The sequence below is a fragment of the Candidatus Dormiibacterota bacterium genome, assembly GCA_036495095.1.
Classification (GTDB): Bacteria; Chloroflexota; Dormibacteria; order Aeolococcales; family Aeolococcaceae; genus CF-96.
Map to the genome: position 1 here is coordinate 1 of DASXNK010000196.1, position 57,671 is coordinate 57,671.

The window sequence follows — 57,671 nt, forward strand, 5'->3', positions numbered from 1 at the left end:
AGCCGCGCAGTGAGGTGCTCCTCCTCGACCGGGCGATCAGGGACGGCAGCGTGGCCTGCTCCGAGTACGTCCGCGAGGACAGCTCGATCCCCGAGCACCTCATCGAGCACTTCGGCCTGTCGTCGCTGGCGGCGGCCCCCATGGTCAGCGGCGGCTCCGTCCTCGGCATCCTCTGCGTCGACCGGTGGGGGCACCGCTTCACCCTCAGCAGGGACCAGCGCGCCCACGTCGACGCCTTCACCCGGGAGGCGGCGCTCGGCCTGCGGCTCGCCCAGCTGGTGTCGGACGGCACCTCTGCGGCGGTGCAGGCCGAGCGTCTGCGGGTGGCGCGGCGCCTCCACGACACCACGGCGCAGCTCCTCTATGCCATCGGCAACGAGTGCGCCCAGGCCAGGACGGAGGCGACGGCCGACGCGGCCATCACCCGGATCGAGCAGCTGGCCGCGTTCGGCAGCGAGGAGATCCGGCACGTCATCGATGCGGCACGGGCCAGCGAGGGGGCCGATCCGACCCCCAACCGCGTCGGCGCCCTCGTCGCCCACCTGCGTGAGCTGTACGCCTGCGAGATCGGGGTCACCGGCGACTGGCAGAAGTTCGGCACCGGCTCGCCGGTGTGGGACCTCCTGCTCGCCGTCGTCCGGGAGGGGATCACCAACGCCGTCAAGCACGGGGCGGCGCGCAACGTGGTGCTCTGGCTGCAGCACTCCGAGGCGCTGATCCGCCTCGAGGTGCGGGACGACGGCTCCCAGCGCGCCAGCGGACGTGCCGGCGGGGGCCGCCGCGGCACCTGCTTCGGGCTCTCCGACCTGAGGCGGCGCCTCGCGCAGTGGGGCGGCTGGCTGAGCCTGAGCCAGAACGACGACGGCGGCCACACCCTCCGGGTGTCGGTGCCGGGACCGCTGTGATGGGCGCCCATCCCCCGCTTCCCGGGGTCATGATCGTCGATGACCACACCGTCGTCCGGGAGGGGATCCGCAGCTACCTCCGGTCGGACGGTCGCTTCGAGGTGGTCGCCGAGGCCGGCACCGTGGCCGAGGCGCGCACCCGTATCCGCGCGCTGCGCGGCACCGTACGCTACCTCATCGTCGACCTCGAGCTCAGCGACGGCTCCGGGATCGAGGTCATCCGTGAGGGACGCCTGCAGGAGCCGCCCCTCGACGGCGTGGTGCTCACCGCCTTCCCCGGCTCCGGGCCGCTGCGGCGCGCGCTGGCGACCGGGGCGCGGGGGTTCGTCCTCAAGGCGGCGGGGTCACGCGGCCTCCTGTCCGCGCTCGCCTGTCTCGAGACCGGGGAGCTCTACCTCGACCCCCGTCTCGGCAACGCCATCGTGGACGCCCTCCTCTCGCGCGAGGACGAGCGGGGGGCGAAGGACTCCCGCCTCCTCGCCCTGCTGGCCGACGGCCTCACCGACAAGGAGATCGCCAGCATCGTGGGGAAGACCCCGACGGCGGTCACCCACGAGATCGCGAACCTCCTCCACCGCATGGGCGTCAGCAGCCGGGCGGCCGCGGTGAACCAGGCCCTCCAGGGGGGCATCCTCGCCTGAGGAGGAGGGGCGGGGCGGCAGCCCGCGCCGGTACGGTCACTCGCCGTACATGACCATGCCGCGGATGTTCCGGCCGCTCCGCATGTCCTCGTAGCCCTGGTTGATGTCGCGCAGCGTGTAGGTGGTGGTCACCAGCTCGTCGAGCTTCACCTGTCCCTGGCGGTAGAGGTTGAGGATCCGCGGGATCTCGACCTGGGCGTTCGAGGAGCCGAAGAGCGCGCCCCTCACCTCCTTCTCGTACATGGTCAGCTCGAAGAGCGACATGTCCGCGGTGGTGTCCTCGGGATGGGCGATCGAGGTGACCACCACCCTGCCCCGCTTCCCCACCAGGCTGAGCGCCTGGCGGACGTACGCCCCCTCGGCGACGTCGGTGGTGATCAGGCAGCTCTGGGCGAGCTGGCCGCGGGTCAGCTCGCTGACGATCGCCCAGGCCTCGTCGTAGGTGGCGGCGGTGTGGGTGGCGCCGAGCTCCTCGGCCTTCTCGCGCTTGAAGGGAACCGGGTCGAGCGCCACGATGTGCTGGGCGCCGGCGCAGCGCGCACCCTGCACCGCGCTGGCGCCGATGCCGCCGATGCCCATCACCACCACCGTGTCGCCGGGACGCACCCCGGCACTGTTCACCGCGGTGCCGAAGCCGGTGGTCACGCCACAGCCGACCAGTGACGCGACGTGGAGGGGGATGTCGTCGTCGATCTTCACCAGCGACGCCGCGGGCACCACGGTGTAGGGGCTGAAGGTGCCGAGCAGGCACATCTGGCCGACCCCCTCGCCGCCGGCGTGGAAGCGGTAGGTGCCGTCGAGCTGGGGCCCGAGGATGATGTTGGCTCCGAGGTCGCAGAGGTTGGTGCGCCCGCTCGCGCACCAGGTGCACCGGCCGCAGGACGGCAGGAACGAGAGCACGACGTGGTCGCCGGGGGCCACCACGCTGACGTTGGGGCCGACCTCCTCGACCACGCCCGCGCCCTCGTGGCCGCCGACCACGGGGAAGGGGATGGGGATGTCGCCGGTGACCAGGTGCTCGTCGGAGTGACACAGCCCGGAGCTGGCGAGCCGGACCAGCACCTCCCCCTCGGAGGGCCGGTCGAGCTCGACCTCCTCGACGCTCCAGGGCTGGTTCAGCCCCCACAGGACCGCGGCTTCCACCTTCATCGATTGCCTCCTCCGACGGTGTCGTAGCTCAGGGTGTGACCCGGGGTCGCGCTGGCGGCCCCGCTGGTTGCTCGTGCATGGGCGGGGGCGAGCAGCCGGATGCAGAGCGGCGGGCAGAGGAGGAGCACGGCGAGCACCGCCGCCGCCACACCCAGTCCCGCCACCAGCCCGAAGCTGCGCAGCAGCGGCGAGCTGCTCACCGCCAGGGCGAGGAAGCCGGCGCACAGGGTGAGGCCGGACACGGCGATCGCCGAGCCGGTCCGTGCCGACGTGGTGGCCGCCGCCTCCGCCGGGGCCAGCCCCGCGGCCAGCGCCTCGCGGAACCGCGCCGACCAGATCACCGAGAACTCGGTGGCGAGCGCGATCACCAGGGCGCCGAGCACCGCGGTGATGGGGTTGACCTGGATGCGCAGCGCCACCACCACCAGCGTCGTCCAGCCGGTGGCGAGCACCATCGGCACCAGCCCGACCACCGTCCGCCGCGCGCTCCGGGTGACGAGCAGGAGCACCGCGCCCACCGCGGCGAGGGCGAGCAGGTCCATGAGCAGCCCGCTGCTCGCCAGGCCGGCCTCGCCGTCGGCGGCGAGCACCGCGTCGCCGGCGAGCCGGGCGTTGGCTCCGGGCGGCGGCGACAGGGTGTCGCGCATCCGCGCCAGCAGCCTCTCCTGCTGGGCGAGGTCCTGCAGCGGGATGCCGATGGCGACCGACGCGTGGCGCCGGTCGGCGGTCACGAGGTTCTGGACGAGGTAGGGGGGGAGGCCGGCCAGGATCTGCCGCTGGGTGGCGGGGTCCGGGACCTTCCCCTGGTTCACGGTGACGAGCAGGTCGGCGATCGAGACCGGCGGCGGCGCGCCCGCGGGCAGCAGGCCGGCGAGCCGCTTCTCCGCCGCCAGCATCCAGGCTGTCACCGCCGGGGCGGTGACGTCCGGGGCGTCGACGAGCACGGCGATCTCCGCCCCGGCCCCGGTGGCGCGCTCCAGGGTGCCCAGGTCGCGCAGCGCGGGGAGGCCGCTGCTCGCGAAGTTCCGGATGTCGGTGGTGGTGCGCTGCAGGGGCGCCAGGGCGAGGCCCGCCGCCCCGGTGATCAGGGCGACCGCCAGCACCGCGGTGGACCGGCGCATGCCGGCGGCGCCGATGCACCCGGTGATCCGCTGGAGCCGCGCGCGGGTGCCGCCGCCCGCGCCGATGCGTCCCCGCACCAGGAGGGGGACGGCGATGAGCAGGAGCGCCAGGAGGCCGCAGGCGACCCCGATCGCCACCACCATCCCGATCGACCTGACCACCGGGATGGGCGACACCACGAGCACCAGGGCGCCGGCGGCCGTGGCGCCCGCGGCCAGGCCCAGCGCGCGGGCCCGCCGGCGGACGGTGGCCATCGTCGCCGCCCCGTCCTCGCGTGCGCCGCCGGCGCCGAGTTGGACCACGTAGTCGGTGATGAGCCCGAGCAGGATCGGCACCGCGGCAATGGCGGCGAGCGTGGTGGGCCGGCGCAGCAGGTCGAGGGCACCGGCGGTGTAGACCACGCCCGCCAGGGCCACCGGCACCGGCAGGAGCGCGAACCGCCCGCGCAGGAGAAGAAGGAGGATGGCGATCATCGCGATCGCGGCCACGGGGAGCACGGCGCGGAGGTCGGTCGCCGACGCGCGTGTCAGCGCCTCCTCCACCACCGGGGCCCCGCTCACCACCACCTGGGCGCCCTGCAGCGGGAACTGCCGGAGCGTGGCGGTGACGGTGTCGCGCAGCTGGCGCACCGTGCCCAGGCCCGCGTTGTCGGCGAGGCGCACCGCCACCAGCGTCGCCCCCGGCCGCGGGAAGAACGACCGGTACAGCGGCTTGACCGACCCGTCGCGCCGGAAGAGGAAGGCGGAGACGAAGCGGGGGTTGTCGAGGCTCGGCACCCCCGTCTCCCTGATCTGGGGGAAGCGGTCGAGCAGCGACACGGTGTCGCGCCGCAGCGTGGCCACCTCCTCCGCGCGGGCCGCGGCCTCGGCGTCGGCCGCCGACCTCCCCGCCTTCTGCGCGGTGGCGCGCGCGGCGTCACCGGCGGTCTTCGCGTCGGCGCGCAGCGCGGTCAGGGCGACGTCGAGCGCGGCCGTGGCCGCGGAGTTCACCAGCGTCCCGGGGCCCTCCACCGCGCGCACGCCGGGAACGTGCTGGAGCCGGCCCTCGAGGCTGGCCAGGATGATGAGGTTCCGCGTGCCGGTGGCCACCTGCCATGGCGCCTGCACGAGCACCACGACCGGGTCGCCGCCGAAGCTGCGAGCGTACTCCGCGGTAGCGTCGCTGGCCTGCGACGCGGGTGCGAGCGTCGCGGTGCGGGCGTCGAGACCGAGACGTGTGGCCCCGAACCCCGCCGCGCCCAGGAGGACGGCGGCCACCGCGAAGCAGACGAGCAGGCGGAGCCGTGTCATGCGATCCCAACAACGTGAATTGCGGCCACAGCGGCGAGGAACGGCCCCCGCACGCTCCATTAACGGGACGGTGCGCCCGCCTGCGGACAGCCCCCGTTCCAGCCGGCCGGTCATTCCGGGGGATCCGTGCGCTCCCCCGAATCGGCGTGACCCCCGGCCGGAAGGAGCGATTGCCCGCCCCGACGAGGGCCACTCAGAATCGGATCGGGCGCCAAGTGCGTTGTGTGGCAGGAACTCGGGGGAGGCCGGAGCATGGCGGTCGGCACTGCAGATGTCGCAGACAGGACCCTGCATCCCCCGGTGACGGAGGAGCTCGGGGCGATCATGCAGCGCGGGCTGCGCCCCGGGAAGAAGGGTCTCGCGGCTCTCGGGGAGATGGTCCTGCTCGGAGGCGCGACCTTCCGATCACTGCGCCGCGGCGTCGCCTGGGACGAGTTCGTGCACCAGGCCGACGTCTTCTTCAAGCGGATGATGCTGCCCGTCTGCCTGATCGGCCTCGGCTGGGGGGTGATGGTCTCGCTCGAGGCGGGGAACATCCTCCAGCTGGCGCAGGCGTCGTGGCGGCTCGGCGACTTCGAGGCCATGAGCCACATCCGCGAGTTCGACTCCTTCGTGATGGGCGACATCGCGATGGGGGTCGCGGGCACCGCCATCGTCGCCGACCTCGGGGCGCGGAAGGTGCGCGACGAGCTCGCGGCGATGAGCACCCTGGGCATCGACGTGGTCCGCGAGATGGTCGCTCCACGGGTGCTGTCGATGATGCTCATGACCAGCGCCATGCTCTTCCCGATGATGGTCACCAGCCTGTTCACCGGCTGGGGCACCGCCGTCTACCTGCGCGGGGCCTCGTCGGGCGGCTACTGGCACGACTTCTTCAACAACACGACGCCGGTCGACCTCCTGATCGGGCTGGTGAAGTGCGCGTGCTTCGGCATGTTCGGCGGCATCATCGCCTGCTACAAGGGGATGAGCGCCGCGGGCGGGGGCCGGGGCGTGGGGCGCGCCGTGAACGAGGCGGTGGTCACCTCGATCATCGTCGCCATGGCCGTCAACTACCTCGCCACGTCGATCCTCATGGCGCTCAACAGCTCCGTCAACGTGCTCAAGTGATGGGAATGCACATGCACCTGATGAGGGCTGCGCACCATGGCTGATGTGCCCATCGGCGCCCCCCGCGGCGGCGCCCTGCTGGGGCCGGCGACCGCCGCCGGCCGCAAGACCGCCGTCGCCCTGGGCGAGCTCGGCGAGATCACCCTCTTCTTCGCCCGCGCCCTCTGGGGCATCCGCCACGTGCACCGGCACTTCGAGGAGTTCATCCGCTTCGCGGCCTACGTGGCGCTGTCGACGCTGCCGGTGGTGGTGGTCATCAACTACTTCATGGGCAGCGAGTGCGGGCTGGAGTCGTGGTACTCGCTGAAGATCATCGGCGTCCAGGACCTGGGGGGAGTCTTCGACGCCTTCTGCGACCTGCGCGAGTGCACCCCCATCTACTTCGGCTTCGCCATCGGCGCCAAGGTGGGCTGCGGCCTCGCCGCCGAGCTGGGCACGATGCGCATCTCGCAGGAGATCGACGCCCTCAAGACCCTGGGCGTCAACACCATCGACTACCTCGTGAGCACCCGCGTCCTCGCCTGCCTGCTGGTGCTCCCGCTCCTCCACGTGGCCGCGCTCGCCTCGAGCTTCGTCGCGTCCTTCGTGGTGCAGATCCTCCAGATCCAGGCCCTGTCGCGGGGCATCTACCTCGACTACTTCTGGCGCTTCATGAACCCCCTCGACCTCGTGTACTCACTGGTCAAGGCGATGAGCTTCGCGCTCTGCACGATCTCGTGCGGGATCTACTACGGGTACAACGTCACCGGCGGGTCCGACGGTGTCGGCCGGGCCGCCGCCAAGACCACGGGCATCTCGATGATCTTCGTGATCATCTTCAACTCCATCTTCACCCAGGTCTTCTGGGGTGTGAACCCGCACACCCCGGTGCCGTAGCGCGGACATGCGTGAAGTGACATCCGAGAGAGTACGCCGATGCAAGTGATCGCCGAGCACCTTCGCAAGCAGTTCGACACCAACGTCGTGCTCGACGACGTCAACCTGAGGATTCCCGAGGGCGAGATCACGATCATCATGGGGCCGTCGGGCACGGGGAAGAGCGTGTTCCTCGCTCACGTCATCGGGCTGCTCATGCCCGACGGCGGCAGCCTCATGGTCGACGGCCGGCCGGTGGCCGACCGCAACATGAAGGAGCTGAACGACATGCGCCGCCGGATGGGCATGCTCTTCCAGGACGGCGCGCTCTTCAGCTCCATCAACCTCTACGACAATGTGGCGCTGCCGCTGCGCAAGCACACCAACCTCAGCGAGGGCCGGATCCGGGAGATCGTCAAGGCGCGTCTCAAGGAGGTGGGGCTGGCCGGGGCGGAGAACCGGATGCCCAGCCAGCTGAGCGGCGGCATGCGCAAGCGCGCGGGGCTGGCCCGGGCCATCGTCCTCGACCCCGAGCTGCTGCTCTTCGACGAGCCGGACTCGGGCCTCGACCCGGTGCGCACCCGGCTGCTCTGCGACCTCATCGAGGACACCTGGAAGGCGAAGGGCGGCACCTACGTCATCGTCTCGCACGACGTCAACGAGGTGGCCAAGACCGGCCACAACATCGCCATCCTCTGGGGCGGGGTGGTCCGGCAGTTCGGGCCGCGCGAGCAGGTCTACGCGTCCGACGACCCGTTTGTTCACCAGTTCATGCACGGGGCCTCCGAGGGCCCGCTCACGATGGACTGAGGGGGGAGATCAGAGCGTGCGTCCGCGTACCATCGGCATCTACACCATCCTCGCCGCCGTGGCCCTCTGCGCGGGGACGATCGGCCTGGCCCGTGTGAACGGCGTGTTCGCCGGCGACTTCCCCTACCACGTGAAGGTGCGCTTCGACGACACCCAGGGCCTGGTGATGGGCAGCCGCGTCTCCATCGCGGGCGTCCCCGCCGGCAAGGTGGAGGCGCTCGAGGTCGACAACCGCAACCATGCCGCGGTGCTCACCCTCGGGGTCACCGAGCGGGTGAGGCCGGTGCTCGACGACACCACCGCCTTCATCCGGCCGCGCGGGCTCGCCGGCGAGAAGTTCGTCGAGCTGCGGCTGGGCACCCAGGGACGGCCCCTCGGCGAGGGCGGATGGCTGCAGGGGAAGGGCAACCCCACCGTCGAGCTGGAGTCGATCGGCGACTCCTTCGACGCCCCGACGCGGGCCGGGCTGAAGAGCTTCCTCGACGAGCTCGGTGTCGGCCTGGTGGGCACCGGCACCACCGCCAACCACGACATCGAGGAGCTGCTCGGCCTCGTCGACAGGGCGCAGGGCCTGGCCACCACCCTGCAGACCCAGAACGACAGCATCGGGTCGGTTGTCGCCAACCTCGACACCGTGATCTCCGCCCTCGACGGCCTGCAGCGGCAGGGGGGCACCCTCGACCAGTTCGCCGGCAACGCCGCCGCGGTGAGCACGGCGGTGGCCGACCGGGATCAGCAGCTGCGCAGCCTCCTCCAGCGGCTGGGAGCGGTGCTCGACGACTTCGGCACCGCGGTGGGCGGGCACCAGGGCCAGTTCCGCGACGCGCTGCAGCGCCTCCCCGGACTGTCGGTCAAGCTGCGGGGCCTCCTCTCCGCGCTCGACCCGACCCTGGCGGCATTCCAGGGCGACATGCCCACCATCCAGCAGCTCCTCCGGCAGGTGGCCGACGGCACCTTCGGACCGTTCCCCGAGGGCAACCGCCTGGCGCTGACCGTCACCGGCTCGCCGGAGGCGATCAGCCCGGCCGCCCCCCAGGGTGCGGCGCTGTCGCAGAGCCAGATCATGCAGTTCCTGACCGGGGGGCGCTGACGATGCGGTTCGACATCAGGCACCTCGCCCAGTTCGTCGTCTTCGCCCTGGGCCTCACCGCGCTCGCCCTCTACATGGCCATGCAGATGAACCACACCGGCTCGCTGTTCGCGTCGCGCTACCAGGTCAGGGCGGAGTTCCGCAACTCCGACATGCTGCTCAACGACCAGGACGTCCGGATCCACGGGGTCCAGGTGGGCAAGGTGACGGGCGTCGACGCCACCCACGACGGCCACGTCATCGTCTCGATGCTCATCGACTCGAAGCAGGCGCCGCTGCACGCCGACGCCTCCGCCCGGGTGCGTCCGTACACGCTGATCGGCGACAAGTACGTCGACGTCGATCCCGGCACCGAGTCGGCGCGGCCGATCCCGGCGGGAGGCATGATCCCCGCCGCCCGGACCAGCGTCCCCATCGAGATCTCGCAGCTCCTCGACATCATCGACGCCGACACCCGCACGAAGATCGACTACCTCCTCCAGGGTGGCGGTGCCGCGCTGCGCGGCCGCGGCTCGACCGTCAACGACCTGCTGGCCAGGCTGCCGCAGCTGGAGAAGACGCTGGCGAGCACGCTGCTCGTCCTCGACTCCCGCTCGCGGTCGATCGACCACCTCCTGGCCACCTCGGACAGCCTGCTGACCAGCCTGGCGCAGAACCACACCCGCCTCGACGCCGCGGTGAACTCGTCCGCACGGCTGGCCGGTGCGCTCGCCGACGACCGCGACGTCATCACCCAGACGGTCGTGCAGGCGGACCGGAGCCTCAACCTCCTCGCCACCGCCATCGCCGGCGAGGGCAGCGACGCGCGGCAGCTGGTCGCGGACGCCCCGGCGCTGCTGGACGAGCTGCAGCGGTTCCTGCACCTTGCCGACGCGGACGTCAACGGAGTCGCGCCCGAGACCGCGCAGATCCGGGGCCTCATCCCGCAGCTGCGCAGCAGCTTCAGCGCGCAGGATGCGAACGGGTACTACCTCCGCGTCTACGACCGGTACGACTGCAGCTCGGTGGTGAGCACGGGTGGCCCGGGTGCCCCTCCCTGCAGCCTCCCCAAGCCGGCGCACTGAGGAGGAGGGAACCGATGGCACCGCACGAGCGCCACTCCAGCCAGACCCACTTCGACGACAGGGCACATCTGACCGTCGCGGGGAAGACCGCCGCCACCGCCTGCTTCGTGGTCGCGTGCTTCGCCGGCATCCTCGCCACCACCCACCTCATCGGCACCCAGCTTCCCCTGGTGCCGGAGTACACGGTCTCCGCGATCCTTGCCGACGCCCAGGACGTCATCCCGGACAGCCAGGTGACCATGAGCGGGGCGACGGCCGGCCGCGTCGACGAGGTGACGCTCACCCCCCAGGGCGCCCGGATCACCATGCGCCTGTTCGACCGGTGGCAGCACATCCACCGCGACGCCACCGCCTCGATCCGGATCAAGAGCCTGCTCGGTGAGCGCTTCGTCAACATCGACCCGGGATCCGTCTTGGAGCCGGAGCTGCCGTCGGGATCGACGCTGGCGAGCAGGGGCACGCTGAGTGTCGAGCTCACCGACGTCCTCAACATGATGGATCCCCACACCCGGAGCGACCTCGGCGTCCTCATCTCCTCCATGGCCACGGGCACGGCGGGGCGAGGCGCGGACATCAACACCGCCATCCGCGACCTGCGCACCCTGGTGACCGACATGGAGCCGGCCACCGGTGCGGTGGCGAAGCGGGCCGCCGACGTCCAGCACCTGGTCGGCGCCGCCGACGGCGTGACCCGTGACCTGGCGGCGCAGCAGGGCGACCTGGCCCGGCTCGTGGACCGGGCCAACAGCGCGGTCCGGTCGCTGAACGACGATCGGGCGCCGCTGCTCACCGTGATCGACCAGGGAGACCGTCTGAGCACCGCGTTCTCCGACATCCTCAACCCCCCGACGCAGGCGGGGATTCGCGACACGCTCAACGCCGCGCCCCCGGCACTGGACCGGGTGACGGGGCTGGGGTCGACCCTGGGCCCGACCGCGGCCCAGGTGCGCCCGGCGGCCCCCAGCCTGACCCAGCTGATCCCCGAGGTGCGCTCGACCTGGGGCTTCACCGACGCCAACGGGCACTGGCTCCGCGTCTTCGCCCTCGGCGGCGGCCCCAACAACCTCACCACCACGTCGAACGGCGATCGCCGGCCCGCGCCGAACACCCCGGTCGGGGGGGAGGGTGACCAGGCCCCCGGCTTCTTCGGCCTCCCCGGGCTGCCCGGCGCTCCCGCATCGGGACCGGCGGGGGCGTCGGCGCGTCCCGGCGCCGTCCCCGACCCGGCTCTCTGGACCCTTCTCTTCGGGGAGATGTGACCGATGCGACGGACCCTCCACTGGCTGACCTTCACCTCCTCCGGACAGGTGGCCGGAACCCTGGCCGCCTTCGCGCTGATCCTCTTCGTCATCGCCGTCGCCGTGGAGGGCTTCGCGAAGTTCGTCGATCAGCGCGGCTACCACGTCCACGTCACCCTCGCGGACGTCAACACCCTCTACGACCACCAGACGGTGAAGCTGAACGGCGTGACCGTGGGGCAGGTCGACGACCTCAGCCCCAACTACGCGGCCCGCGCGGTGGACGTCAATCTCGGGATCACCCCGGACCACGCGCCGCTCCACCGCGGGGCGCGGTTCAGCGTCCACTCCTCGGGGCTGTTCGCCGAGCAGTACGTGAAGATCGTCGACGGGCCCGCCGGCGCCCCGGCGCTTCCCGACGGCGCGGCGATCCCGGTCAGCGAGACCATACCTGCGGTCGGCATCGACACCGTGGTCGACACCCTCGACGCCACCACGCGGGCGGAGATCCGCACCCTGGTCACCCAGGCGAGGACCGGACTCGACGGGCAGTCGGCGGCCGACCTCAACGCCAGCCTCGGCGCCCTCCACCAGGCGGTCGAGGCGCTCGATCCCGCGGTCACCGCCTTCTCGCAGCGCACCGGCGCGATCGACTCGATGATCAGCGACTACGACGCCCTGGGCACCAAGGTCGCCAGCGACCGGGCCGCGCTCACCCGGACGCTCCCGCAGCTGGAGCAGGCCTTCGCGACCCTGGACACCCACCGGGACGAGGTCAGCCAGGCGCTGCAGACCGCGGCGTCGACGATGGTCACGGCGAGCACCGTGGTGACCCAGCGGGTGCCCGAGCTGCGCAGCACCTTCGTCGAGCTGCCGGGGATGCTCCGCGTCGTCGACTCGATGCTCGGGGAGCTCAACCCGCTGCTCGCCCGCATCGAACCGGCGGCTCCGCAGATCCGGCAGCTGCTGGTCGAGCTGCAGCGCAGCTTCGGCGACAGCGACCAGTTCGGCAGCTACCTGCGCGTGCTGCCGCAGTTCGGCGCCGGGTCGATCGAGGAGGGCGTGCCCGGGCAGCGCTTCCCCGATCCCGGCTTCCCGCCGTCGACGAGCCCTCCGTCCGCGCCGCCCGGCGCGTCCCACTCGGCGGCCCCGGCGCCGGGCGCGCGCGATCGCAACGCCGACGCCTGGAAGGAGCTGTTCAAGTGAGCACCACACCCACCGGGACCGGGCCCAGGATCAAGACCACGCTGTACCCCGTCCTCCTCACCCGGGTGCATCCCCTCATCGCCGGGACGGTCGGCCTGGTGGTCATCTCCTTCATCGTCTATCTCGTCTTCGCCGTCACCGCGGTCCAGGGCAATCCCTTCGTCCACAAGTACACGGTGCACGGGCGGTTCTCGAACGTCGTCGGGCTGAGCAAGAACGACTTCGTCACCGTCAAGGGGGTGCGCGTCGGCCGCGTCAGCGACATCGAGCAGGCGGGGCCGCTGGCGGACGTCAGCCTCGCCTTCGACCACATCCGCCTCCACGATGACGCGAGCGCGATCGTCCGCCCGCGCAACCTGGTCGGCGAGACCTGGCTGGAGGTGAACCCGGGCTCGACCTCCCGGCCCGAGCTGCCCGACGGCGCGGTGCTCCGGGTCCAGCAGACGGTGAGCCCCGTGCAGCTCGACGAGGTTCTGAAAACCCTGAACCCGGAGGTGCGCACCGCGCTCGCCGGCTTCCTCCGGGAGACCGGCACCGGGCTCCGCGGACGGGGCGAGGACCTCAGCATGCTGGTGCGCCAGAGCGAGTCGACGCTGCCGTCGACGGCGGACACATTCGCGGCCTTCAACGCGCCCCAGCTCGACGACCTGATCGCCACCCTCAACACCGACGCGGCCACCCTCGCGGCGCGCTCCGGCCAGCTGACCAGCCTGGTCGTGAACGGCAACAGCCTCCTCGGCGCGCTCGCCGGTGACACCCGGAACATCCAGTCCGCCATCGAGCACGCGGACGTCGCCCTGGGCCGGAGCCACGCGGTGCTCCAGGACCGCACCCAGGGGCTCGGCAACACCATCGCCGGGCTGGACTCGGCGGCCAGCAGCATCGGCACGCTGGTCGACCACTCGCGGCCGATCGCGGACGCGGTCACCCCCCAGCTGCCGGCGCTGATGGCCTTCATCGGCGAGCTCCAGTCGGCCACGGGGACGTCCGACCTCAACGGCTACTTCATGCGGCTGATCGTCTCCGTCGGAGCCGGCAGCCTCGCCGACCCCGGCTACCAGGGCGTGCCCGGCATCCCCGGTCCTCGGGTGCAGCGAGCACCGGCCGGCGGGGCGAGCGCGCCGTCACCGCGGCCGCAGCCGGCCCCGTCCGGCCCCGAGCTGGCCCCGAGCATGTCGGGGCTGATGGACCTGGTGTACGGAGGCCGATAGCGTGACCCTTCATCCCCGCCTCTACCGATCCCTGTGCATCGGGGCGGGCCTCGGCGTCTTCGTGGTCGCCGTGATCGCCATCACCGAGGTCTTCGTGGCCGCGCTCGGGCTGCACGTCGTGCCCCCGATCAGGGCGCCCTACAAGATCTCCGCGGACTTCCCCGACGCCCTCGGCGTGCGCGTCGGCCAGCAGGTGATGGAGAACGGCGCGGTGGTCGGCCAGGTCTCGGGCGTCGAGGTCCAGGACCGTCACGCCCATGTGGACATGGAGTTCGACAGCGGCAGGGGGCCGATCCACGACACCGCCTCCGCGCAGATCCTCCCCACCAGCCAGGTCGGGCATCCGGTCATCGAGATCGACGACCCCGGCTACGGCAACGACCTGCTCAGCGACCGCACCCTGCCGCTGGCACGCAACCACATCCCCGTCTACGTCGACGACGTGGTCTCGGCGCTGAACGGCGACGACCGCACCGGGCTGCAGACCATCATGCGCGAGCTGGGCACCGCGAGCACGGGCCGCGGGCAGGACATCCGCGCCGTGGCCTCCGACACCCGGGCCTTCCTCGCCGCGCTCACGCCGATCTCGCAGCAGCTCTCCACCGACAGCGCGCACATCGCCGGCATCCTCGACCACAGCCACGCGGTGATGGGGCAGCTCGCCCAGTCGAACATGGACGCCCTGGTCGGCGAGCTCGGCCGTCTCGGCGGGACCGTCGCGGCCCAGGAGCCCCACCTCGGTGGCACCCTGCGCGCGGCCAGCGCCGACCTCGCCACCGTCCGCGACATGCTGCAGGGGAACGAGGACAGCGCTCTGCGGGCGCTCACCGGCCTCCCGCCGGCGATCGCCGCGGTCGAGAGGACGGTCGCGGACTTCACGCCGCTGCTCGAGAGGGCCCTGGTCCCCAACCAGGCGGACATCGTCCAGCTCATCACCGAGCTGCAGCAGAGCTTCGCGCGCACCGGGTCGGACGGGCAGAACTTCCTGAAGGTCGCGGTCGCCGGCAACAACATCCGCAGCTTCCTGGGCGGCACCGGCCACGGGCCGGGGGGCTTCGGGTCCGGCTCCGGCGCGGCGGCGCCGGCACCGCCCGCGAGCCCCGACACCCTGCTGTCCATCCTGTTCGGAGGCTGAGGTGACCCGCCCCGCGACCGCGGCCGGCCCCCCCTCCGTCGAGTCGCTGCGGTGGACGCTGGCGCTGTGGGGCACGGCGACCTACCCGTTCGCGGCACTGGTCATCGCGCTCACCGTCGGCCACGGCAAGCAGCTGCTCCGGGCCCTCGCCTACGTGCTGGCGACACCCGAGCCGGTCTCCGTGTGCATGGGCTACGGGGTCGGCTACCTCATCGTCCAGTACCGCGTCCGCACCCCCAACCCGAGCTTCATGCAGTCACAGGTCTTCGCGGCCTGCGCCTTCGCGGGGATGGTCGTCACGGTTGGCGTCCTCCACCTGCTCGTGCCCGGCGGCACCCCGCTGGCGGTGTCCTTCGGCCTGGTCATCGCGCTCAAGATCGCGGCCGGATCGGTGGCCGCAGCCCTCCTCTATCCCTGGCTCTCCCACCGGCGCTCGCCGTCGCAGCGCTACCGGCCGCTCGCATCGCGGCGTGTCACCGGCGACGCCCCGGCGGACGTCCCCGACCCGCACCACTGAGGATCAGGAATGGCCGCTCCATCGAGCCGTCGACGCAGCATCACCCGCACCCACGAGCGCATCTCCCAGCTGGGCTGGGAGGCGACCTACGAGACGCCGGTGGCGAAGCATCCCACCCGCTATCGCTTCCCGCACCGGGCCAAGGACCCGATGAAGCACATCATGCGCGAGTACCTCCCGATGGAGCTGGAGAAGGACGAGCGCGTCTACGGCGGCCACGACGCGGCGGTGCGCGCCGAGATGCCGGCGAAGGCCGAGCTCCGGTGGCAGGAGATCCTCAAGCCCTTCGTGTCGGTGACCAACTTCGCGGAGATCGGCGCGGGACGGTGCATGTCGATGCTCATCGACGCGGTGCCGAACAACGAGCTCCGCAACGGCTACCACGTGCAGTTCGTCGACGAGGTGCGGCACACCGGCATGCAGATGTCGCTGGCGCGCTGGTACGCGAAGCACTCCCCGGATCCCGCCGGCTGGAACATCGCCAACTCGGCGCTGCCGAGCACCCCGCTGACGTCGGCCGGCCTGAACATGCTCTCGCACTTCATGGTCGGCGACCCCATCCAGTGCGCCTTCACGCTCCAGGTCGTCGCCGAGACCGCGTTCACCAACGTGGCCTTCGTCGCGCTGCCCGACGTGGCGGCGCGCAACGGCGACTTCACGCTGCCCACCACCTACCTGTCGGTGCAGTCGGACGAGGCGCGCCACATCTCGAACGGCTACGCCACCCTGCTCACCGTCCTCCAGGACGACCACAACGCACCGCTGATCGAGCGCGACCTTCAGCAGGCGTGGTGGATCAACCACGCGTTCCTCGACACCTTCAGCGGCGGGATCATGGAGTACTTCTCGCGGTCGCGAACCGACCACGAGTCGTACCTCGACAAGTGGGACCGGTGGGTGCGGGACGACTGGTATCGCGCCTACGTCCTCAAGCTCGGCAAGCTGGGGCTGAACCTGTCGCCCGAGATCTTCGAGAACGCCCGCGAGCGGATCGTCAAGGGCCTCGTCCACAAGAACGTCATGCTGGCGTTCGCCGCCTGGCCGCTGCACTTCTGGCGCTTCGACCCGCTCGACGAGCGCGACTTCGAGTGGCTCGAGAACCGGTACCCGGGCTGGTACGACGACTACGGCGCCTTCTGGGAGATGTACCGGGAGGCGAAAAACCCCCAGGACCGCACCCTGCTGCTGTCGTTCCTCAACCTGTCCCCCCCCTTCTGCTGGACCTGCATGGTGCCCTGCGTGCTCGACGAGGACATGTGCCATCGCGTGGTGGATGAGCGCACCCGCTTCTACTGCTCGAAGTGGTGCTCGTGGCTCGACGAGTCCAACCCCGGCCGCTACACCGGCGACCGCAACTTCTTCGATCGCTACCACGGCTGGGAGCTCTCGGAGGTGGTCCGGGACCTGGGCTTCGTGCGCGCCGACGGGAAGACGCTGGTCGGCCAGCCCCACCTCGAGGACGAGAACCGCTGGACCCTCGACGACATCCGGGCATGTGAGCTCGAGATCAGGAGCCCGAACATCCGCGTGGCTCAGGAGATGGGCCTGCCCAGCGGCGACTGGCACGCCGCCGCGATGGCGGATCGCGCCATCGGGGCCGGTGCGCGCCCCGCGGTGCGGCCGTCCGCCAACGGAACGGCGCACGCCTGACCGGGAGCGGGACATGTCCCCACGCGTCGTGTTCGAGCCGATCGCCGAGGAGATCGAGTGTGAGGAGGACGAGTCGGTCCTCGACGCCGCCTTCCGTCAGGGACTCAACCTCGCGCACGGCTGCCGTGAGGGCCAGTGCTCGGCGTGCAAGTCGTATCTGCTCCAGGGCGAGGTGTCACTGAGGCGGTACTCGAGCTTCGCCCTCTCCGACTCGGAGGAGGCGAACGGCTACACGCTGCTCTGCCGGGCGATGCCCGACGAGGACCTCGTCGTCGAGCTCCTCCACTACGACCCCGACAACTACCGCCTCGAGAACCCGATCCGCGACGTCCGCACCACGGTCGTCGCGGTCGAGCCGCTCACCCACGACATCCGCCGCCTCCTCCTCCGGATCGTCGAGCCGGAGGACTTCGCCTTCGTCCCCGGCCAGTACGTCGACGTCCACGTTCCCGGAACCGAGCTGCGGCGCGCGTTCTCCATGGCCAACGTGCCCGGCGATGGGCACCTCGAGCTCATCGTCAAGAGGTACCCGGGCGGCCGCTTCTCGGGCATGCTCGACGGCGAGCTCGCGACCGGCGACGAGCTGAGCGTCACCGGCCCGTACGGCGCCTTCCACCTGCGTCGCGGCGAGCGGCCGATCCTCCTCGTCGCGGGCGGCTCGGGGATGGCTCCGGTGCTCGCACTGCTCCGGCAGCTCGCCTCCCAGGGCAGCACCCGCACCACCCGCTTCCTCTATGGGGCGCGCACCCGCCCCGACCTGTTCCACCTCGACCTGGTCGAGGAGCTGGGCGCGTCGCTCGTCGACTTCCGCTTCACGCCGGTGCTCTCCCACGCGTCCCCGGAGGACGCGTGGGAGGGCGAGCAGGGGCTTGTGCACGAGGCGGTCGGGCGCTGCCTGGCCTCCGGCGAGCTGGAGGACCCGGAGATCTACATGTGCGGCCCCCCGCCGATGATCGACGCGGTCACCGAGCTCGTCGTCGACGGCCACGGGATCGCCCCGGACCGCATCCACTTCGACAGCTTCACGACCTCGGCCGACGCCGGGGCCGCCACCGGCAGTGCGCTGCCGCAGCGATGAGAGGAGGCACCGACGTGTCCACCCCGGCTCCCCCCGTGAAGTCCCTCGGCGACGGCATCCCGGCACCGGGCGGTGGCGGCGAGGAGGGACGCACCTTCCAGTGGTTCACCCCCCGCAGGCGCCGCGCCAGCCTGTACGAGGACGTCACGATCGACACCCAGCCGTCGATCCACCGCCACATCACGCGGGGCTGGCCGCTGAGCTTCGAGGACGGTCGGGGCATGTGGTGGGAGAGCTCCACCGCGCTCCGCTGCGTCGACTGGTACGACTTCCGCGATCCCGGCGAGACCTGGGAGCGCCCCTACTACCAGCAGGGCGCCGGCTACGAGCGGCAGATCGAGGGGGCCCTCGCCGGCGCCGCCGCCGACCACCTCTTCGAGGACTTCAGCCCGGAGTGGGTCGACTTCCTGCGCGCCCACCTGCAGGTGCCGGCGTTCGTCGAGCATGGCCTCTGGCTGGCCTCGGCGAGCCTGGCCCGCGACTGCCTCTCCGACAGCCTGACTCACTGCCTCGCCCTCCACGCCGCGATGAAGCAGCGCTCCGCCCAGGCGGTGGTGCTCTACGCGATGGACCTGGAGCCGCACCTCGGCGAGTTCCCGATCGAGACCGCCCGCGAGCGCTGGCTGAAGGACGAGGCCTGGCAGCCCTCCCGCCGCTACGTGGAGCGGCTCGCCAACGTCCGGGACTGGGGAGAGCTGATCGTCGCCGCCAACGCCTGCTTCGAGCCCACCGTCGTGACCCTGCTCCGCCGCGAGCTGGGGATCCGGGCGGCCACCGCCCACGGCGACACCGTCACCCCGGTGGTCGCCCGCGCCGCCACCACGGAGTGGCAGTGGACCCGTGCCTGGACCGTCGAGTTCCTGCGCTTCGTCACCGAGGACCGGGAGCACGGGGAGCACAACCGCGAACTGGTCGAGGGCTGGGTCGCCCGGTGGATGCCGGACGCGACCGCGGCGGCGCTCGCCCTGGGCGCGATCGCGGGCGGCCTGTCCAACACGGTGCCCTTCGAATCCTCGCTGCGGAGCCTCCGCCAGACCGTCGCCGAGGTCTTCACCGAGGCCGGGCTTGCCGGCCTGGCGCCGGCGGCCGGATGAGCGACGCAGACGAGCGGTTCGACTTCGTCGGCATCGTGATGTCGAAGAGCGCCGAGGGCGATGCGGTGGTCTCCGCGCTGCGGAAGAAGGAGGGCGTCCAGGTCATCGAGCAGCCGTCCTTCTGGGACGTGCGCGCCCGGGACCGGCTCGTCATCGACTACGACGAGGTGAGCGAGGAGCTGGGCTTCGAGATCGACGGCTACGCGATCCAGCACGAGATGTCCACCCACTACGGGCGGATGATCGCCACCGACGACGCGCTGATGCTGTTCTCCGATCCGACCGAGGTGATGGAGCACCTCATGGGATGAGGGCGGGGGCCTCCACCGGCCTCAGGCACAGACCGCGGCCCATGGGCGCCGCCTCGCTCCTCGGCCCCGCGATGGTGGCGGCGATCGCCTACGTGGACCCGGGGAACATCGCCACCACCGCGGTGGCGGGCTCGACGCGCGGGTTCCAATTGGCCGGCGTCGTCCTCGGCGCCAGCCTGCTGGGCATCCCCGTCCAGGCGCTCGCGGCCAAGGTCGCCCTCGCCACCGGCGGAGACCTCGCCGGCGTCTGCGGCCGTGAGCTCCCCGGCATCGCGCGGGTGCTGCTCTGGGCGGTCGCCGAGGTCATGGTCATGGCCACCGACGTCGCCGAGGTGGTCGGCGCCAGCCTCGGCCTCTCCCTGCTGCTCGGCATCGGCATGCTCCAGGCCGGCGCGCTCACCGCCACGGCGAGCGTCGCGCTGCTGGCGCTGCGACGCCATCGCCCCCGCTGGTTCGAGGCGGCGATGGGGATGACGATCGTCATGCTCGGCGCCCTGTCGGTGCAGCAGCTGCTCCTCGCCGGTCACCCCGCCACCCAGGCGATGCCGGTCGGTGGCGGCGCGGCGGTGCCCGGCCTCGCCTTCCTCGCCGCGGGGATCATCGGCGCCACGGTGATGCCGCACGCCATCTTCCTGCAGAGCGCCCTGATCACCGCCCGGGCGCGCCACCGCCCACCGCACTCGCCCGGGGCCGCGTACCGGCGGGCGTGGGTCGATACCGGGATGGCGCTGGGCGCGGCCGGGCTGGTCAACGTGCTCATGCTGGTGGTCGCCGCCGTCGCCCTCCACGGCAGCGGCGCGCCGGTGGCCGGCCTGCCCGAGTTCTGGCAGCGCCTGCGCGACCTCGCCGGCCCGATGGCGGGACATCTCTTCGCCGTCGCGCTGGTCGTCTCCGGGCTCGCGTCGGCCTCGGTCGGCACGCTCGCCGGTGAGGTCGTCATGGCGGGGCTGCTTCGGCGCCGGGTGCGCCCCATGGCGCGCCGGCTGGTGACCCTCCTGCCGTCGCTCGCAGTGCTCGCCGCCGGCGTTCCGGCGACGCCCGCGCTCCTCGGCAGCCAGGTGGTGCTCAGCCTCACGCTGCCGTGTGCGCTGGTCCCGCTGATCTGGGTGACGCACAGCCGGCGCCTGATGGGCGACCTCGCCAACCGCCGCGTCACCACCGTCGCGGCCGCGGCGGGGAGCGCCGTGGTGGTCTCTGTCGCCGTGTGGGCGGTCCTGGGGGGATGACTCGCCGTGGCGTCACCTCAACCGGCGGGATCGCGGGTGAAAAGGAGGGTGGGTACGCGGCGGCGCCGTCGCTACCATCGTCACCGTGGCTGCCCCGGACAGGATCGAAGCACGTGGGGGACGTCTGTGATGAGGATCGGGATACCTGCATCCAGGCTGCTCGGCTGGATCTGCGTCGGCGTCGGTGTGGTCATGGCCGCGATGCCGTTCGCCGGTCCGCTCGTGGGGGTGCCCTTCGACGGGCTGCCGGCCCTGGCCTGGAGCGTGCACCGGGGCCTGCTGCACGTGCTCCCCGGTGAGCTCACCATCGCCCTGGGTGGGCTGCTGCTGTGGCGTCCGCCGTCGCTGGGACGCCGCTCGTCGGCGGCGGTGGCCGCGGGCCTGGTCGCGGTGGGCATCTGGGACACGGCCGGTCCCTGGATCTACGGCCTGTTCACGCCCCACGCCCGCCAGTCCGGGCTGATGTTCCTCGGCATCCCGCAGTTCGGCGGCTTCTCCTCCGCCCACCAGATGGTGGTGAAGGCGTTCTGCCACTGGCTGCCGGGCACGGTCACCCTCGGCCTGGCGGTGGCCTGGATGGCGTACCTGGTCACGTCGCGGGTCGCGAGGCGTGGCGTCGCCACCTCCTGACGGCTCGGGGATTCACGCCGTCGCGGCGGCATCCCCGGACGACCCGGGGTCGATGCGCCGTGCGTCCCTGCACGCGCTGAGCCTCACCGGCCTCTGCTGGCCGTTCGCGAGCCTGGTGGTCGCTGCGGGCGTGGTCGCCACCGGCCGGTGGGACGGCGGATACGTGATCGCCCTGGCCCGCTTCATGGCGGACGAGGCGGGGGTGGGAAGCTGCTATGTCATGGTCGCGCTCGCCGGTGCGGTCGGCTACGCCCTGGCGCAGCAGCGCCACCCGGTGCTGCGCCAGGGGTTCGTGGAGTCGCAGATCTTCGCGGCCGTCATCTTCGGCGCGGCCACCGGTGCGGCCCTGCTCGCCCGCGCGGCGGTCACCGCCGCCGGGCTCGGGCTCGACTCTCCGCGATCGCTGCTGGTGCTCCTGCCCGTCAAGGTCGCGGCCGCGGCCGCTGCCGCGGCGTACGTCTACCCGCTCTACCTCCGCTACCGGTCCTCCGACCGTCGACCCTGAGCGGGCCGCTCCCGACGGTACCTGAATCTCCAGCAGCGGGCGCGACCGGTGGCCATTCACGGTTGTCATCGTGTCATCAGCGGCGCTTTTCGCCGGCAGCGCCCATCGTCCCCGCACATGAATCGATCGGTTCTTGTCATCGCCCCCGATGCCGTCCCGGGCGAGTGGCGCGTGTAGGATCGATTCCGACGTGATCGAGGAGTGTCGTCCGCGACCGAGCGATGCAGGGGCCACCGTGCGCGGAGACCGGCCGCCATCGCAGTTCACCGGGCTCCCGCCGCGCTGGGTGAAGGTGGTGGACCAGACGCGATGCATCGGATGCCACGCCTGCACCACCGCCTGCAAGTCGGAGAACGCGGTGCCGCTCTCCGTGACCCGAACCTACGTGAAGAGCGTCGACGTGGGGCTCTTCCCACAGGTCCGGCGCAGCTTCCAGGTGACCCGATGCAATCAGTGCGACGACGCGCCGTGCGTCGCCGCCTGCCCGACCGCGGCGATGTTCCAACGCGCTGACGGCATCGTCGACTTCGACAAGTCCGCGTGCATCGGCTGCAAGGCGTGCATGGCCGCGTGTCCGTATGACGCCATCTTCATCAACCCCGAGGATCACTCCGCGGAGAAGTGCAACCTCTGCGCTCACCGTCTGGACGTCGGCCTGGAGCCGGCCTGCGTGGTGGTGTGTCCCGTCGAGGCCATCCTCGTCGGCGACATCAACGATCCCGTCTCACGGGTGTCGGAGATCGTGCACCGCGACGCCGTCGCCGTGCGGCGGCCGGAGAAGGGCACCCGGCCCAAGCTCTTCTACAGGGGCGCCCACCAGGCGACCCTCGACCCGATCGCGGCCCGCCGCCCCAGCGGGGGCATCTTCGCCTGGAGCGAGCAGAGGGGTCCGGTGGTGTCGGGCCATCCAGGCGGTCACAACTCGTCGGCGTCGGCGGTTCTGTCGTACGACATCGGGCATGCGCTCCCCTGGGGCTGGCGCGTCAGCCTGTACACCTGGACCAAGGGTGTCGCCGCCGGCGCCTACCTGCTGCCACTCCTGCTGGTGTGGAGTGGCCGGCTCGCCGACTCCAGCCCGCTCTGGCGCTGGGCCGCCCCGATCGTGAGCGGGATGTTCCTCGCCATCACCGGGGTGCTGCTGATCTGGGACCTCAAGCATCCGCGGCGCTTCCACTACATCTTCCTGCGCCCGCAGTGGCGCAGCTGGCTGGTGCGCGGATCGTTCGTGATCGCCGCCTACAGCCTCGTCCTCGGGCTCGACGCAGTCGCCGGGATCGCGGGCAGCACGGCGATGGAGCGCACGCTCGCGATCGCCGGGGCGCCGCTGGCGGCGATGACCGCGATCTACACCGCGTACCTGTTCGCACAGGCGAGGGCTCGAGACCTGTGGCAGAGCCCGCTGCTCCCGCCGCATCTCCTCGTGCAGGCGCTGCTCGTCGGCGCAGCCGTGCTGCTGCCGGTGGCCGCCATCTGGGACGGGACGGCGGTGACCCCGCTGAGCTGGGTGCTCGCCGGCACCGCGGTCCTCCATCTGCTGCTCGTGGGCGGCGAGACGACGCTGAGCCACGGCACCGCCCACGCTCACCTCGCCGTCCACGAGATGACCCGGGGCCGCCAGGCGCGCTTCTTCTGGAGCGGGGTCGGTCTCATCGCCATCGCCCTGCTGGCGCCGGTCCTCGGCGTCGCCGCCGTCCCCTTCGCGGCGCTCGGGCTGCTCGCCCACGAGCACGCATTCGTCGAGGCCGGGCAGTCGGTTCCGCTCGCGTGAGGTGACCCGTATGGATCTGCGTCGCATCGCCGCGCGTGTCAGCGCCGCCCGACAGGACGTCGAGGCCCGGGGTGAGACCTTCTATCCCGGGCCCAGCCGTGTCCACCTCGCCGCGTACCCGCCCAGGGAGCGGTGGGACAACTGGGTGGAGCTGGAGTCGCGCGCCTGGCCGCGGCGCGAGGAGCACCGGTACATGCTGGTGCCGACCACCTGCTTCAACTGCGAATCGGCCTGCGGGCTGCTCGCCTACGTCGATCGCGACACCCTGCAGGTGCGCAAGTTCGAGGGCAACCCCGAGCATCCGGGATCGCGCGGCCGCAACTGCGCCAAGGGTCCCGCCACCCTCAACCAGGTCACCGATCCCGACCGCATCCTCCAGCCGCTGCGGCGGGCCGGGGCGCGGGGGGAGGGGCGGTGGGAGCAGGTCGGCTGGGACGAGGTGCTCGACGACATCGCCGGCCGGATCCGGACCGCGATCCTCGACGGCCGCAACAACGAGATCATGTACCACATCGGCCGCCCCGGTGAGGACGGCTACACCGAGCGCGTCCTCGCGGCCTGGGGCGTCGACGGTCACAACTCGCACACCAACATCTGCAGCAGCGGCGGCCGGGCGGGCTACCACTACTGGATGGGCATCGACCGCCCCAGCCCCGACCACGCCAACGCCCGCGTCATCCTGCTGATCAGCGCCCATCTCGAGGCGGGGCACTACTTCAACCCCCATGCGCAGCGGATCATGGAGGCGAAGGAGCGGGGTGCGAAGCTGGTCGTCGTCGACGTCCGTCTCTCCAACACGGCGACCCATGCCGACCACTGGCTGGCACCGCATCCGGGAAGCGAGGCGGCGATGCTGCTCGCCATCGCAAACCACATCATCCAGACGGGTGCCTACGACCGCGAGTTCGTGCGCCGCTGGTGGAACTGGCAGGAGTTCCTGACCCATGAGCACCCCGAGCTCGAGCCCACGTTCGAGATCTTCGAGCAGCGGCTGCGCCTGCTCTACGCGGACCATACCCTCGAGTCCGCCGCCGCGGAGTCCGGGCTCGACGCCGGCGTGCTCCGGCGGGTGGCGGAGCTGGTCGCCGGCGCGGGCACCCGGCTGTCCACCCACACCTGGCGATCGGCGACGGCGGGCAACCTGGGCGGCTGGCAGGTGTCACGCTGCCTCTTCCTGCTCAACGCGCTGCTCGGTGCGGTCGCCACCGAGGGCGGAACATATCCCAACACCTGGAACAAGTTCGTCCCCCGTCCGATCCACATGCCCCCCCACCCGCAGGGGTGGAACCAACTGACCTGGCCGGAGGAATTCCCGCTCTCCAACAACGAGATGTCCTTCCTGTTGCCGCAGTTCCTCAAGGACGGCCGGGGGACCCTCGACGTCTACTTCTCGCGCGTCTACAACCCGGTGTGGACGAACCCGGACGGCTTCAGCTGGATGGAGGTCCTCACCGACGAGCGCCTGGTCGGTCTCCACGTCGCGCTCACTCCGACCTGGAACGAGACCGCCTTCCTCGCCGACTACGTCCTGCCGATGGGCCATGCGTCCGAACGGCACGACCTCCACTCCTACGAGACCCACGACGCCCGCTGGCTGGGCTTCCGCCAGCCGGTGCTGCGGGCCGCGCGCGAGCGGCTTGGCGAGACCGTGAGCGACACCCGGGAGGTCAACCCGGGTGGGGTCTGGGAGGAGAACGAGTTCCTGATCGAGCTGAGCTGGCGGATCGACCCGGACGGCACCATGGGCATCCGCCGGCACTTCGAGTCGCGGCAGCACCCCGGGCAGAGGCTGGGCGTCGACGAGTACTACGCACACATCTTCGAGACGTCGGTCCCCGGCCTCCCCGAGAGGGCGGCGGCCGAGGGACGCACGCCGCTGCAGTACATGCGCCAGTACGGTGCCTTCGAGGTCGAGCGCGGCATCGGACCGCTGCACGAGCAGGAGGTGCCCGCGGCGGAGCTGGCCGACCTGCGCGTCTCGGACGGTGGCCGGGTCTACACCGGGGCGCCGAAGCCGGAGGCGGTGAACCTGGCGCCGGAGGGCGTTCCCGACGGTGACGGCGAGGGCCGGCGTCCGGTCGGGGTGCGGATCGACGGCCGCATCCTGCGGGGCTTCCCCACACCGAGCGGGCGGCTCGAGTTCTACTCCCGAACCCTGGCCGACTGGGGCTGGCCGGAGTACGCGATCCCCACGTACATCCGGAGCCACGTCCACCCGGGCCGGCTCGCACCCGACCAGGTGGTGCTGCTGTCCACCTTCCGCCTCCCGACCCAGATCCACACCCGCAGCGCCAACGCCAAGTGGCTCGACGAGATCGCCCACACCAACCCGCTCTGGCTGCACCCCGTCGACGGCGACCGGCTCGGGGGCATCGCGACCGGGGACCTGGTGCGGGTGGAGACCGAGATCGGGTATTTCGTTCTCAAGGCGTGGGTCACCGAGGGAATCCGGCCGGGCGTGGTTGCCTGCAGCCATCACATGGGCCGGTGGAAGGTGCAGGAACAGGGCGTGCGGGCGATGATGGCGACGGTCTCCCTCGACCACGAGGGCTCGAGCTGGGCGATGCGGCGCGTCGCCGGGGTCGGCCCCTACCGGTCGAGTGACCCGGACACCCGTCGCATCTGGTGGACGGACGTCGGCGTCCATCAGAACCTCACCTTCCCCGTGCACCCGGACCCGATCTCGGGGATGCACTGCTGGCACCAGGCTGTCCGGGTCCGCCGTGCCGAGGCCGGCGACCGGTACGGCGACATCAGCGTCGACACCGCCAGGTCACGGGACGTCTACCGTCGCTGGATGCAGGGCACCCGGGCGGCGTCCGGCCATTCGCCCGACGGCACCCGCCGGCCCCACTGGCTGATCCGGCCACTGCGGCCCGGACGTGACGGCTACCTCCTCCCCGACGCCGCCCGGCGCCGGCCGGTGCCGGACGGGGCGCCGTAGCGTGGAGCTGGTGAGGGCGCTGGCGACGCTGGTGGAGCCGCCCTCGGCGGATCGCCGCGCACTCGAGCATGCGCTCGGCCTGGCCGCGCCGCCCTCTGCCGAGGAGCACACCGACCTCTTCGTCCTGCAGCTGCCGCCCTACGCCTCGATCTACCTCGGCGAGGAGGGGATGATCGGAGGCGACGCACGCGACCGCGTCGCCGGGTTCTGGCGGGCGCTCCGTCTGCTCCCCCCCGCCGAGCCCGACCACCTCACGGCGCTCCTCGGCCTCTACGCCACCGTGGGCGAGCTCGCCGAGACCGAGACCGAGCCGGCGCGGCGTGTCCTCGCGGAGCGCGCGGGCGCGGCGCTCTTCTGGGAGCACCTGGCGAGCTGGCTCCCCGTCTACCTGCTGCGCGTCGGCGAACTCGGCGCCGGGCCCCACCGGCGGTGGGCGGCGCTGCTGGGGGCTGTCCTCGCAGCGGATGCGGAGCGGTGGGGACCGCCCGACTCCATCCCGGCGCACCTCCGTGAGAGCACCGCGCTGGTGGACGAGGACCTGGACCGCGAGCGCATCGTCCGCGCCGTGCTCAGCCCCGTGCGCAGCGGCCTTGTCCTCACCCGCGCCGACCTGGGGCGGGCGGCGCGCGACCTCGGCCTGGGGCTGCGCCTCGGAGAGCGTGCCTTCGTGGTGAGGACGCTCATCGACCAGGACGCCAGGTCCGTGGTGCGCTGGCTCGCCGGTGAGGCGCGGCGGCAGGCTGGAGGTCATCGTGGCCTCGCCGCGCCGCTGCAGCCGCTGGTGAGGCTGTGGCGGGAGCGCGCGGAGTCGTCCGCATGCCGGCTGCTGCGGCTGGTCGGGGACCGCACCGCATGAGGGCGGGCAGGGCACACCGCCGGAGCGGGAGCTGAATGTCATGCCAGCCGAGGACCGGCATGCCCGATCCCCTGCGGGTCCTGATCGCCGACGATCACCATGTCGTCCGACGTGGACTGGCCATGATCCTTCAGGTCGAGGCCGGCGTCGACGTCGTCGGTGAGGCGTGCAACGGCCAGGAGGCGGTGGAGATGGCGCTGCGGCTCCTCCCCGACCTGGTCCTCCTCGACGTCCGGATGCCCGGCCGCGACGGCGTGCAGGCGGCGCAGATCATCAAGCAGCGGGCGCCATCGGTGCGCATCCTCATGCTCACCGGGATCATCCCGTCGCAGGCGACGATGACGATCTTCCAGGGCGCTGCCGACGGCTACATCCTGAAGGATGCCAGCCCACCGGAACTGCTCGACGCGATGCGCTGCGTGGCCGGCGGCAAGCCGTACCTCCAACCGTCGATCATCCGGCAGCTCTTCGGCGCCGTCACGCCCGAGGTTGAGCAGGCGGAGACCCTCCTCGGTCCCGCCCTCACCGCGCGGGAGATCGACGTCCTGCGGCTGATGGCTGGCGGTCACACGAATCGCGAGATCGCCAGCCGCCTCTCAATCGGGGAGGAGACGGTGCGCACTCACGTGAAGCACATCCTCCACAAGCTGGATGCGTCCAGCCGAACCCACGCCGTCAATGCCGCCATCCGCGCCGGCCTGCTCGAACTCGGCTGACGCCGCTCAGGGGACCGTCGCCCCGGTCCGACGAACCAGCGTCCGTCGATGCGAGCGCATTGGATCCCGAACACCACGAACCGGTGGCTCCAGCGGCCCGCTGACTCGCGGCCGAGGTGATCGGCCTGTCGTCCACCGACCGCCGACCGAAGCGCCGCAACCGGAGTGCGTTGAGAACCACGCTGACCGAGCTGAAGGCCATGGCCAGAGCGGCGCAGATCGGCGGCAGGACGTTGGCCACGGCGAGAGGCACGAGCAGGACGTTGTAGCCGAACGCCCAGGCGAGGTTCTGGCGGATGGTGCGGAGGGTGGCCCGGGAGAGCGCGATGGCCGAGCCGACCGCCTCGATATCACCGTGGACCAGGGTGATGTCCGCCGCCTCCATCGCAACCCCGGTGCCCGCGCCGATGGCGATGCCGACGTCGGCGAGCGCCAGCGCGGGGGCGTCGTTGATGCCGTCGCCCACCATGGCGACCGTGCCGAAGCGACGCTTGAGGTCACTGACCAGGATCGACTTGTCCTCGGGCCGGAGCTCCGCGTGCACCTCGTCGATGCCCACCTGCCGGGCGATCGCCCTGGCGGTGGCCTCGAGGTCGCCGCTGGCGAGCACGATGTGGAGGCCGAGCCGGCGGAGTCGGGCGATACCGGCAGCCGCACCCGCCCGCAGCGGGTCGGCGACCGCCAGGACGAGGCGCATCTCGGTGCCAACCGCCACGCCGACCGGGGTGTGCGCCCGCTCGGCCATCTCGGTGGCGGCTGCCTGTGCCGTCGGCGAGGTCATTCCATGCTCCCCGAGCCAGCGAAGTGACCCGACGAACACCTCGGCGTCACCGACCAGGCCGCGCACGCCGCCACCGGGGACCGCCTCGACGAGGCGAGCCTCCGGGAGCGAGCCGGCCTCTCGACCGCGACCGACGATCGCCCGCGCAAGCGGGTGCTCGGACGCCTGCTCGATGGCGGCCGCGAGCAGGAGAGAGGAGGAGACGTCGGCGTCTCCCACGGGGATGACCGCCACCACCTCGGGCCGACCCAGGGTGAGCGTGCCGGTCTTGTCGAACACGATCGCCCGCAGCCCGTGGATGCGCTCGAGTGCATCACCGCCGCGGACCAGCAGGCCCATCTCGGCGCCACGCCCCGTGCCCACCATGATGGCCACCGGCGTGGCCAGTCCCAGCGCACAGGGGCAGGCGACGACCAGCACCGCGACCGCGGGGATGATGGCGCCGATGACGGTGTGGCCGGTGAGCAGCCAGCCAGCGAAGGTGGCAGCGGCCACGACCAGGATGGCGGGGACGAAGAGCGCGGAGACGCGATCGGCCAGTCGCTGCGCCGGCGCCTTCTCAGCCTGGGCGCGCTCGACGAGGTGGAGGATCTGGGCAAGCACCGTGTCCGAGCCAACCCGGGTCACCCGGACGACCAGCGGCTGGTTGCCGTTCACGCTGGCGCCGACCACCTCGTCGCCGGCACCCCTGCTGACGGGCAGGCTCTCGCCGGTGAGCATCGACTCGTCGAGGCTGCCGGTCCCCTCGAGCACGGCTCCGTCGGTGGGGACACGCTCTCCCGGGCGGATCAGGACCACATCACCGATCCTCAGGCTCTCGACGGGGATGTCCACCGACGAGCTGCTGCCGACCCGGGCCTCCGCCCACTCCGCCCTGGCGAGGAGGTGGGCGACCCGCGGCTGGAGACCCGCGAGCACTTCGATGGCGTCGCCGGCCCGGCCGCGCGCGACGATCTCGAGCAGCTTGCCCACCGAGATCAGGGTGATGATCAGCGCGGCGACGTCGTAGTACGTCATCGCGGTCGCCATCGACATCCCCGGCATCTGGTTCGGTGGAAACAGGGTGACGGCAGCCGAGTAGACGAAGGCGACCGTGGCGCCCAGGGATACCAGGGTGTCCATGTTGGCCGACCGGTGGCGCGCGGTCCGCAGTGCCCCACGATGGAAGGTCCAGCCGACCCATCCGAAGACGGGGAGAGCAAGCGCCAGCTGGGCGAATTGAGACCAGCGGTCCATGCCGTAGCCGTAGCTGAGCACGAGGATGGCCGCCGAGAGGACGCCGCCAGCACCGATCTGCCAGAGCCGGTACCGGACGTTCGCCCGACGGCGCGCACGCCGCTGTTCGGCCTCCTCGCCGGCGGGCCGCTGGCGGGCCAGGAGCCGTCCCTCGTACCCGGCCTCGCGGACCGCCCTCAGGAGGCACTCGGGGTCGATCCCCGGCGCTGCGCTCACCTCGGCGCTCTCGGTGATCAGACTGACACTCGCCGCCTCGACGCCGGGCACCGTGGCAAGCGCCCTCTCCACCCGGCGCACGCACGAAGCGCAGGACATTCCCTCCACGCCGATCCCCATCCGCGTCGCCGCCTCGTTCACAGCCATGGCCGCACTCACGCCCTCACCCCTCGCCCTGGTCCCCGCACCGGGCATCCCCATGATCGGACCCCAACCTCCGTGTCCACCCCAGCGTCAGCGGCCGGAGAAGCGGTGGATGGTGGTGATGAGTTCGTCGAGGGCTTCCTCCCCTCTGCCCCCGCCGACGTCATCCACGACGCAGTGCCCGATGTGCTCCCGAAGCAGGATGAACCCGATCTTCTCGAGCCCAGCGATCGAGGCACTGAGCTGGGTGAGGACCTCCGGGCAGTAGCGCTCGTCCTCCACCATCTGCGAGATGCCGCGAATCTGACCCTCGACCCGCCTGAAGCGGGCCAGCATCTCCGCCTTCGAGGCCTGGTACGAGCCCCTCCGCACCGTGGTGGCCACAACCTTCTCCTTGGTGGGCCGGGTGTGAATGCAGGTACCCGGCAAGGGTATTGTAGCCGGCGCGGGCCGCCGGCGGATCGTCCTGACATTGACGACCGTGTGAAGGTTTTGTCGAAGCCGGTGCCCGCCGGCGTGGGCCCGCTGATCGGCGGTCGACGTCAGTGACCAGGTCATCGGGACACTCGAGGGCGAGCGGGTGCGTGTCGGCCTGTCCTCCCTGCCCGAGCCGCAGCGGCGGACCCTGGAACTGGCCTACTTCGACGGGTACACCCAGAGTGAGATCGCTGGGCGGATGGACGTGCCGCTGGGCACGGTCAAGGGCCGGACCCGTGCAGGTCTGATGAGACTGCGGGACCTTCTCGTGACCGACCTGGAGGATGTCGAGGTCCCCATCCGGGGGTGACGAGTCCGTCGGCGTCATCCCTGATCTGAACATGGCCGATCCCACGACCCGGCGTGCCCAGCACGGCCGTGGTGTCGGCGTCGCGTGTGCAAGCCACGGCGTCGACCGGTAGGATGCGCCCGGCGGGCGATCCGTGGCAGGGCGTCAGTGGGAGATGCAACGTGACCGAGGCCGTCCTCCTGATCGGGACACGCAAGGGGCTGGTGATCGCCCGCAGCGGACGCGAGCGCCGGGACTGGCGCGTGGAGCCGATTCGGTTCTCCAACAAGGAGGTGTACGCCGTCGCGGTCGATTCCCGCCCCGACCCGCCCCGGGTCTTCGCCGGCGTGGGGACGGGCCACTGGGGTTCATACCTCGTCCACTCCGACGACCTGGGGCGGACCTGGGTCGAGCCCGACCGCACACCGCTCGCGTTCCCCGAGAGCGCCGGGACCGCGCTGGTTCGCGTGTGGCAGGTGCAGCCCGCCGGCGACGACCAACCTGGCGTGGTGTACGCAGGGGTCGAGCCTCACGCCCTGTTTCGCTCGGACGACGGTGGTCTGAGCTTCTCGCTCGTCGAGGGGTTGTGGAACCACCCGCACCGGTCCGCATGGATGCCCGGCGGCGGCGGGGCGTGTCTGCACACCGTGCTCACCCACCCGACCGACCCGGGTTGGCTGCTGGTTGCGATGTCGAGCGCCGGGGTCTACCGAAGCACCGACGGAGGGACGACCTGGGAGCCCGCCAACCGGGGGATCCAGGCGGTCTGGCTTCCCGAGGACCAGCGCTTCCCGGAGTTCGGCCAATGTGTCCACCGGGTGGCGATGCACCCCCGCCGGCCCGACCGGCTCTATGCGCAGAACCACTTCGGCGTCTACCGGAGCGATGACGCCGGCGGCTCCTGGGAGGCGATCGAGTCCGGGCTGCCGAGCACCTTCGGCTTCCCCATCGTCGTGCATCCGCACCAGCCCGACACCATCTACACGTTCCCACTGCAGGCGGACGAGGATCGGATGCCGCCGGAGGGCAGGTGCCGTGTGTATCGCAGCCACGACGCCGGCGCGACCTGGAGTGCGCACTCCGAGGGATTGCCTCAGGACCCGTACCACGCCGCCGTTCTGCGCGACGCGATGTGCACCGACAACGCCGATCCCGCCGGGATCTACTTCGGTACACGTCTCGGCGAGGTCTACGCCAGCACCGACGACGGCGACTCCTGGACCGCCGTCGCGACCCACCTGCCCGACGTGCTCACCGTCCGCGCCGTCGTCCCATGAGGGTCACGCTGGTGGTCCCCGCGGCGCTTCGGAGCTGCGCGGACGGGTTGCGCGAGGTCGCCCTGGAGGGGGCCACCCTCGGCGGTGTCCTCGACGACCTGGCGCAGCGGCTGCCGGTCCTCGAGCGCCGCCTCCGTGACGAGCGTGGGCACCTTCGCCCCCACGTGCTCGTCTTCGTCGACGGCGTCATGGTGGGCGATACCCCGGGCCTCGACACACCGGTCGACGACGGCACCGAGGTGTTCATCGCGCCGGCGGTGTCGGGAGGGCGACCACCCATGGAGAGTTCCTCGACGGTCAGGTGAGGACTGGCCCGCCGGACAGGTCGCCGAGGCCCCGCACCGACCGAATGTGTCAGAGACGCAGTCCGCCGAGACACGTTGAGCGAGAACTCACCGAGGCGATGCGCGGTGTTGGATGACGGAGAGAGGACGGCCATGTCGGTCACGCGGAGGCGCTTCTGGACCGTGGTGCTCGCGGTCAGCGGTCTGATCTTCATCGTGGCCCTCGCCGCACTGATCACGGCGCCCCTGCCGTCGGGGAGGTCCGCGTCCATCGGCACCCCGGTCCACCCCAGGGTTCGGCCCCGGGCGGTGGCGCCCCACCCGGCCGGCGCTGGCGGAACCGTTTCCGTGCCACCGCCGAGGATCCCGGGAGGGACCGCCGCCATCCGGAGGGTCCACGGGCCGCAGGCGCTCGCCGGCCCCGCTGCTGCCGCCGCGAGGGTGCGCGGGTCCCAGGCGAGGCCGGCCGGGAGGTCCACCGGCGGTGGCGTGGTCCCGGCGCCGCAGGCGGCCCTCTCCGGAGGCACGGCCGGCCCAGCGGTCCTGGGGCCGCCGGCGATCCCTCCAGCAGACGCCGCCGCCGGGACGGCAGGCGCCGTTGGCGACGCGGTCACCCAGCCGGAGCCGGCGCCCACCGGCAGAGCCGAGGGCGGCGACGGGGATCAGGGATCGGCGGACCACCACCGTCACCATCACCACGGCGACTCCCACCGGAGGGATCCCAAGGAACGGCGAGAGCACCGAGGCGACGGTCGGTCGCGCCCGGAGGATCCATCGGGCTCGGCGGAGCAGGCGCCGACCGCCTCGCCCGAGCCGGGAGCGGATACGGACCGGAAGACACCCGACCAGGACACTCAGTCGAACTGAGGCCGGCGGTGCCGGTGGCGCTACCTCCGGGCGGACCCGGCCACCGGGTGGCGCTCATGCGCGCCGCAGGCGTGGAGGCGCCGGTGCAGGTTCTCGACGAGCGGCTCGAGCACCGCGAGGTTGGCCTCGATGACCCGGCGCCGGACCTCCTCCGACAGCGGGCCCTCGACGGCGGTGAGGTGCACCTCGACCAGATGAAGGTCTGAGCCCTTCGGGTGGTCCACGTTCGTATATCTCCCCCAGTCTGCCGGCGAGCGGCGACCGATGTCGCGCGCGACTCCCATCCTGAGGCCTGCCGGCCCTGCTGAAAAGGGTCAGAGGTCCCGTGAATCCTGGGCCCGACGACGATGTCGTGAACCGGCGCACCGGCTGGACCTGGCATCGGGATGAGGGCGACTCAGCAGGCGCGACCCCAGAGCTGGCCGAGCCAGTCGAGACTGTCCTGTGCCTCCACCTGCCAGGCCTGCCAGCCGTGCGGGCCGGGGACGATCTGAGTGTGGATCGGGGCCCAGCCCAGCGCCTGCACGGTGGCGATGAACCGCTCGGTGTCGGGGAGGTATTCGGTGTCGTCCGCTCCGCCGCCGAGGAACAGCGCGCCCCGCTGCGAGGCGGGGACGCCGGCGACGGTGAGCTGCGGGCTGTTTGCGGACGCACTCGCCCCGAAGAGCGCGCCCGGTGCCGTGAACACCCCGGAGTAGCTCGCCACCCAGCTGAACATCCCGGGGTGGTGGATGGAGATGTTGAGCGCGCCGAAGCCTCCGGAGCTCAATCCGGCGATGCCGCGGTAGCGGGCCCCGAGTGTGCGGTAGCGGGCATCGATGGCGGGGATGAGCTGGTCGACCAGCCAGGTCTCGTCCTGGTCGCCGACGGCGTCGTTCCCCCAGTAGTTCCCGTCACCGGTGACTGCGTCGCCATCGGGGTAGACGGCGAGCGTCGGCATCAGCACGTTGGTGGCGGTCAGGCCGTTGAGGATGGTCGGCAGGGACGATCCCGAGCCCAGCCAGTCCGCACCCGAGCCGGTGGAGCCGTGGAGGAAGTAGACGACCGGGAACCCCTGCGTGGGAAGCGCCGCGTAGGCGCCGGGAACGTCGACGTAGACGGTGTGGCCGCCGACCGAGAGCTGGTCGATGTGGCCGGCGAGACCGTCGGCGGTCGTGGGGATGCAGCCGGCGGTCGCGGGCGCCACGGTCGCCGCCGGTGTGGCGATCGTGGGCGCGGCGGTCGGCGCTGATGTCGGCGCCGGGGTGGCGGTGGCCGCAGCTGTGGCGGTCGGCGTCGCGGTCGTCGCCGGGCCGGCTGTGGCCGCGGGGATGGCCGCCGGTGTGGACGTCCTGGGTGACGGCGTCGTCCCGTGAGCGTGGGCCGCCGCGATCGAACCGACGGTTGCGGCGACAGCGGTGGCGAGCGCCGCGACCCCGATGGCCATCGTCCGGCTGCCGTGCGCCCGGCGCATCTCCACGACCTCCTGTCTGGAACCTGAGGTCAGTCTCGACGTGGCTGTCTTTCAGATCCCTGACCGGACCGATCGCGCGGTCGTGACGGTTGTCGCGGGGCTGTCACGGGCATGGCCCGGGCACCGTGCATCGCCGTGCCCCGGGCTCGGAAACGTCCGCGACCTCTTACGCACCTCTTGCGGTCCTCTCACCCCTGTCTTGTACGCGGTCGCCGATCGTGCCCCTCACGGAAGCTGGATCTGCCGCTCGCGGCGAGGGCGTGCCCATGACGATGCGGGCGAGGGCGGCTGCGCGCGCCCCGGGCACCGCCGAGGCCTCGGCGGCGCGGACGCTGCCATCGTGGCTGGGGCTGGGCGCGGTTCTTGCGCGCAGCGCCCTGGTCGACGGGATCGGCCTCTGGAACCTGGGATACGGGAACTCGTATTACGCCGCCGCCGTCCAGAGCATGCTGACCAGCTGGCACAACCTCCTCTATGCATCCTTCGACGCCGGCGGCTTCGTCAGCATCGACAAGCCGCCGCTCGGCTTCTGGCTGCAGGCGGCGAGCGCCAGGCTGTTCGGATTCCACGGCATCAGCCTGCTGCTGCCCGAGGCGATCGCCGGGATGGTCTCGGTCGCGCTGCTCCACCACCTCGTCGCCCGGGCCTGGGGACGTGCCGCCGGGCTGATCGCGGCCCTCGTGCTCGCCATCAGCCCGATCAGCGTGGTGGCGGCGCGAAGCAACATCGTCGACGGCGTGCTGGCGATGGTGCTGCTCCTCGGCGCCGTCGCCGTCACCCGGGCGGCGGAGAGCGGGCGGCTGCGCTGGCTGCTGCTCTGCGCGGTTCTCGTCGGCCTGGGCTTCAACGTGAAGATGCTCGAGGCCTACCTGGTGGTGCCCGCCTTCGGCCTCGTGTATCTGCTGTCCGCGTCGATCCCGTGGCGGCGGCGAGCGATGCACCTCGCCGCCGCCACCGTGGTCCTGGTCGGGGTGTCACTGTCATGGGCGGTGGCGGTCGACACCACCCCCGCAGCCCAGCGCCCCTACGTCGGCTCCAGCACCGGCGACTCGGAGGTGAACCTCGCGCTCGGCTACAACGGGTGGGGTCGGGTCACCGGAAGCTGGTTCCAGCGTCCCGCGGCCCGGGCGACGGCTCGCCCGGGTGCGGCGGCGCCCCAGGGCGCGTTCGCCGGGTTCGGGACCGCGGAGGCGGGCGGCACCGGTCCCCTTCGCCTGCTCCGGCAGCCGCTGGGGAGCCAGACCGGCTGGCTGCTCCCCCTCGCCCTCCTCGGCCTGGTCGCGGCGGCGGTGCGGCAGCGCTGGCGGGAGCCCTTCGACCGGCGACGGCGGTCGCTGGTCCTCTGGGGGAGCTGGCTTCTCGGCGAGGGGGCGTTCTTCAGCGCTGCCGGCACCCTCCACGCCTACTACCTCACCGTGCTCGAACCGGCGATCGCGGCGCTCGCCGGGATCGGCCTGACGGTGCTGTGGGGGGAGTACCGGCGCCGGACGCGCTGGGGATGGCTGCTGCCGGCGGCGGTGGTGGCGACCGCCGCCGAGGCCGCCTGGGTGCTCGCCGGCTTCCCCGACTGGGCGAGATGGCTGACCCCGCTGGTGCTCGCCACCGCCGCAGCGGCGGTGGTGCTGCTCGCGGTGTCGCGGTGGCGTGCCGCCGCCCGCCGGCCGCTGGCGGCGCTCGCGGTGCTGGCCGGGGCCACCTCGCTGCTGGCGGCCCCGGTGACCTGGACGGTGGTCACCATCGGAGAGGCGAGCACCGCCATGCTGCCCACCGCCGGTCCGCCGCCGGCCGCCCAGACGGCGTTCCTGCACTCCCTGACGCGCGGGCGGGGGCGGGCGACGTTCGGGCAGCAGCCGGACCCGTCGCTGCTGCGCTACCTCGAGACCCACCAGGGCTCGGCGGGCTACCTGGTCGGCGGCCTCGCAGCCATGAGCGTGGCGCCGTACATGCTGGCCAGCGACCGGCCCGCGCTCGCCCTGGGTGGCTTCATGGGCCGCGATCGCATCGTCGACCCCGCGCGGCTCGCCGGCATGGTGGCGGGCGGCGCGGTGCGGTTCTTCCTGCTGCCCGCCCCGCCCGGCACCCGGCGCGGACCGTTCGGCCCCGGCGGCGGCGGCGTGAACGACGACCTGATCGCCTGGGTGAGGGCCGAGTGCGCGCCCGTCGATCGCGGCCTCTGGTCGGCCGCCCCCGCGCGGGGCGGCAGGATGGGGTCGGGACAGCAGGTCTACGACTGCGCGCCCGCGGCGGGAGCGGGTTGAGCGCCGAGGGCCGCGTTGATCAGCAGCCGCTCACGCGGCGATGTCACGGCGGCGGAGCTCGAGGGCTCCCACCACGATCAGGCCGATCGCCCACGCGGCGGCGACGATGAGAGCGCTGCCATAGCCGACGTCGGCCGTCCCACCGTGGCCGATGGCGTCGAGCTGGCTTGCGAAGAGCACGCTGCTCAGCGAGGCGAAGGAGTTGGTGAGCAGGCCCTCGACCGCGAACACGTAGGCCAGTCCCGCGACGATCGCGGGAGCCGGGGAGCGGAGCAGCACCCCGAGCAGCGCGCCCAGGATCGAGTATCCCAGGGTCGAGAGCACCAGGTCGCCGGCACCGGCGAGGAGGGCCCTGACACCCGCGGGCGTGGTCCACAGCGAGGTGGAGACCCCGTAGTGCGGTGCGGTCACGAGCGCCGCGGGGTAGGCCACGAAGTAGGCGAGGAGCACCACCGCGGTGATCAGGGCCGCGATCACCACGCTCTTGCCCGCGAACAGCGTGAGGCGCCGCGGCTGTCGCACCAGGAGGTTGCGGAGCGTCCCGCTGGAGAACTCCGTGGAGAACGCGAACGCCGCGAAGCCGAGCCCGACGATGGCGAGGAAGTCCGTGGAGTGCGCCAGGATCGCGTGGATGCCGTCGGCCTGCGAGTACAGCCCGACGTTCGCTTTGCGCCGGGGCCGGTCGAGCTCGTGGAGACCGACGATCACCGCCGTCACCGAGAGGACGGCTGTGATCGCGGCCGTGGTTCCGAGGATGCCGGCGCGCCGCACCTTGAGCCATTCGCTGAGCAGCGCGTGTCTCATCGGTCGTGTCCACCGGTGATCGCCAGGAAGGTGTCCTCGAGGCTCGAGCGGACGTGGGTGATCTCGTCGAGCGCGATCCCCCCCTCCATCGCCTGGCGGTTCACGGCTGCCGCCCCGCCCTGGAATCCGTCGATACGCACGTGCCCGTCCTGGCGCCGGGCGTGATACCCCCTGTCGGTGAGGAGCATGGTGAGCTGCTCGAGCTGGTCGGGCCTCTCGGGCACGAGCACCAGGGTGGTGCGGCGGCGCTCGAGGAGGTCCGCCATGGTCCCGTGGAAGAGGAGGTGGCCCTCCTTGAGCACGAGGATCCAGTCGGCGATCTGCTCGAGCTCGCTCAGGATGTGACTGCTGATGAAGATCGTCACCCCCTGGTCGCGAAGCCGCCCGAGGAGGCGTCGCATGTCCTGGATGCCCGAGGGGTCGAGCCCGTTGGCGGGCTCGTCGAGGATGAGGAGCTCCGGCCGGGGAAGAAGCGCGGCGGCGATCCCGAGCCGCTGCCTCATCCCCAGCGAGTACCCGAGCACGCGGTCGTCGGCACGCTCCTGCAGCTCGACGATGGCCAGCACCTCGTCGACCCGTGACGCCGGCGTCCCATCGAGCGCGGCGAGGACCTGGAGGTTCCGGCGCCCGCTCAGCCACCAGTAGAAGGCCGGGCCCTCGATGAGCGCTCCCACCCGCGGCAGGTGGTCGCCCGGCCTGCTGATCGGCGACCCGAGGACCTCCGCCGTGCCGGCCGTCGGCGCGACGAACGACAGCAGCATGCGGATGGTCGTGGTCTTGCCGGAGCCGTTGGGACCGACGAACCCCGCGATGACACCGGTGGGGATGTCGAAGTCGATGCCGTCCACCGCAGCCCTGGTCCCGTAGTGCTTGGTCAGACCGCGTGCACGGATCGCGGGCGGCAGGCCCGCGGATTCGGTGATGGGCGAAGGCATCGGCGTCCCCATGATGCCACCTTCCTCTGACGGTTCCCGGTCCGATCGTCCCCCTCGCCGAGAAGACGGCTTTACACGACTTTCCCGGAGCCGTGACGATCCTTAACCGGTCGCCATCATCGTGTCACCCGGTGGTGGAGATTCCGTCCGGAGAAGTTGGTGGTGATGATGGCGAGGATGTCGAGGCCCGCGTGCTCCACCCGCAGCGCGCGGTGACCGCCCTCTCCGCGGTCACCCTCCGCCCGACCCTGGTCGACCGATACGAGGTCCTCACCCTGCTCCGGCGCGGCCAGGGGATCGACACCGCGCTCGCCCGCGACCGCCGGACCGGGGACGAGGTCATCATCAAGACGGCCGCAACCGGAAGCGTCTCGTCGATCGCCGCCATGCGGCTGGAGCACGAGGCCGACGTGCTGGGCAGGCTGCGGAGCAGCGGGCTGACGCCGCTGCTCGAGCTCGGCCGCGACGGCGACCTCCTCTACATGGTCATGCCCAGGGTGCCCGGCGTCACCCTGGAGGCGGTGCTCTCGGAGCGGGCGCTGAGCGCGCGCGAGACGTTGACGGTGGGCGTCGACGTGCTCCGGTCGCTGGTCGAGGCCCACGCGGAGGGGGTTCTCCACCGCGATATCAAGCCGGCCAACATCATCGTCGACGGCGGAGCACCGCTCGTCCGCGCCACCCTCATCGACTTCGGACTGGCCCGCAGCGCCCGGCTGGACCCGAGCCTCCGCAACCGGCCGGTGGGCACCGCACAGTATGTCTCCCCGGAGCAGGCGGGCCTCCTCGGCGACGGCGTCGATGAGCGCTCCGACCTCTACGCGCTCGGCGTCCTGCTCTTCCGCTGCCTGGCGGGGCGGCTCCCGTTCCTCGGCGCTACCGTCGGCGACGTCCTCCGGCAGCACCTGAGCGAGCCACCGCCACGGCTGCGCGAGCTGGTCAGCGTGCCGCGGTCCCTCGACGGGGTCGTCCAGCACCTCCTCCGCAAGGACCCGTGCGACCGCTATCAGAGCGCCGCGGCGGTGCTCGCCGACCTCGAGGAGATCGCCGCCGCCCTCGACCGCGGAGTCGAGGAGCCGGCGCTGGTGGTGGGGCTGCACGACCGGCGCCGCACCCTGACCGAGGCCGCCTTCGTGGGCCGGGACGCCGAGCTCGCGATCCTCCGCGACGTGCTCGCGGCGACCGCGGCGGGCGCCACCGCGCTGGTCACCGTCGAGGCCGAGTCCGGCGGCGGCAAGACCCGTCTGCTCGACGAGCTCACCCAGGAGGCGCGGCGCCGCGGAGCCTGGGTGCTCCGTGGCCAGGGGATGGACCAGGCCGCGCAGCGCCCGCTGCAGATCCTCGACGGCGTCGCCGCCGCGGTGATCGACGCCGCCGGCGAGGACGGGCGGCTCCGCGACGGGCTCCGCCGCCGCCTGGCGGACAGCAGCCAGGCGATCTGCGACGCCCTGCCCCAGCTGGCGGTGACGCTCGGCCAGGCCGACGAGGCCTCGGCGCTCCCCGAGGCCTATGGCGAGAGCCGCACCCTCCTGGCGCTGACCGCCCTCCTCGACGAGGTGGGCCGGGACGGACGCCCCGCGGTGGTGATCCTGGACGACTGCCAGTGGGCGGACGGTCTCAGCGTCAAGCTGCTCACCCACTGGTGGCGTGATCGTGGCGGCAGCAGGCCACCGCGCCTGCTGCTCGTCTGTGCGTTCCGCTCCGAGGAGGTGCCCGCCGGCCACCCGCTGCGCGGGCTGCGGCCGTCGCGTCACATCGCACTCGCGCCCTTCGGGCCCGAGGACGTGCGCCGGCTGGTCGTCTCCATGGCGGGCGTGCTGCCCGAGGAGGCGGTCGGGTTGGTCACCCGCCTCTGCGACGGAAGCCCGCTGATGGCCTCGGCGGTCCTCCGCGGGCTGGTGGAGTGCGGCGCGCTCGTCGAGGGCGATGGCGGCTGGCACCTCGACCCCGTCGCGATGGCCGATCTCAGCGCCTCCCGCCGCGCCGCCGTCGTCATCGTGCGCCGCATCGAGGCGCTCGGGCCGCCCACCGTCCGGCTGCTCTCGGTCGGCGCCGTGCTCGGCAAGGAGTTCGATATCGCAGCGGCGGTCGCGCTCTGGGGCCATGGGTCGGGTGCGGCCGTGCGCGGGCTCGACGACGCCCGCCGGCGCCACATGGTCTGGATCGACGAGGCGACGGGGCGCTGCACCTTCGTGCACGACAAGATCCGCGAGGCCCTGCTCGAGCGCCTCCCCCCGGACGAGCGGGCCGCCCTGCACCGGGCGGCCGCCGTCCACCTCCAGTCCCTCGCCACCGACCACGTCTTCGAGCTGGCGTACCACTTCGCGGCGGCCGGTGACCTCGAGCGCGCCCTCCCCCACGCGGTGGCGGCCGCCAGGCTGGCGCGGGGACGGCATTCACTCGAGCTCGCCGAGCGTCATTTCCTCATCGCCGAGCGCGGGGTCCCCGCCGGCGATCGCGAGTTGCGGCGCGAGATCGCCGAGGGGCTCGGCGACGTGATGATGCTGCTCGGGGCGTACGAGTCCGCCGCCGGCCAGTTCGCGCTCGCCCGCGAGCTGGCAGCGACCGACACCCAGCGGGCGGAGATCCACCGCCGGCTCGGCGAGCTCGCCTTCAAGTGCGGCGACATGCGCAGCTCCTGCGACGAGTGCGAGACCGCGCTCCGCCACCTCGGCCGCCGCACCCCGCGCCGGACCCCGATCCTCCTCCTGCTCCTCGTCTGGGAGGTGCTGGTGCAGACCGGCCACACCCTCGCCCCCCGGCTGCTGGTCGCGCGCCGCTCCTCCGACCGCTCCGGGCGGGAGCTGGTGGCGGCGCGGCTGTACAGCCGCATGGCGTACACGTACTGGTTCCGAGCCGGCCTGGTGCCGTGCGCCTGGAGCCACCTCCGTGGGATGAACCTGGTCGAGCGGTACCCCGCCACCCCGGAGCTCGCCCAGTCGTACTCGGAGCACGCCCCGGTGGCAACCATGCTCCCCTGGTACCGGCGCGGCCTGACCTACGCGGCCCGGTCGCTGGCGATCCGCACCCGGCTCGGCGACGTCTGGGGACAGGGACAGTCGCTCCATTTCTTCGGAGTGGTGCTCTACGCGGCGACGCGGTACCGGGAGTGCATCGAGCGCTGCCGCGAGGCGGTGCGGCTGCTCGAGCGCACCGGCGACCAGTGGGAGGTCAACACCGCCCGCTGGCACATCGCCTTCGCGCTGTACCGCCTCGGCGACCTCGACGGAGCGGTCGAGATGGCCCGTCGCGTCCACGAGGCGGCCGTCGAGATCGGCGACTGGACGGCGGCGGGGATCAGTCTCGGCGTCTGGTCGAAGGCGTCGGAGGGCCAGGTGCCCGCAGATCTGATCGCCGCCGCGCGCGACCGGTCGGGCGACGACGCCCACACCGGCGCCGAGCTTCTCCAGGCCGACGGGGTGCGCCTCCTCCGCGCCGGGCGCCACTCGGATGCGGTCGCGGTGCTCGAGCGGGCCCGCCGGCTGGTGCGGAAGGCCGGTCTGCGCCAGGAGTACGTCGCACCGGTGCTCCCCTGGCTGGCGACGGCGCTCCGCCGGCAGGTGGAGTCGCTGCCTCCCCACGCCGTGAGCGAGCGGGCGGCGCTGCTCCGCCGCGCCCGCCGAATCACCGCCGGTGCGGCGCGGATGGCGCGCCGCTACCGGAACAACCTGCCCCACGCGCTCCGCGAGCAGGGCCTGGTCGCCGTGCTCTCCGGTCGCGAGCGCCGCGGTCATGCTCTCCTCGACGCCTCCATCGCGGTGGCAGAGACCCAGGCGGCGCGGTACGAGCGGGCCCAGAGCCTGCTCGCCCGCGGACGGGTGGGACTGGCGCTGGGGTGGGAGGCTGCCGCGGAGGATGTCGCCACCGCCGAGCCCATGCTCGCGGCGATGACCGGCGGCGGAGCCGAGGAGGAGGCGCACGACGGCCGGTGGGTGAGCCTCTCGCTCGCCGATCGGTTCGAGCGGGTGCTCGGCGTGGGACGGCGGATCGCCTCGGCGAGCACGCGCGAGGCGGTGTTCGCTGCGGTGCACGACGCCGCCCTCGACCTGCTGCGCGGCGAGAGCTGCCTGGTCCTCGACGTCACCCAGGGGACCGACGAGGAGCCCGCGGTCGTCTCCGGCTCGTTCGACGCCGGATTCAGCCACACCCTCGTCCGCCGTGCGGTGATCTCGGGCCGCCCGCTGATCGGCTCGGCGGAGACCGGCGCCACCAGTGAGAGCATCGACCTCGCCTCGGTTCGCTCGGCGCTCTACGCGCCCGTCGTCGTGGCCGGTGCGGCCACCGCCTGCTTCTGCGTCGGTCACCACGAGGTCGACGGTCTCTTCGGCCCCGAGGAGGTCGACCTCGCCGAGTACATCGCGACCCTGGCGGGAGCGGCTCTGGAGAATGTCGCCGGCAACGAGGCGCGCTTCCGCTCGCTGGTGCAGCAGTCGTCGGACGTGATCACGATCGTGAGTCCGAGCGGGTTGGTGACCTACCAGAGCCCGTCGCTGGAGCGCGTCCTCGGCCATCCTCCGGACCGCTTCCTCGGCCGCAGCCTCGACGAGCTGCTGCATGGCGGCGACGTCCCGCGCATGGCCGACGCGCTGCGAGCGGCCGCCGCCGGGTCGGCGCCGAGCGCGGCGGTGGAGTGCCGGTGGCGCCACCGCGACGGGACCTGGCGACAGACCGAGACCCTGGTCAAGGCGCTGCTCGACGACCCCGGCGTCGGCGGCATCGTGCTCAACACCCGCGACGTCACCGAGCGCAGGCGCGCCGAGGACGCGCTCCAGGCCCACCTGGCCCGGCTCGCGGACATCGCCGAGACCGACCCGCTCACCGGGCTCGGCAACCGCCGCTTCTTCGACCGCTTCCTCGCGACCGCGCTCGACGAGCCCGCCGCCGTGCTCAGCATCGACCTCGACGACCTCAAGGTGATCAACGACCTCTACGGGCACGAGGCCGGCGACGCGGCGCTCCGCGCGGTCGCGCCGGTGCTGCGCGGCGTGCTTCGCGACACCGACATCGTGGCGCGCATCGGCGGCGACGAGTTCGCCGCCCTGCTCCCCGGCGCCGACCTCGAGACCGCGGTGCACATCGCCGAGCGGCTGCGCGCGGCGATGCACGGCGTGTCGGTGCCCCACGGGCCGGCGCGGATCAGCGTGGGATGCGCCGCCGGGCCGGCGTCGGTTCCGCCGCGCCAGATGCTGCGTGAGGCGGACGAGGCGCTCTTCCGCGCCAAGCGGGCGGGACGTGACCGGGTCGAGGCGGTGGTCCCCGGCACCCAGCCCGCCGTCGCGCTCTCCGAGAACCGGCGCTGGGAGTCGGTGCTCGCCACCATCCTCGCCGAGCGCCGGGTCCACCCCGTCTACCAGCCGATCCGGCGGCTCGCGGATCGGGCCCTGGCAGGGTACGAGGGGCTGGCGCGTCCCATCGGCGACGGCCCCGAGGTGGGCGTCGAGGGCCTGTTCCGGAGCGCGCAGCGCGCCGGCGAGTCGCGCGACCTCGACTGGATCTGCCGCCGCGCCGTGCTCGCAGGCTGGCGCCCGGTGTCCCCGCAGGTGCCGCTCTTCCTCAATGTCGGCGTGGCCAACCTCGTCGACCCGCTGCACGACGTCGACCAGATGCTGCTGCTGCTGCGCTGGAGCGGGTGCTCCCCGCAGGACGTCGTCCTGGAGATCACCGAGCGCGAGGCGGTTCACGACCTCCAGCGGCTGCGCGACGTGCTCGCGAGCTACCGGGAGGCCGGCTTCCGGTTCGCGCTGGACGACCTGGGCGAGGGCCACTCCACCCTCGCCGTGCTCAGCGCGGCGGTGCCCGAGTTCGTGAAGCTCTCCGGCAGGCTCACCGGCAACGCGCGCGAGGCCGGGCCACGGTACGTGATCCGTGCCATCGTCGCCTTCGCCGAGATGAGCGGCAGCCAGGTGATCGCCGAGAACCTCGAGAGCGAGGCCGACATCGCGCTCCTCCAGGGCATGGGGGTCGACCTCGGGCAGGGGTTTGCGCTGGGCAGGCCCGCGTACGCGGTGGCGGCCTGAGCGCGAACCGGCGTGGGTGGCGGTGTATTACTCGCCAACAGGAGCGATGTCGCAACTCATGCGGGCGGGCGTCCCATCACGGGGGTGCTCCGTCACCCGAACGTCCTCCGCTGTCACCTGTCATGGCTAGGATCAGCGATGTCGGCAGCCACTGACAAAGGCAAACCCTTCGCGAGGAGGGGACGCAAAGCCACGGGTCTCACGCAGACAGCCGGGTTACCAAGGGTCGCCAAAGGAGGCCGACAGCACGGGGTGCTGCCATGGCCGTCCACGGTCTTCTTCTGCTCGCCGTCGCCGCTGCCGGCGTCGCCGGTACCGCGACTCTCGTCACCGGCGTCACCGGCCGTGGATCCGCCGGTCACGACGCTGTTCGCGCGATGGACACCCGGGCTCTCGCCCTCGCCAACGCTGACCACTTCGCGGCGCCGCCTTCGACGCCCGTTCCCGCGCCGGTGGCGACTCCCGCGCCGGTCATCGTCGCCGCGCAGCAGGCCTCGACGCCCGTCCCGGTCGCCGCACCGGTGGCGCGGCGTGCGGTGACGCCGGTGCCGGCGGTGTCACCGGAGGTGCTCCACAACTTCCTCACCAGCGGTGATGGGACGCTGCGCACCGGCGTCGGCGTCTACGGGGACTGCACCGGACGTACCCCGCTGACCAGGGCCGAGGCGGCAATCGACCCCTGCAGCGGAGGACCGACCTACTTCGTCGGTCACAACGCCGGTGTCTTCACACCGCTCATGCACATGGCGGTGGGCGCGATCATCGTGTACCACGACGGCGCGGGCGTGGCACACAGCTGGCGGGTGGTGAGCGTCCGTGACGGCTACGCCTCTGCCGGCGGCGTGCCGGCCCCGACCCAGGCCGACGTCGTGGCCCAGTTCCAGACCTGCGAGACCTACTCGCCCAGCGGGCAGTTCGATCGGATCCTCGATGTGGTCGAGGCGTGATCACGCGCCGGATGTGACGGGATGCTGCATATGCTTGACGGCAACGGCCGCAGGGGGCATGCTGGGGGAGAACCAGTGGCCATACGTCGGAGGGATCGCCAACATGACGCGAACCATCTGGCAGCGCCTGCGCCGTGGGCGAGGCGAGGTCTAGGCCCCGGCCACCAGTCGCCAGTCGCAGGACTGGGGGACGCGAGTGGAGGGCGATGAGCCTTCCGCGGATGGTCTGGGGCCAAAGTGCACGACATCACGGTATTCGCACCGAACACCGACTCATATGAGCCGGGTCGAAAGAGATGTCGAACGAGAAGGGCCGGCCGCACGCCGGCCCTTCTCCTTTGCATGGCAAGGCGAAACCGGCGCGGGCGCACCCGACCCGCGGTTGCCCCCGCAACGACGCGCGTGCGCGGTGAGGCGAGAGTGGAGCGTCGCATGAGAGGGCGTGCGACGCTCCACGAGCGCGGCGACTGGGAATGGTTCCTACACCGCCACAGTGCCCGGAACATGTCCGAGTTCGCGCTCGCAGGGTAGCGGACGAGGTCTGTGCATGTGTTGTGGATCAGGCTGTGGAAACCTGCGTGTTTCTCGCCTGGCACGAAGCGAGCCGGCCTGCCTCCGTCGCAAGCTGTCGGTCGACCGACCACGGCCAGGGGGAGGGAGGCCATGGGTGCCGACCGGCAAGCCCTCTCATACGACTGAAGGACAGTCCGGCTCGGGGTGTTTCGGACTTGCCGTTCCCCCCGCGCGACAGATCGCGGGGGGCGCCACGGCCCAGCGACGGGCTCCTCTCGGGGCCGGAGCGGGGGGTGCCGCCAACTCAGAGAGTCAGCGGGTCTGCGGCCTGGGCCGGTGATCATAACGGATCTGTAATGACGATCGCAAGCGGGGGGACCCGTGTAGCGTTGTCGACCGACCGGTGAGCGCGACAGGAGGTGAGGCCCATGGCAGCTGAGCCACAGGACCCCGATGTCAGCGTCCTCGACGTCGTCGGACTGGTCGCCGGGATCGCCGTGGACGACGTCGCCGAGATCCTGCTGACCCACGGTGATCGCCCTCTCGACGAGCTGGGGGAGCGTCTCCGGCAACGCCAGGAGAACCGGGTCGACCTGATCCGCCGCCAGCTGCCGAACCGCGCCGTCCAGGTTCTCTGCGAGGCGGAGGTCGAGGACCTGTTCGGACGGTGGATCCGCCGGTTCGGCGACGCCCCGGAGCTGCGCCACGAGCACCTTCCCCGGCTCGCCGAGGAGGTGCGCGGCCTGCGCAACAGCTACGTGGCGGATCGGGTCGAGGCGGTCTCCGTGCTCCTGGTGCGACGGGACCCCTGAGCCGACGCGGTGGTCGCTGTGAGATCGGGGAGCCGCCGCCCTCCGCGGGCGGCGGTCCCTCACGACGCCAGCCCGTCGGGCTAACCGCCAGGCTTCGGGGACGGGGTCGTGCCGGCGGTCTCCTGCGCCTCACGCTGCGCGCTCTCCGACTTCTCGTGGGCCGGATCCTCGTTCGGATGGCCGGCCCCGCCGGGCCCGCCGACGTGCGCCCGGCCCGCGGCCTCATCGGCCTCGCGCTGCGCGCTCTCCCCCTTCTCGTGGGTCGCGTCCTCGTTGGAGGTGGCGGCCCCAGGGGAGGCGGCGGCGGCGGGCGGCGTGGTGACCGCCGAGGGGGCGGTGGTGCCCGACGGCGCCGTCCCGGTGGACGTGGTCGTGGTGGTGGTCGTGGTGGAGGAGGTCGCGGCGTGCGAGATGATGGCTCCTCCGGCGACACCGCCGGCGATGAGGCCGAGGGCCGTGGTCGCGGCGGCGGTGCGGCGGTTGAGACCGCCGAACCGGGCCGGTCTCGACGGCTCCTCCGGCTGCGGGGTCTCCTGGTCGTCGTCGTGCTTCACGGGCACATCCTCCTTGCTGGCGCGCGGGCGTGGCGTCTCCAGCCTGGCGCCCGACCCTCAAGGTGGGCTGGCAGTATCCTCAGAATCGGCTGTGAATCCGTGGGCGGTGCGGGAGCCGGCCGGTGCCGGCCCCCACACGCCGCGACCTACGGAACGGTCGGCATCTGGCCCGCGTTCTCCTGGGCCTCGCGCGCCGCGCTCTCGCCGGCCTCGTGGGTGGCGTCCTCGTTGGGGTGGAAGGTGCCGCTGGGTGCGGTGGTCGCGGAACTGCCGCTCGCTCCCGGGGTCGCTGCCGCGGTGCTGCTCGCCGTCGCCGCATGGGAGACGATGTAGCCTCCGAGCATGCCCCCGGTCATCAGGCCGGCCGCGGTGGCGATGGCGGCGCCACGCCGGCCGAGACCGAAGCGCGACGAACGGTTGGGCTGCGGGTCCTGCGTGGTGCCGGTGATGGGGTCCATGGTGTGTGCCTCCGAGCCTTCTCTGCCGGTGTCCGCCGGCCATGGCATCAGAGTGCGGTCACACCCTCAGAACCGCCGGTGGACTTCCTGGGAGACCGCTGTGGAACACTCCGCCCGGCGGCGCCGGGACAGAGGCGGTTGCGCGAACCCGCCGGCGAGGCGGCTCCGGAACGCGCGCAGGCCGTCCTCCGACCCCGCCCGGGGCTCGGATTCCGAGCGCGGGGGGCGGTCCGCGTGTATAGTGACCCGGCGACGGCCCACCCTGGGTCGACCGATTGCCCGTGCTCTCCTCCGCCTTCTCGAACGGAACGCGCGCGTTGTTCAGAGAGTTCGGGAAGGCAGGAGCACAAGATGTCCAACGGGACAATCAAGAAGGTCGCATCCGACCGCGGGTTCGGGTTCATCGCCGCTGACGATGGGCAGGAGTACTTCTTCCATCGGAGCAGCGTCGACAGCACGCTCGACTTCGACCGCCTCAGCGGCGGCGAGGCCGTGACGTTCGAGGTCGAGGCGAGCCCCAAGGGCCCGCGGGCCGGGCAGGTGCGCGCCGCCTAGTTCGGCGCACGATCGGTCCGGGGCCGGGGCGGGCTCACCCGCCACGGCCCCAGGGCCGGTCACCGTCACGTCGGATGCGGCACCGCAACGGTCGTGCCGCGAAGCGGTGGCGCTCCGCCACCTCCCCGCCTTGGACGACGAGGATGAGCCGGTAGATCCGGCTGCTCGTGCGAATCCAGCAGGGGGAGGACGTGGACGAGCGTCAGACCGACACCGCGCGGAGCGCCGTCGAGCGACTGCGCTGGGTGGCGATGGCGCTGGCACTGGCCCGCGTCGGCCTCGCCCAGCCGCCGCCGGTGTCCAGGACCGCCGCGATCGGCACCGTCCTCGCCATGGCGGCGTACAACGCCATCGTGACGGTGGCCCGCCGCCGCGGCCGGTGGGCCGCACCGCTGGCGCTGACCGCCCTCGTCCTCGACTTCCTCGCCTGCACCGTCTGGGTGCTGCTCTCCGCCGACGACCCGTCGAGCTCCGCCTTCGCGATCTACATCTTCGTCGCCATCGAGGCCGCGGCGCTCTACCAGATGCGCGGAGCCGCACTGTTCGCGCCCGGGTTCGCCACCGGGTTCGCGCTGCTGACCTGGGCCCGGCACCACTACTTCGGCTTCCCCCTCGACAGCGGCAGCCTGGTGTTCCGATCCGGGATCGTCCTGCTGGTCGGCGTCGCCGTCGGCGCCATCGCCACCCAGAGCCAGCGGCGGCGCTTCGAGCTGGATCGCCAGGCGGAGGCGCTGCGCGCCTCCGAGCAGCGCTTCCGCACCATCGTCGACACCACCTCCATCGGCGTCAGCGTCGCCGACGCGCAGGGGCGGCTGATCAGCGCCAACCCCGCCTACCAGGAGCTCGCCGGCTACACCGAGGCCGAGCTGACGACGATGCGGATCATCGACTTCACCCATCCCGACGACGCCGGCGCGGACATGCGGCTCGCCCAGGAGGTGGCCAGCGGGCGGCGCAGCCACGGGCAGGTGGAGAAGCGGTGGATCCGCAAGAACGGAGAGGTGCGCTGGGTGCGCGTCAACGCCTCCCACCTTCCCGCCGCCGGCGGCGCGCCGGGACGGGTGGTCGCCATCGTCGAGGACATCAGCGAGCGCAGGCGGGCGGAGCGCGAGCTGGCCGAGAGCGCGGGGCGCCTGGCGGCGATCGCCGCCACCGACGTCCTCACCGGCCTCCCCAACCGCAGGGAGTTCGAGCGCCTGCTGGCCCTCCCGCAGAGCCGGTCCTTCGCCATCCTGGCCATCGATGTCGACAACCTCAAGGTTGTGAACGACGGGTACGGCCACGAGGCCGGGGACGCCGCTCTGCGAGCGATCGCCACCGCCCTGCGGATGGCGGTGCGCGACGGAGACGTGGTCGCCCGGAGCGGCGGTGACGAGTTTTCGGCGCTCCTCCCCGACACCGCCCCCGAGGCGGCGGTCCAGGTCGGGGACCGGTTGCGCCGAGCGATGCACGGCCTCGCGCTGCCCCACGGGCAGGCGCGGATCAGCATCGGCTGCGCCACCGGCCCGGCGATGGCGGACGCTGCGACCGTCCTCATCGCCGCCGACGAGGCCCTGTACCGGGCCAAGCGGAACGGGCGTGACCGGCTCGAGGCGGCGCCCGCGGTCAACGAGACCGGCTCGCAGCAGGTGCGCTGGGAGACGCTGGTGCCCAGCCTGCTGCGCGAGGACGGGATGGTCTCCGTCTTCCAGCCGATCGTCGGCCTTCGCGACGGGCGGGTGATCGGCTACGAGGCCCTGGGCCGTCCCACCGACGGGCCCCACGACATCGGGGTCGAGGGGCTGTTCGCGGCCGCCGACCGGATCGGCGAGGGCCGCAGCCTCGACTGGGTCTGCCGCCGCGCCGCGCTCCTGGGGTGCCGCGGCCTGCCCGCCTCGACCGCGCTCTTCCTCAACGTGGGGGTGTCGGTGCTCCTCGACCCGCTCCATGCCGTCGACCAGATGCTCCTGCTGCTGCGCTGGGCCGGCCGGGAGCCGGCTCAGGTGGTCCTGGAGATCACCGAGCGGGAGGCGGTTCGCGACCTCGAGCGGCTGCGGGTGGTGATCATGGAGTACCGCAGCCACGGCTTCCGGTTCGCCCTCGACGACGTGGGCACCGGCCACTCCACCTTCGAGGTCCTCTCGGTCGCGACGCCGGAGTTCATCAAGATCGCCGGCACCCTGACCCGGCACGCCGGCGAGGTCGGGCCACGGTCGGCGATCAGGGCGCTGGTGGCCTTCGCCGCCTCGAGCGGAGCGCGGGTGATCGCCGAGGAGGTCGAGAACGACACCACCGCCTCGCTGATGCGGCACCTCGGAGTGGATCTCGCCCAGGGCTTCATGTGGGGGACCCCGGCGGCGGCGTCGACGTGGCCGGCGGAGGGTGACCTCACCGCCCGCGGATGATCACGCCTCGAACGGTCCTCGGTGCCCCTCGCATGTTCTCGGCGGAGACGGCGCGAAGGTCGCGGCCGCGGAGACGGAGGCGCGGCGGGCGGCGAGCCGGGACACCATCTCCACCACCGCCCAGCAGCCGGCGCCGAGGGCGAGCCCGGCCACAACGTCGCTGACGTAGTGCTCGCCGAGGTCGACGACGGCGAAGCTGATGGTCAGCGGATAGAGCAGCCAGAGGCGGCTGATCCGGCGGCGCTGTCCGGCCATCATCGTCAGGGCGATGACCATGGGGACGGCGACGTGGAGCGACGGCATCGCTCCGTTGGGGAAGGGGTCGGCTCCCGAGTACAGCGCGCCGAAGCCGCCGAGGTGGTCGAGGACGGACACCACCACCCGTCCCACCGGCGGGACCAGGCCATGCTGTGCGGCCAGCCACGGCGGCATCTCGGGGTAGAGGAGGTAGCCGGCGAAACCGAGCGCCATCACCAGGGTGTAGGCGGCGACGTAGCCCTCGAAGCGGGCACGGTGGCGCCACCAGAGCCAGCCCCCGGCGAGGAGCGGGGCGAGGAAGTGCACGAGGTACTCCCCGACCAGCGGGAGCTGCCACCAGACCGCGCCGACCAGGCCGCCGAGGTGCGCCTGGAGCCAGGGCGCCGCGTCGACCCCGAGGACCCGGCGTTCGAGGATGGCGGGGCCGGCGGCGTGCACGCTGCCTGCCACCAGGGGCTGGAGGGCGCCGAGGTCCTCGAACATCACCGCGATGAACAGGAAGGGGACCCAGTCGCGCACGACCACGCGGAGACGCGGGACCAGCCCCGCGGCGACGAGCACGAGGAGGATGACGTGCTCGGAGGTGAGGCCGACGCGGTGGGTGGCCACCAGGGCGACGGACGCGACGGCGTAGACCGCGATCCCGGCGTTGACCAGCCGGAGCGCCGCCGCCGGTCGCACCCTCGCGACCACGGCGGCCGGGCTCCGACGAGGCTGCGCGCCGGCAGCCGCCCCCGTGGGGTCGCGGCGCCAGCCGGGCAGGTCGTCGACGCGGGCCGGATGCACCGCCATCGCGTGTCCCCCAGGAGCTCGGAATCGGGTGCCTCACTCGCACCATCCCAGTCGATCGCATCATTCCACACTTGAACGGTTTCAAACCGGTCGCGCCGACTCCCGTGAACTCCTCCATGGCGGCGGGCCCCGCGCACCGGTACGGTGGTGTCACCGGGCCGTCTCGGGGGCTCGCCGCGCCCGTGCTACGGTCGGCCGGCGCCATCGCGCAGAACATTCCGAGAGAGGGGCGACCCATCTCCACGTCCACGCTCACGCTCCGTGGCGTCCTCTGCCACCCTGGATCCCGCGTCGCCGGGAGCGCCCTCGGCATCCTCCTGCTGGTGCGCACCACCGACCTCGGCGGCGCCGCGCGCGACGTGCACGCTGCCAGCCCGGGATGGCTCGCCGCCGGCCTCGCCCTCACCGTGCTGACCTTCACCGCCGGTGTGGTGCAGTGGGGCGTGCTCCTCCGCGGCGCCGGCACCCGCATCCTCTGGCGCTCGGTCGCCTCCTGGCAGGCGCAGTCGGTGTTCGCCGGCCACGTCCTCCCCACCGCCGCCGCCGGTGACGCGGTCCGCGCCGTCAACGCCTGCCGGGCCGCGGGCAGCGGCGCCGGGATCGGATCGATCCTGGGCAGCCGGCTCGCCGGCGCTCTGAGCATGGCGGTGTGGGGGCTCGCCGGCGCGGTGACCCTGCGCGGAGTGTTCGGCGTGCCCGTCCTCGCCGCCGCGGCGGCCTATGTCGCCGGCATCGTCGTCGCCTGGCTGCTGGTGCTGACGGCGCGGCCGTCGGCTCCCGCCCGTCCCGGGAGGCGGGGCGGGCTCGCCACCCGCGGCGCCCGGGTCGTCGCCTCGCTCCGCGACGGCTGTCACGCCATCCGCCACCGCACCGGGGCGATCGTGATGTGCCTGATGATCGCGCTCCTGGGATGGGGCTGCCAGCTGCTGGCCCTGGTCGCCTTCGCGCACGCGGTGGGCGTCGTGGTCCCGCCCACGGTCTTCGCCGTCGCCCTGCCGATCTCCCTGGTCGCGACCTGGTCACCCGCCTCGGTCAACGGTGTCGGCCTTCGCGAGGGGGTGATGGCCGGGGTGCTGGTGCACGCCGGCGTCAGCGCCGCGCACGCCGGAGCGGTGTCGCTGATCATCGACCTGCAGATGCTCCCGATCGCGCTCGGTGGAGCGATCACCTGGATGGTCGCCCGGCGGCGGTGTCCACGAGTTCGGGCGGTTGCTCCGCCGCGGTGACGCCCTGGTACTGTCCGGTGATGCCCTCGACGCCGCTCCGCACCGGCGAGGCGTGGCCGGCCCTGCCGCTCGAGGAGTGGCAGGACACCTACGCAACCCTGCACATGTGGACCCAGATCGTCGGCAAGGTGAAGCTCGCCTCGACGCCGCGGCTGAACCACTGGTGGAACGTGACCCTCCAGGTGACCTCCCGCGGTCTCACCACCGGCCTGATGCACCACGGGACCCGCGGCTTCCAGATCGACCTCGACCTCCTCGACCGCACTCTCGTCGTCACCACCGCCGGCGGCGCCCGCCGCACCGTCGGGCTCGGCCCCTCGCTGTCGGTCGCCGGCTTCTTCGGCCAGGTCATGGGGGCGCTGGGCGAGCTCGACCTGCCGGTCGCCATCCACGCCAGGCCGGTCGAGGTGCCGGTGGCCATCCCGTTCGCGGAGGACGAGGTGCACCACACCTTCGACGCCGAGCAGGCGCGGCGGTTCTGGCGGGTCCTGGTTCAGGCCCAGCGGGTGCTGGAGGTGTTCCGCGCCCGGTACGTCGGCAAGGCCAGCCCGGTCCACTTCTTCTGGGGCGGGTGCGACATGGCGGTCACGCGGTTCTCCGGCCGGCCCGCCCCCCCGCATCCGGGGGGCGTCCCCAACTGCCCGGACTGGGTGATGACCGAGGCGTACTCGCACGAGGTGAGCAGCTGCGGGTTCTGGCCGGGAGGGATGGGGAGGGAGGCCGCCTTCTACGCCTACGCGTACCCCGAGCCCGACGGGTTCCGCGACCATCCGCTCGACGTGCCCGCCGCCCGCTACGACCCCGACCTCGGCGAGTTCCTCCTGCCCTACGACGAGATGCGGCGCGCCGCCGACCCCGACGCGGCCCTGCTGCGGTTCCTCCAGACCACCTACGAGGCGGCCGCGAACCTGGCCGGCTGGGACCGGGCCGCGGTGGAGCGAGCCGGCTAGCCCCCGGCCAGCCCGCGCCTGCGCGGCCGCGGGGTGATCCCACCCCTGCGCTCCCCCGCGGGGGTGTGGCGGCGGGCGGGAGGCCCGCATACGCTCGGGCGAACCGTGGACGTCATCGCCACCGCGCTCGCCCTCCCGCCCGCGCTCGGCCGCGTCGGGCCGCTGCGCCGGTCGGTCCACCCGGTCGCCGCGGTGGCCCTGGGGCCGGGCACCTCGCTGCGTGACGGGCGGCTCGAGGTCGGGGTGGCCGCCGCCGAGGCCTGTTTCGTCAGCCCCGCGCTCGCCGGGGTGCGGATCGGCACCACCAGCCCCGGCGAGAGCGCGCGGATCGTCAAGGTGCTCGACGCGGTCGAGCCGCGCACCAAGGGTCGAGGCGGCGCCGGGGTGTTCCCCGGGCTGATCGGCCGGGCGCTCCCCCAGGGCCAGGGCGACGTCCACGTGCTCCGTGGCGCCGCCGTGGTCACCGCCGGCTTCCTGCCCCGCGCCCAGGAGGCGCTGGTCGACATGTCCGGCCCGGCGGCGCCGCTCTCGCCGCTGGCGGCGCTCCACTGCGTCGTGGTCGAGTTCGAGCCCGCCGCCGGCGCCGCCTGGGAGGCGGTGGCCACCGCGCTGCGGATGGGTGCGCTGCGGCTCGCCGCCCACCTCGCCGAGGTGGGGCTCGACGCGCCTCCCGCGGCGGTCGAGGAGCTGCCGCCGACCAGCCTGCAGCGCAGCCCCGGCGACGCGCTGCCCCGGGTCGTGGTGGTCACCCGGCTGCAGTGCCAGGGCGCCTTCAAGGACGTCCTCGTCTATGGGGGCACCATGGCCGGCGCGCTGTCGGTCTGCCTCGACCCCAACGAGCTCGAGGACGGCGCGGTGGTGGGCGCGCAGTACGGTCACCCCGGGCTGAAGAACCCCACATACCTCTTCCAGAACCACCCGGTGGTGGGCGCGCTGCGGGCGCGGGACGGCATCGACCTCCGGCTGGCCGGCCTGGTGCTCAGCCCCGAGCCGGTGGAGCAGGCCCGCAAGGAGCTGGTCGCCGCTCACTGCGCCCGGCTCTGCGCCGCCCTCGGCGCCGACGCCGCGATCGTCACCAAGGAGGGCGCGGGCAACGCCGACGCCGACCTCGCCCTCACCATGGACGGCCTCGAGGAGCTGGGGATCCCCGCCGTCGGCCTCTTCGCGGAGATGGCCGGGGCGGACGGGAGCGGCCCTCCGCTGGTGGTCGCGCCCGACCGCGCCATCGCCGTGGTGAGCACCGGCAACTACGACCAGCCGCTGCGCCTGCCCGCCGTCGAGCGCGTCCTCGGCGGCCGCGGGCTGGCGGTCACGGGCGCCGCGGCGGACGCGGCGCTCGAGGTGCCCACCGCGGTGGTGTACGGATCGCTCAGCCCGCTCGGCTGGGGACGGCTGCGGGCGATGCCATGACCATCCGCGCCGTCCACTACCTCAACCAGTTCTTCGCGGGCGTCGGCGGCGAGGAGGCGGCCGGGTCGCCGCCGGCGCGCCGCGAGGGCGCGGTGGGGCCGGGGCGGCGGCTGCAGACGATGCTCGGTGACGCGGTGTGGATCGAGGCGACCGTGCACTGCGGCGACGACCGCGCCGCCTCCGACCCGGAGGCGCCGCGGGCGATCCTCGAGCTCGCCGGCGACACCGACCTGATCATCGCCGGCCCCGCCTTCACCAGTGGCCGCTACGGCATCGCCTGCGCCCGGGTGGTTGCGGCCGCGGTCGCCGCCGGCGGCCGCGCCGTCGCCTCGATGCACGGCGACAATCCGGGCGCGGGCGAGGCCGGCGCCGCCCCCGTGGTGCTGAGCCTCGAGACCGCTCGGGGGATGGAGGAGTCGCTGCGCCGTCTCGCCCACGCCGTGGGCGCGATCGCCGCCGGTGACGATCCGTCCTCCGTCGACCATGTGCTCGTGCGCGCGGTGCGGAGCAACCGCCTCGCCGACCGCTGCGCCGCCGAGCGTGCCGTGGATCTCCTCCTGGCGCGGTTGCACGGCGACCGCGCCGCCACGGAGATCGCCATGAGCGGCTTCGGGCGGGTCAGCCCGGCGGCTCCGGTCGCCGATCCCGGCACGGCGGTGATCGCGCTGCTCACCGAGGGGGCGCTGGTGCCCCACGGCAACCCCGACCGGCTCGAGTCGGCCCGTGCCCGGCGCTGGCTGCGGTACTCGCTGGCGGGGCGCGCCGGGCTCGCCGCCGGCGAGTTCGAGTCGGTGCACGGCGGGTTCTCGACGGTGCTCGCCAACGCCGACCCCCATCGCATCCTCCCCCTCGACGTCGCCCGCGAGATGGAGGCCGAGGGCCGCATCGGCCGGCTCCACGACGACTACCTGGTGACCGCGGGCAACGGCACCCACGTCGCCACCGCCACCGGGTTCGGGGTGGAGTGGGCCGCGGAGCTGCGCCGTGCCAGCGTGCAGGCCGCGATCCTCACCGCGACGTGAGGGACCGGGACGCGTTGCGGGTCAACGCTCGCCAAGGAGCTGGAGCGCGCCGGCATCCCGACCGCCGTGCTCTGCAACCTCGTCCCGATCGCGCTGAGCGTGGGCGCGCCACGGATCGTGCCCACCCGCGGCATCCAGTTCCCGTCCGGGGATCCGTCTCTCTCCGCGGCCGAGGAACGGGCCTGGCGCCGCCGTCTCCTGGAGACCGCGCTGCGGGCGGTGGCCACGGCGGTGAGCGGCCCGACGGTGTTCGACCCCGCGGAGGTCACCGGCGTGGCGGCCGCCGGATGAGGGCGTGGTGACCACCGGCGCGGCCGTCTCCGCCGCCTGCCAGCTGCTGGTGCACGCCCCCGGCATGGCCTGCCACGGCAGCAAGCCGGCCCGCGAGCTGCCCGGCGACCCGGAGGTGGCCGCCGCCTTCCGCGCGGCGCTGCGGTCGTTTCCCGAGGCGGTGGCGTACGCGCCCCACCAGGCCTTCATCGGCAACCTCCATCCCCGCGACCTGCCGCCGCGACCGTGGGTGGGGCACCCGCTCGAGGGCGCGCGACCCGACGGTCCGGACGGCGGGGTGCTGGACGAGCTCGACCTGCTCGGCGCCATGGCGGCGGTGGACGAGTTCAACCTGGTGATGCTCG

The 57,671-nt window shown here is 72.6% G+C and carries 49 protein-coding genes and 1 riboswitch (1 of these 50 running past the window's edge); of the genes, 38 read left to right on the plus strand and 11 right to left on the minus strand.

What is annotated here, in order from left to right; translation table 11 throughout:
- A partial coding sequence (locus tag VGL20_19705) for an ATP-binding protein (protein HEY2705913.1) occupies positions 1-905 on the plus strand: 905 nt, incomplete at its 5' end.
- A complete protein-coding gene (locus VGL20_19710; GenBank protein ID HEY2705914.1) occupies positions 905-1,546 on the plus strand; it encodes a response regulator transcription factor in 642 nt (213 codons plus the stop codon). The genes VGL20_19705 and VGL20_19710, both read left to right, overlap by 1 nt.
- Before the next feature lie 36 nt (positions 1,547-1,582).
- Here VGL20_19710 and VGL20_19715 read toward each other — a convergent pair whose 3' ends face one another.
- Together VGL20_19715 and VGL20_19720 are read right to left on the minus strand one after the other, a co-directional pair.
- Entirely contained in the window at positions 1,583-2,695 is a 1,113-nt protein-coding gene (locus tag VGL20_19715) for an NDMA-dependent alcohol dehydrogenase (protein ID HEY2705915.1), read from the minus strand.
- A complete protein-coding gene (locus VGL20_19720; protein ID HEY2705916.1) occupies positions 2,692-5,106 on the minus strand; it encodes an MMPL family transporter in 2,415 nt (804 codons plus the stop codon). The genes VGL20_19715 and VGL20_19720 overlap by 4 nt, the downstream gene beginning before the upstream one ends.
- Before the next feature lie 300 nt (positions 5,107-5,406).
- Here VGL20_19720 and VGL20_19725 point away from each other — a divergent pair, with 300 nt between their 5' ends.
- The 21 genes from VGL20_19725 to VGL20_19825 all read left to right on the plus strand — a co-directional run bounded on the left by VGL20_19725 (position 5,407) and on the right by VGL20_19825 (position 28,120).
- Entirely contained in the window at positions 5,407-6,216 is an 810-nt protein-coding gene (locus tag VGL20_19725; protein HEY2705917.1) for an ABC transporter permease, read from the plus strand.
- Positions 6,217-6,252: 36 nt separating this feature from the next.
- Positions 6,253-7,092: an ABC transporter permease gene (locus VGL20_19730; protein ID HEY2705918.1), complete on the plus strand. Its 840-nt coding sequence runs from the start codon at positions 6,253-6,255 to the stop codon at positions 7,090-7,092.
- A gap of 39 nt (positions 7,093-7,131) precedes the next feature.
- Positions 7,132-7,881, plus strand: coding sequence for an ATP-binding cassette domain-containing protein (locus VGL20_19735; GenBank protein ID HEY2705919.1), 750 nt, complete (start codon positions 7,132-7,134; stop codon positions 7,879-7,881).
- 16 nt (positions 7,882-7,897) lie between these two features.
- Positions 7,898-8,971 (plus strand): MlaD family protein, encoded by a 1,074-nt coding sequence (locus tag VGL20_19740; protein HEY2705920.1) that lies wholly within the window; start codon positions 7,898-7,900, stop codon positions 8,969-8,971.
- 2 nt (positions 8,972-8,973) lie between these two features.
- A complete protein-coding gene (locus tag VGL20_19745) occupies positions 8,974-10,035 on the plus strand; it encodes an MlaD family protein (GenBank protein ID HEY2705921.1) in 1,062 nt (353 codons plus the stop codon).
- A 14-nt stretch (positions 10,036-10,049) separates the two neighbouring features.
- Positions 10,050-11,294 carry an MlaD family protein gene (locus tag VGL20_19750; protein ID HEY2705922.1) on the plus strand — a complete coding sequence of 415 codons (1,245 nt, stop codon included), beginning with the start codon at positions 10,050-10,052 and terminating at the stop codon, positions 11,292-11,294.
- A 3-nt stretch (positions 11,295-11,297) separates the two neighbouring features.
- Positions 11,298-12,479, plus strand: a complete 1,182-nt coding sequence (locus tag VGL20_19755) for an MlaD family protein (protein ID HEY2705923.1) — start codon at positions 11,298-11,300, stop codon at positions 12,477-12,479.
- Positions 12,476-13,690, plus strand: coding sequence for an MlaD family protein (locus VGL20_19760; GenBank protein ID HEY2705924.1), 1,215 nt, complete (start codon positions 12,476-12,478; stop codon positions 13,688-13,690). Before VGL20_19755 ends, VGL20_19760 begins: the two co-directional genes overlap by 4 nt.
- 1 nt (position 13,691) lies before the next feature.
- Positions 13,692-14,825 (plus strand): MlaD family protein, encoded by a 1,134-nt coding sequence (locus tag VGL20_19765; GenBank protein HEY2705925.1) that lies wholly within the window; start codon positions 13,692-13,694, stop codon positions 14,823-14,825.
- Position 14,826: 1 nt separating this feature from the next.
- Positions 14,827-15,342, plus strand: coding sequence for a hypothetical protein (locus tag VGL20_19770; protein HEY2705926.1), 516 nt, complete (start codon positions 14,827-14,829; stop codon positions 15,340-15,342).
- 9 nt (positions 15,343-15,351) lie between these two features.
- Complete coding sequence (locus VGL20_19775; GenBank protein HEY2705927.1) at positions 15,352-16,992, plus strand: methane monooxygenase; 1,641 nt, start codon at positions 15,352-15,354, stop codon at positions 16,990-16,992.
- A gap of 13 nt (positions 16,993-17,005) precedes the next feature.
- Complete coding sequence (locus VGL20_19780; protein HEY2705928.1) at positions 17,006-18,070, plus strand: 2Fe-2S iron-sulfur cluster binding domain-containing protein; 1,065 nt, start codon at positions 17,006-17,008, stop codon at positions 18,068-18,070.
- Complete coding sequence (locus VGL20_19785; GenBank protein HEY2705929.1) at positions 18,067-19,164, plus strand: hypothetical protein; 1,098 nt, start codon at positions 18,067-18,069, stop codon at positions 19,162-19,164. Before VGL20_19780 ends, VGL20_19785 begins: the two co-directional genes overlap by 4 nt.
- Entirely contained in the window at positions 19,161-19,475 is a 315-nt protein-coding gene (locus tag VGL20_19790; protein ID HEY2705930.1) for an MmoB/DmpM family protein, read from the plus strand. Before VGL20_19785 ends, VGL20_19790 begins: the two co-directional genes overlap by 4 nt.
- A gap of 41 nt (positions 19,476-19,516) precedes the next feature.
- Positions 19,517-20,701, plus strand: a complete 1,185-nt coding sequence (locus tag VGL20_19795) for an Nramp family divalent metal transporter (protein HEY2705931.1) — start codon at positions 19,517-19,519, stop codon at positions 20,699-20,701.
- 192 nt (positions 20,702-20,893) lie between these two features.
- Positions 20,894-21,331, plus strand: a complete 438-nt coding sequence (locus VGL20_19800; protein ID HEY2705932.1) for a hypothetical protein — start codon at positions 20,894-20,896, stop codon at positions 21,329-21,331.
- A gap of 52 nt (positions 21,332-21,383) precedes the next feature.
- Entirely contained in the window at positions 21,384-21,836 is a 453-nt protein-coding gene (locus VGL20_19805) for a hypothetical protein (protein ID HEY2705933.1), read from the plus strand.
- A 295-nt stretch (positions 21,837-22,131) separates the two neighbouring features.
- A complete protein-coding gene (locus VGL20_19810) occupies positions 22,132-23,604 on the plus strand; it encodes a 4Fe-4S dicluster domain-containing protein (GenBank protein HEY2705934.1) in 1,473 nt (490 codons plus the stop codon).
- A gap of 10 nt (positions 23,605-23,614) precedes the next feature.
- Positions 23,615-26,548, plus strand: a complete 2,934-nt coding sequence (locus tag VGL20_19815; GenBank protein ID HEY2705935.1) for a molybdopterin-dependent oxidoreductase — start codon at positions 23,615-23,617, stop codon at positions 26,546-26,548.
- 1 nt (position 26,549) lies between these two features.
- Positions 26,550-27,404 (plus strand): molecular chaperone TorD family protein, encoded by an 855-nt coding sequence (locus VGL20_19820; GenBank protein HEY2705936.1) that lies wholly within the window; start codon positions 26,550-26,552, stop codon positions 27,402-27,404.
- 59 nt (positions 27,405-27,463) lie between these two features.
- Positions 27,464-28,120 carry a response regulator transcription factor gene (locus VGL20_19825; protein HEY2705937.1) on the plus strand — a complete coding sequence of 219 codons (657 nt, stop codon included), beginning with the start codon at positions 27,464-27,466 and terminating at the stop codon, positions 28,118-28,120.
- Here VGL20_19825 and VGL20_19830 read toward each other — a convergent pair.
- Together VGL20_19830 and VGL20_19835 are read right to left on the minus strand one after the other, a co-directional pair.
- Positions 28,080-30,500: a heavy metal translocating P-type ATPase gene (locus tag VGL20_19830; protein ID HEY2705938.1), complete on the minus strand. Its 2,421-nt coding sequence runs from the start codon at positions 30,498-30,500 to the stop codon at positions 28,080-28,082. The genes VGL20_19825 and VGL20_19830 overlap by 41 nt on opposite strands.
- A gap of 87 nt (positions 30,501-30,587) precedes the next feature.
- Positions 30,588-30,881: a metal-sensitive transcriptional regulator gene (locus VGL20_19835; protein HEY2705939.1), complete on the minus strand. Its 294-nt coding sequence runs from the start codon at positions 30,879-30,881 to the stop codon at positions 30,588-30,590.
- Positions 30,882-31,077: 196 nt separating this feature from the next.
- Here VGL20_19835 and VGL20_19840 point away from each other — a divergent pair, with 196 nt between their 5' ends.
- The 3 genes from VGL20_19840 (at position 31,078) to VGL20_19850 (ending at position 32,845) form a co-directional block, all read left to right on the plus strand.
- Positions 31,078-31,284, plus strand: a complete 207-nt coding sequence (locus tag VGL20_19840; GenBank protein ID HEY2705940.1) for a sigma factor-like helix-turn-helix DNA-binding protein — start codon at positions 31,078-31,080, stop codon at positions 31,282-31,284.
- A gap of 161 nt (positions 31,285-31,445) precedes the next feature.
- Positions 31,446-32,540 carry an exo-alpha-sialidase gene (locus VGL20_19845; GenBank protein ID HEY2705941.1) on the plus strand — a complete coding sequence of 365 codons (1,095 nt, stop codon included), beginning with the start codon at positions 31,446-31,448 and terminating at the stop codon, positions 32,538-32,540.
- Positions 32,537-32,845, plus strand: a complete 309-nt coding sequence (locus tag VGL20_19850; GenBank protein HEY2705942.1) for a MoaD/ThiS family protein — start codon at positions 32,537-32,539, stop codon at positions 32,843-32,845. Before VGL20_19845 ends, VGL20_19850 begins: the two co-directional genes overlap by 4 nt.
- Positions 32,846-33,711: 866 nt before the next feature.
- Here the strand turns inward: VGL20_19850 and VGL20_19855 are convergent.
- Complete coding sequence (locus VGL20_19855; protein ID HEY2705943.1) at positions 33,712-33,876, minus strand: hypothetical protein; 165 nt, start codon at positions 33,874-33,876, stop codon at positions 33,712-33,714.
- A gap of 212 nt (positions 33,877-34,088) precedes the next feature.
- Positions 34,089-34,877, minus strand: coding sequence for an alpha/beta hydrolase-fold protein (locus tag VGL20_19860; protein HEY2705944.1), 789 nt, complete (start codon positions 34,875-34,877; stop codon positions 34,089-34,091).
- On the opposite strand from VGL20_19860, the gene VGL20_19865 reads away from it, so the two are divergent.
- Complete coding sequence (locus tag VGL20_19865) at positions 34,852-35,046, plus strand: hypothetical protein (protein ID HEY2705945.1); 195 nt, start codon at positions 34,852-34,854, stop codon at positions 35,044-35,046. The two genes, VGL20_19860 and VGL20_19865, sit on opposite strands and share 26 nt — an antisense overlap.
- Positions 35,047-35,410: 364 nt before the next feature.
- A complete protein-coding gene (locus tag VGL20_19870; protein ID HEY2705946.1) occupies positions 35,411-37,402 on the plus strand; it encodes a glycosyltransferase family 39 protein in 1,992 nt (663 codons plus the stop codon).
- Between the two features lie 30 nt (positions 37,403-37,432).
- Here VGL20_19870 and VGL20_19875 read toward each other — a convergent pair whose 3' ends face one another.
- Together VGL20_19875 and VGL20_19880 are read right to left on the minus strand one after the other, a co-directional pair.
- On the minus strand, positions 37,433-38,206 hold the full coding sequence (locus tag VGL20_19875) for an ABC transporter permease (protein HEY2705947.1): 774 nt from the start codon (positions 38,204-38,206) through the stop codon (positions 37,433-37,435).
- A complete protein-coding gene (locus VGL20_19880; protein ID HEY2705948.1) occupies positions 38,203-39,141 on the minus strand; it encodes an ABC transporter ATP-binding protein in 939 nt (312 codons plus the stop codon). Before VGL20_19880 ends, VGL20_19875 begins: the two co-directional genes overlap by 4 nt.
- A 191-nt stretch (positions 39,142-39,332) precedes the next feature.
- Here VGL20_19880 and VGL20_19885 point away from each other — a divergent pair, with 191 nt between their 5' ends.
- The 3 genes from VGL20_19885 to VGL20_19895 all read left to right on the plus strand — a co-directional run bounded on the left by VGL20_19885 (position 39,333) and on the right by VGL20_19895 (position 47,427).
- Positions 39,333-45,155 (plus strand): diguanylate cyclase, encoded by a 5,823-nt coding sequence (locus tag VGL20_19885; protein ID HEY2705949.1) that lies wholly within the window; start codon positions 39,333-39,335, stop codon positions 45,153-45,155.
- Between the two features lie 149 nt (positions 45,156-45,304).
- A riboswitch (cyclic di-GMP riboswitch) is annotated at positions 45,305-45,379 on the plus strand.
- Between the two features lie 153 nt (positions 45,380-45,532).
- Complete coding sequence (locus tag VGL20_19890) at positions 45,533-46,102, plus strand: hypothetical protein (protein ID HEY2705950.1); 570 nt, start codon at positions 45,533-45,535, stop codon at positions 46,100-46,102.
- 941 nt (positions 46,103-47,043) lie between these two features.
- Positions 47,044-47,427 (plus strand): hypothetical protein, encoded by a 384-nt coding sequence (locus VGL20_19895; protein HEY2705951.1) that lies wholly within the window; start codon positions 47,044-47,046, stop codon positions 47,425-47,427.
- Positions 47,428-47,507: 80 nt separating this feature from the next.
- Here the strand turns inward: VGL20_19895 and VGL20_19900 are convergent, their stop codons facing one another.
- Positions 47,508-47,981: a hypothetical protein gene (locus VGL20_19900; GenBank protein ID HEY2705952.1), complete on the minus strand. Its 474-nt coding sequence runs from the start codon at positions 47,979-47,981 to the stop codon at positions 47,508-47,510.
- Positions 47,982-48,127: 146 nt separating this feature from the next.
- Positions 48,128-48,439, minus strand: coding sequence for a hypothetical protein (locus tag VGL20_19905; GenBank protein ID HEY2705953.1), 312 nt, complete (start codon positions 48,437-48,439; stop codon positions 48,128-48,130).
- Between the two features lie 351 nt (positions 48,440-48,790).
- Between VGL20_19905 and VGL20_19910 the strand changes: the two genes are divergently transcribed.
- Both VGL20_19910 and VGL20_19915 read left to right on the plus strand, forming a co-directional pair.
- Complete coding sequence (locus tag VGL20_19910; protein HEY2705954.1) at positions 48,791-48,994, plus strand: cold shock domain-containing protein; 204 nt, start codon at positions 48,791-48,793, stop codon at positions 48,992-48,994.
- 191 nt (positions 48,995-49,185) lie between these two features.
- On the plus strand, positions 49,186-51,378 hold the full coding sequence (locus VGL20_19915) for an EAL domain-containing protein (GenBank protein HEY2705955.1): 2,193 nt from the start codon (positions 49,186-49,188) through the stop codon (positions 51,376-51,378).
- Here VGL20_19915 and VGL20_19920 read toward each other — a convergent pair whose 3' ends face one another.
- Complete coding sequence (locus VGL20_19920) at positions 51,379-52,428, minus strand: phosphatase PAP2 family protein (GenBank protein ID HEY2705956.1); 1,050 nt, start codon at positions 52,426-52,428, stop codon at positions 51,379-51,381.
- A 116-nt stretch (positions 52,429-52,544) separates the two neighbouring features.
- Here VGL20_19920 and VGL20_19925 point away from each other — a divergent pair, with 116 nt between their 5' ends.
- The 5 genes from VGL20_19925 to grdC all read left to right on the plus strand — a co-directional run.
- Positions 52,545-53,654 (plus strand): lysylphosphatidylglycerol synthase transmembrane domain-containing protein, encoded by a 1,110-nt coding sequence (locus VGL20_19925; GenBank protein HEY2705957.1) that lies wholly within the window; start codon positions 52,545-52,547, stop codon positions 53,652-53,654.
- A 20-nt stretch (positions 53,655-53,674) separates the two neighbouring features.
- The gene (locus tag VGL20_19930) at positions 53,675-54,604 is read left to right on the plus strand and encodes a DUF5996 family protein (protein ID HEY2705958.1); all 930 of its coding nucleotides are present in this window, start codon (positions 53,675-53,677) and stop codon (positions 54,602-54,604) included.
- Between the two features lie 105 nt (positions 54,605-54,709).
- Complete coding sequence (locus VGL20_19935) at positions 54,710-56,014, plus strand: glycine/sarcosine/betaine reductase component B subunit (protein HEY2705959.1); 1,305 nt, start codon at positions 54,710-54,712, stop codon at positions 56,012-56,014.
- Positions 56,011-57,327 (plus strand): glycine/betaine/sarcosine/D-proline family reductase selenoprotein B, encoded by a 1,317-nt coding sequence (locus VGL20_19940; GenBank protein HEY2705960.1) that lies wholly within the window; start codon positions 56,011-56,013, stop codon positions 57,325-57,327. The genes VGL20_19935 and VGL20_19940 overlap by 4 nt, the downstream gene beginning before the upstream one ends.
- 7 nt (positions 57,328-57,334) lie before the next feature.
- Positions 57,335-57,671, plus strand: the 5' portion of a protein-coding gene (gene grdC, locus VGL20_19945; protein ID HEY2705961.1) for a glycine/sarcosine/betaine reductase complex component C subunit beta. Its footprint extends 1,091 nt past the window's final position; 337 of the gene's 1,428 nt are visible here — the first part of the coding sequence; its start codon is at positions 57,335-57,337; the stop codon falls past the right edge of the window.

Excerpts from the sequence above, each read along its gene's own strand:
- VGL20_19710 (HEY2705914.1), top strand. The coding sequence starts at position 905 with ATGGGCGCCCATCCCCCGCTTCCCGGGGTCATGATCGTCGATGACCAC.
- VGL20_19715 (HEY2705915.1), bottom strand. The coding sequence starts at position 2,695 with ATGAAGGTGGAAGCCGCGGTCCTGTGGGGGCTGAACCAGCCCTGGAGC.
- VGL20_19720 (HEY2705916.1), bottom strand. The coding sequence starts at position 5,106 with ATGACACGGCTCCGCCTGCTCGTCTGCTTCGCGGTGGCCGCCGTCCTC.
- VGL20_19730 (HEY2705918.1), top strand. The coding sequence starts at position 6,253 with ATGGCTGATGTGCCCATCGGCGCCCCCCGCGGCGGCGCCCTGCTGGGG.
- VGL20_19735 (HEY2705919.1), top strand. The coding sequence starts at position 7,132 with ATGCAAGTGATCGCCGAGCACCTTCGCAAGCAGTTCGACACCAACGTC.
- VGL20_19745 (HEY2705921.1), top strand. The coding sequence starts at position 8,974 with ATGCGGTTCGACATCAGGCACCTCGCCCAGTTCGTCGTCTTCGCCCTG.
- VGL20_19750 (HEY2705922.1), top strand. The coding sequence starts at position 10,050 with ATGGCACCGCACGAGCGCCACTCCAGCCAGACCCACTTCGACGACAGG.
- VGL20_19755 (HEY2705923.1), top strand. The coding sequence starts at position 11,298 with ATGCGACGGACCCTCCACTGGCTGACCTTCACCTCCTCCGGACAGGTG.
- VGL20_19775 (HEY2705927.1), top strand. The coding sequence starts at position 15,352 with ATGGCCGCTCCATCGAGCCGTCGACGCAGCATCACCCGCACCCACGAG.
- VGL20_19780 (HEY2705928.1), top strand. The coding sequence starts at position 17,006 with ATGTCCCCACGCGTCGTGTTCGAGCCGATCGCCGAGGAGATCGAGTGT.
- VGL20_19785 (HEY2705929.1), top strand. The coding sequence starts at position 18,067 with ATGAGAGGAGGCACCGACGTGTCCACCCCGGCTCCCCCCGTGAAGTCC.
- VGL20_19790 (HEY2705930.1), top strand. The coding sequence starts at position 19,161 with ATGAGCGACGCAGACGAGCGGTTCGACTTCGTCGGCATCGTGATGTCG.
- VGL20_19795 (HEY2705931.1), top strand. The coding sequence starts at position 19,517 with ATGGGCGCCGCCTCGCTCCTCGGCCCCGCGATGGTGGCGGCGATCGCC.
- VGL20_19800 (HEY2705932.1), top strand. The coding sequence starts at position 20,894 with ATGGCCGCGATGCCGTTCGCCGGTCCGCTCGTGGGGGTGCCCTTCGAC.
- VGL20_19805 (HEY2705933.1), top strand. The coding sequence starts at position 21,384 with ATGCGCCGTGCGTCCCTGCACGCGCTGAGCCTCACCGGCCTCTGCTGG.
- VGL20_19815 (HEY2705935.1), top strand. The coding sequence starts at position 23,615 with ATGGATCTGCGTCGCATCGCCGCGCGTGTCAGCGCCGCCCGACAGGAC.
- VGL20_19825 (HEY2705937.1), top strand. The coding sequence starts at position 27,464 with ATGCCCGATCCCCTGCGGGTCCTGATCGCCGACGATCACCATGTCGTC.
- VGL20_19830 (HEY2705938.1), bottom strand. The coding sequence starts at position 30,500 with ATGGCTGTGAACGAGGCGGCGACGCGGATGGGGATCGGCGTGGAGGGA.
- VGL20_19850 (HEY2705942.1), top strand. The coding sequence starts at position 32,537 with ATGAGGGTCACGCTGGTGGTCCCCGCGGCGCTTCGGAGCTGCGCGGAC.
- VGL20_19865 (HEY2705945.1), top strand. The coding sequence starts at position 34,852 with ATGCAGCCGGCGGTCGCGGGCGCCACGGTCGCCGCCGGTGTGGCGATC.
- VGL20_19870 (HEY2705946.1), top strand. The coding sequence starts at position 35,411 with ATGACGATGCGGGCGAGGGCGGCTGCGCGCGCCCCGGGCACCGCCGAG.
- VGL20_19875 (HEY2705947.1), bottom strand. The coding sequence starts at position 38,206 with ATGAGACACGCGCTGCTCAGCGAATGGCTCAAGGTGCGGCGCGCCGGC.
- VGL20_19880 (HEY2705948.1), bottom strand. The coding sequence starts at position 39,141 with ATGCCTTCGCCCATCACCGAATCCGCGGGCCTGCCGCCCGCGATCCGT.
- VGL20_19890 (HEY2705950.1), top strand. The coding sequence starts at position 45,533 with ATGGACACCCGGGCTCTCGCCCTCGCCAACGCTGACCACTTCGCGGCG.
- VGL20_19895 (HEY2705951.1), top strand. The coding sequence starts at position 47,044 with ATGGCAGCTGAGCCACAGGACCCCGATGTCAGCGTCCTCGACGTCGTC.
- VGL20_19905 (HEY2705953.1), bottom strand. The coding sequence starts at position 48,439 with ATGGACCCCATCACCGGCACCACGCAGGACCCGCAGCCCAACCGTTCG.
- VGL20_19910 (HEY2705954.1), top strand. The coding sequence starts at position 48,791 with ATGTCCAACGGGACAATCAAGAAGGTCGCATCCGACCGCGGGTTCGGG.
- VGL20_19920 (HEY2705956.1), bottom strand. The coding sequence starts at position 52,428 with ATGGCGGTGCATCCGGCCCGCGTCGACGACCTGCCCGGCTGGCGCCGC.
- VGL20_19925 (HEY2705957.1), top strand. The coding sequence starts at position 52,545 with ATGGCGGCGGGCCCCGCGCACCGGTACGGTGGTGTCACCGGGCCGTCT.
- VGL20_19930 (HEY2705958.1), top strand. The coding sequence starts at position 53,675 with ATGCCCTCGACGCCGCTCCGCACCGGCGAGGCGTGGCCGGCCCTGCCG.